56 protein-coding genes and 1 tRNA gene (2 of these 57 running past the window's edge) are annotated in these 57,356 nt (G+C 59.1%); 15 read left to right on the top strand and 42 right to left on the bottom strand.

From position 1 onward, the window contains the following. Positions 1–790 carry the 3' portion of an elongation factor P maturation arginine rhamnosyltransferase EarP gene (gene earP, locus GH663_RS17000; protein ID WP_153132863.1) on the top strand. The gene continues 293 nt to the left of window position 1, outside the view, so the window shows 790 of its 1,083 coding nt (coding positions 294–1,083); the start codon falls outside the window, past its left edge; it ends in the stop codon at positions 788–790. 39 nt (positions 791–829) lie between these two features. Continuing rightward, a complete protein-coding gene (gene efp / locus GH663_RS16995; RefSeq protein ID WP_153132862.1) occupies positions 830–1,387 on the top strand; it encodes an elongation factor P in 558 nt (185 codons plus the stop codon). A gap of 54 nt (positions 1,388–1,441) precedes the next feature. Here efp and nagZ read toward each other — a convergent pair whose 3' ends face one another. From nagZ to rpoE, 13 genes are read right to left on the bottom strand one after another with little or no spacing between them, the layout of a single operon-like run. Continuing rightward, positions 1,442–2,461: a beta-N-acetylhexosaminidase gene (gene nagZ, locus GH663_RS16990; RefSeq protein ID WP_153132861.1), complete on the bottom strand. Its 1,020-nt coding sequence runs from the start codon at positions 2,459–2,461 to the stop codon at positions 1,442–1,444. After that, the gene (gene acpS / locus GH663_RS16985; RefSeq protein ID WP_153132860.1) at positions 2,458–2,835 is read right to left on the bottom strand and encodes a holo-ACP synthase; all 378 of its coding nucleotides are present in this window, start codon (positions 2,833–2,835) and stop codon (positions 2,458–2,460) included. Before acpS ends, nagZ begins: the two co-directional genes overlap by 4 nt. Further along, positions 2,835–3,590 carry a pyridoxine 5'-phosphate synthase gene (locus tag GH663_RS16980; RefSeq protein ID WP_153132859.1) on the bottom strand — a complete coding sequence of 252 codons (756 nt, stop codon included), beginning with the start codon at positions 3,588–3,590 and terminating at the stop codon, positions 2,835–2,837. The genes acpS and GH663_RS16980 overlap by 1 nt, the downstream gene beginning before the upstream one ends. Continuing rightward, positions 3,587–4,315 carry a DNA repair protein RecO gene (recO, locus tag GH663_RS16975; protein WP_153132858.1) on the bottom strand — a complete coding sequence of 243 codons (729 nt, stop codon included), beginning with the start codon at positions 4,313–4,315 and terminating at the stop codon, positions 3,587–3,589. Before recO ends, GH663_RS16980 begins: the two co-directional genes overlap by 4 nt. After that, positions 4,312–5,196, bottom strand: a complete 885-nt coding sequence (gene era / locus GH663_RS16970; RefSeq protein WP_153132857.1) for a GTPase Era — start codon at positions 5,194–5,196, stop codon at positions 4,312–4,314. The genes recO and era overlap by 4 nt, the downstream gene beginning before the upstream one ends. After that, positions 5,193–5,849 carry a ribonuclease III gene (gene rnc / locus GH663_RS16965; RefSeq protein WP_439329190.1) on the bottom strand — a complete coding sequence of 219 codons (657 nt, stop codon included), beginning with the start codon at positions 5,847–5,849 and terminating at the stop codon, positions 5,193–5,195. Before rnc ends, era begins: the two co-directional genes overlap by 4 nt. Before the next feature lie 15 nt (positions 5,850–5,864). Then, positions 5,865–6,218 (bottom strand): DUF4845 domain-containing protein, encoded by a 354-nt coding sequence (locus GH663_RS16960; RefSeq protein ID WP_153132855.1) that lies wholly within the window; start codon positions 6,216–6,218, stop codon positions 5,865–5,867. Positions 6,219–6,229: 11 nt separating this feature from the next. Then, complete coding sequence (gene lepB / locus GH663_RS16955; protein WP_153132854.1) at positions 6,230–7,018, bottom strand: signal peptidase I; 789 nt, start codon at positions 7,016–7,018, stop codon at positions 6,230–6,232. Between the two features lie 8 nt (positions 7,019–7,026). Continuing rightward, positions 7,027–8,817, bottom strand: coding sequence for a translation elongation factor 4 (gene lepA, locus GH663_RS16950; RefSeq protein ID WP_153132853.1), 1,791 nt, complete (start codon positions 8,815–8,817; stop codon positions 7,027–7,029). Between the two features lie 60 nt (positions 8,818–8,877). Next, positions 8,878–9,123, bottom strand: a complete 246-nt coding sequence (locus GH663_RS16945; RefSeq protein ID WP_211371189.1) for a glutaredoxin family protein — start codon at positions 9,121–9,123, stop codon at positions 8,878–8,880. Beyond that, a complete protein-coding gene (locus GH663_RS16940; protein ID WP_153132852.1) occupies positions 9,113–10,537 on the bottom strand; it encodes a DegQ family serine endoprotease in 1,425 nt (474 codons plus the stop codon). The genes GH663_RS16945 and GH663_RS16940 overlap by 11 nt, the downstream gene beginning before the upstream one ends. A gap of 23 nt (positions 10,538–10,560) precedes the next feature. Continuing rightward, on the bottom strand, positions 10,561–10,998 hold the full coding sequence (locus GH663_RS16935; protein ID WP_153132851.1) for a SoxR reducing system RseC family protein: 438 nt from the start codon (positions 10,996–10,998) through the stop codon (positions 10,561–10,563). 2 nt (positions 10,999–11,000) lie between these two features. After that, positions 11,001–11,600 (bottom strand): RNA polymerase sigma factor RpoE, encoded by a 600-nt coding sequence (rpoE, locus tag GH663_RS16930; protein ID WP_153132850.1) that lies wholly within the window; start codon positions 11,598–11,600, stop codon positions 11,001–11,003. A 169-nt stretch (positions 11,601–11,769) separates the two neighbouring features. Here rpoE and nadB point away from each other — a divergent pair, with 169 nt between their 5' ends. Continuing rightward, the gene (nadB, locus tag GH663_RS16925; RefSeq protein ID WP_153132849.1) at positions 11,770–13,347 is read left to right on the top strand and encodes an L-aspartate oxidase; all 1,578 of its coding nucleotides are present in this window, start codon (positions 11,770–11,772) and stop codon (positions 13,345–13,347) included. On the opposite strand, the gene GH663_RS16920 is transcribed toward nadB, so the two are convergent. From GH663_RS16920 to GH663_RS16880, 9 genes are all read right to left on the bottom strand, one after another. Next, positions 13,322–13,759: a protein YgfX gene (locus tag GH663_RS16920; RefSeq protein WP_153132848.1), complete on the bottom strand. Its 438-nt coding sequence runs from the start codon at positions 13,757–13,759 to the stop codon at positions 13,322–13,324. The two genes, nadB and GH663_RS16920, sit on opposite strands and share 26 nt — an antisense overlap. A 24-nt stretch (positions 13,760–13,783) precedes the next feature. After that, positions 13,784–15,019, bottom strand: a complete 1,236-nt coding sequence (fabF, locus tag GH663_RS16915; protein WP_153132847.1) for a beta-ketoacyl-ACP synthase II — start codon at positions 15,017–15,019, stop codon at positions 13,784–13,786. Positions 15,020–15,091: 72 nt separating this feature from the next. Next, positions 15,092–15,328 carry an acyl carrier protein gene (gene acpP, locus GH663_RS16910; RefSeq protein ID WP_066883607.1) on the bottom strand — a complete coding sequence of 79 codons (237 nt, stop codon included), beginning with the start codon at positions 15,326–15,328 and terminating at the stop codon, positions 15,092–15,094. Positions 15,329–15,401: 73 nt separating this feature from the next. Next, complete coding sequence (gene fabG, locus GH663_RS16905) at positions 15,402–16,142, bottom strand: 3-oxoacyl-ACP reductase FabG (protein ID WP_153132846.1); 741 nt, start codon at positions 16,140–16,142, stop codon at positions 15,402–15,404. 3 nt (positions 16,143–16,145) lie between these two features. After that, positions 16,146–17,072: an ACP S-malonyltransferase gene (gene fabD, locus GH663_RS16900; protein ID WP_153132845.1), complete on the bottom strand. Its 927-nt coding sequence runs from the start codon at positions 17,070–17,072 to the stop codon at positions 16,146–16,148. 17 nt (positions 17,073–17,089) lie between these two features. After that, positions 17,090–18,049 (bottom strand): beta-ketoacyl-ACP synthase III, encoded by a 960-nt coding sequence (locus tag GH663_RS16895; protein ID WP_066883613.1) that lies wholly within the window; start codon positions 18,047–18,049, stop codon positions 17,090–17,092. Further along, positions 18,050–19,069, bottom strand: a complete 1,020-nt coding sequence (plsX, locus tag GH663_RS16890; RefSeq protein ID WP_066883615.1) for a phosphate acyltransferase PlsX — start codon at positions 19,067–19,069, stop codon at positions 18,050–18,052. It lies immediately after the preceding gene. A 54-nt stretch (positions 19,070–19,123) separates the two neighbouring features. Continuing rightward, positions 19,124–19,303, bottom strand: coding sequence for a 50S ribosomal protein L32 (gene rpmF, locus GH663_RS16885; protein WP_066883617.1), 180 nt, complete (start codon positions 19,301–19,303; stop codon positions 19,124–19,126). Between the two features lie 18 nt (positions 19,304–19,321). Then, the gene (locus GH663_RS16880) at positions 19,322–19,885 is read right to left on the bottom strand and encodes a YceD family protein (protein WP_066883619.1); all 564 of its coding nucleotides are present in this window, start codon (positions 19,883–19,885) and stop codon (positions 19,322–19,324) included. 36 nt (positions 19,886–19,921) lie between these two features. Between GH663_RS16880 and GH663_RS16875 the strand changes: the two genes are divergently transcribed. Next, positions 19,922–20,506 (top strand): Maf family protein, encoded by a 585-nt coding sequence (locus GH663_RS16875; protein WP_066883621.1) that lies wholly within the window; start codon positions 19,922–19,924, stop codon positions 20,504–20,506. Beyond that, positions 20,503–21,210: an SAM-dependent methyltransferase gene (locus GH663_RS16870; RefSeq protein WP_153132844.1), complete on the top strand. Its 708-nt coding sequence runs from the start codon at positions 20,503–20,505 to the stop codon at positions 21,208–21,210. Before GH663_RS16875 ends, GH663_RS16870 begins: the two co-directional genes overlap by 4 nt. A gap of 4 nt (positions 21,211–21,214) precedes the next feature. Here GH663_RS16870 and GH663_RS16865 read toward each other — a convergent pair whose 3' ends face one another. The 4 genes from GH663_RS16865 to GH663_RS16850 are packed head-to-tail and all read right to left on the bottom strand — an operon-like array spanning position 21,215 to position 24,168. After that, on the bottom strand, positions 21,215–22,177 hold the full coding sequence (locus GH663_RS16865) for a S49 family peptidase (RefSeq protein ID WP_153132843.1): 963 nt from the start codon (positions 22,175–22,177) through the stop codon (positions 21,215–21,217). Continuing rightward, a complete protein-coding gene (locus tag GH663_RS16860; protein WP_153132842.1) occupies positions 22,170–22,526 on the bottom strand; it encodes a Rieske (2Fe-2S) protein in 357 nt (118 codons plus the stop codon). Before GH663_RS16860 ends, GH663_RS16865 begins: the two co-directional genes overlap by 8 nt. After that, the gene (locus tag GH663_RS16855) at positions 22,505–23,155 is read right to left on the bottom strand and encodes an HAD family hydrolase (protein WP_066883627.1); all 651 of its coding nucleotides are present in this window, start codon (positions 23,153–23,155) and stop codon (positions 22,505–22,507) included. The genes GH663_RS16860 and GH663_RS16855 overlap by 22 nt, the downstream gene beginning before the upstream one ends. Before the next feature lie 5 nt (positions 23,156–23,160). Continuing rightward, positions 23,161–24,168: an RluA family pseudouridine synthase gene (locus tag GH663_RS16850; protein ID WP_066883629.1), complete on the bottom strand. Its 1,008-nt coding sequence runs from the start codon at positions 24,166–24,168 to the stop codon at positions 23,161–23,163. 399 nt (positions 24,169–24,567) lie between these two features. On the opposite strand from GH663_RS16850, the gene GH663_RS16845 reads away from it, so the two are divergent. Continuing rightward, positions 24,568–27,273, top strand: coding sequence for a ribonuclease E/G (locus tag GH663_RS16845; protein WP_153132841.1), 2,706 nt, complete (start codon positions 24,568–24,570; stop codon positions 27,271–27,273). Positions 27,274–27,352: 79 nt separating this feature from the next. Here the strand turns inward: GH663_RS16845 and GH663_RS16840 are convergent, their stop codons facing one another. Beyond that, entirely contained in the window at positions 27,353–27,835 is a 483-nt protein-coding gene (locus GH663_RS16840) for a low molecular weight protein-tyrosine-phosphatase (protein WP_066883632.1), read from the bottom strand. A 15-nt stretch (positions 27,836–27,850) separates the two neighbouring features. After that, entirely contained in the window at positions 27,851–29,908 is a 2,058-nt protein-coding gene (gene uvrB, locus GH663_RS16835; protein ID WP_153132840.1) for an excinuclease ABC subunit UvrB, read from the bottom strand. Between the two features lie 75 nt (positions 29,909–29,983). Here uvrB and GH663_RS16830 point away from each other — a divergent pair, with 75 nt between their 5' ends. Further along, entirely contained in the window at positions 29,984–31,192 is a 1,209-nt protein-coding gene (locus GH663_RS16830; RefSeq protein ID WP_153132839.1) for an amino acid aminotransferase, read from the top strand. A 47-nt stretch (positions 31,193–31,239) separates the two neighbouring features. On the opposite strand, the gene GH663_RS16825 is transcribed toward GH663_RS16830, so the two are convergent. Further along, entirely contained in the window at positions 31,240–32,817 is a 1,578-nt protein-coding gene (locus GH663_RS16825; RefSeq protein ID WP_211371188.1) for an AsmA family protein, read from the bottom strand. A gap of 165 nt (positions 32,818–32,982) precedes the next feature. Between GH663_RS16825 and GH663_RS16820 the strand changes: the two genes are divergently transcribed. The 3 genes from GH663_RS16820 (at position 32,983) to GH663_RS16810 (ending at position 36,503) form a co-directional block, all read left to right on the top strand. Further along, positions 32,983–33,058, top strand: a tRNA-Asn gene (locus tag GH663_RS16820). Between the two features lie 467 nt (positions 33,059–33,525). After that, on the top strand, positions 33,526–34,602 hold the full coding sequence (moaA, locus tag GH663_RS16815; protein WP_153132837.1) for a GTP 3',8-cyclase MoaA: 1,077 nt from the start codon (positions 33,526–33,528) through the stop codon (positions 34,600–34,602). Positions 34,603–34,619: 17 nt separating this feature from the next. Beyond that, entirely contained in the window at positions 34,620–36,503 is a 1,884-nt protein-coding gene (locus tag GH663_RS16810; protein ID WP_153132836.1) for a putative bifunctional diguanylate cyclase/phosphodiesterase, read from the top strand. Between the two features lie 134 nt (positions 36,504–36,637). On the opposite strand, the gene typA is transcribed toward GH663_RS16810, so the two are convergent. The 3 genes from typA to GH663_RS16795 all read right to left on the bottom strand — a co-directional run bounded on the left by typA (position 36,638) and on the right by GH663_RS16795 (position 41,208). Beyond that, positions 36,638–38,479 carry a translational GTPase TypA gene (gene typA / locus GH663_RS16805; RefSeq protein ID WP_153132835.1) on the bottom strand — a complete coding sequence of 614 codons (1,842 nt, stop codon included), beginning with the start codon at positions 38,477–38,479 and terminating at the stop codon, positions 36,638–36,640. Between the two features lie 77 nt (positions 38,480–38,556). Further along, entirely contained in the window at positions 38,557–38,946 is a 390-nt protein-coding gene (locus tag GH663_RS16800) for a group II truncated hemoglobin (RefSeq protein ID WP_153132834.1), read from the bottom strand. Positions 38,947–38,970: 24 nt separating this feature from the next. Next, positions 38,971–41,208, bottom strand: a complete 2,238-nt coding sequence (locus tag GH663_RS16795) for a YgiQ family radical SAM protein (protein ID WP_170291448.1) — start codon at positions 41,206–41,208, stop codon at positions 38,971–38,973. An 85-nt stretch (positions 41,209–41,293) separates the two neighbouring features. On the opposite strand from GH663_RS16795, the gene GH663_RS16790 reads away from it, so the two are divergent. The 3 genes from GH663_RS16790 to GH663_RS16780 are packed head-to-tail and all read left to right on the top strand — an operon-like array spanning position 41,294 to position 44,735. Then, a complete protein-coding gene (locus GH663_RS16790; RefSeq protein WP_153132832.1) occupies positions 41,294–41,641 on the top strand; it encodes an STAS domain-containing protein in 348 nt (115 codons plus the stop codon). Further along, on the top strand, positions 41,638–42,600 hold the full coding sequence (locus GH663_RS16785) for an MBL fold metallo-hydrolase (protein WP_153132831.1): 963 nt from the start codon (positions 41,638–41,640) through the stop codon (positions 42,598–42,600). The genes GH663_RS16790 and GH663_RS16785 overlap by 4 nt, the downstream gene beginning before the upstream one ends. Then, the gene (locus GH663_RS16780; RefSeq protein WP_153132830.1) at positions 42,597–44,735 is read left to right on the top strand and encodes a CHASE2 domain-containing protein; all 2,139 of its coding nucleotides are present in this window, start codon (positions 42,597–42,599) and stop codon (positions 44,733–44,735) included. Before GH663_RS16785 ends, GH663_RS16780 begins: the two co-directional genes overlap by 4 nt. Here the strand turns inward: GH663_RS16780 and GH663_RS16775 are convergent. Then, positions 44,732–45,322, bottom strand: a complete 591-nt coding sequence (locus tag GH663_RS16775) for an OmpA family protein (RefSeq protein ID WP_170291447.1) — start codon at positions 45,320–45,322, stop codon at positions 44,732–44,734. The two genes, GH663_RS16780 and GH663_RS16775, sit on opposite strands and share 4 nt — an antisense overlap. After that, positions 45,312–45,770: a FecR family protein gene (locus GH663_RS16770; RefSeq protein WP_246181622.1), complete on the bottom strand. Its 459-nt coding sequence runs from the start codon at positions 45,768–45,770 to the stop codon at positions 45,312–45,314. Before GH663_RS16770 ends, GH663_RS16775 begins: the two co-directional genes overlap by 11 nt. Before the next feature lie 18 nt (positions 45,771–45,788). On the opposite strand from GH663_RS16770, the gene GH663_RS16765 reads away from it, so the two are divergent. Further along, positions 45,789–46,187, top strand: coding sequence for an ATP-binding protein (locus GH663_RS16765; protein WP_170291446.1), 399 nt, complete (start codon positions 45,789–45,791; stop codon positions 46,185–46,187). Here the strand turns inward: GH663_RS16765 and GH663_RS16760 are convergent. Genes GH663_RS16760 through GH663_RS16740 form a run of 5 tightly spaced genes read right to left on the bottom strand, consistent with a single transcriptional unit; the run spans position 46,184 to position 54,138 of the window. After that, a complete protein-coding gene (locus tag GH663_RS16760) occupies positions 46,184–48,670 on the bottom strand; it encodes an ABC transporter permease (RefSeq protein WP_153132827.1) in 2,487 nt (828 codons plus the stop codon). The two genes, GH663_RS16765 and GH663_RS16760, sit on opposite strands and share 4 nt — an antisense overlap. After that, a complete protein-coding gene (locus GH663_RS16755; protein ID WP_153132826.1) occupies positions 48,667–50,754 on the bottom strand; it encodes a putative bifunctional diguanylate cyclase/phosphodiesterase in 2,088 nt (695 codons plus the stop codon). Before GH663_RS16755 ends, GH663_RS16760 begins: the two co-directional genes overlap by 4 nt. A gap of 28 nt (positions 50,755–50,782) precedes the next feature. Then, entirely contained in the window at positions 50,783–52,144 is a 1,362-nt protein-coding gene (radA, locus tag GH663_RS16750; RefSeq protein WP_153132825.1) for a DNA repair protein RadA, read from the bottom strand. Further along, positions 52,145–53,239: an alanine racemase gene (gene alr, locus GH663_RS16745; RefSeq protein WP_153132824.1), complete on the bottom strand. Its 1,095-nt coding sequence runs from the start codon at positions 53,237–53,239 to the stop codon at positions 52,145–52,147. Beyond that, a complete protein-coding gene (locus GH663_RS16740) occupies positions 53,236–54,138 on the bottom strand; it encodes a LysR family transcriptional regulator (protein WP_153132823.1) in 903 nt (300 codons plus the stop codon). The genes alr and GH663_RS16740 overlap by 4 nt, the downstream gene beginning before the upstream one ends. 266 nt (positions 54,139–54,404) lie before the next feature. Between GH663_RS16740 and lplT the strand changes: the two genes are divergently transcribed. After that, the gene (lplT, locus tag GH663_RS16735; protein WP_153132822.1) at positions 54,405–55,670 is read left to right on the top strand and encodes a lysophospholipid transporter LplT; all 1,266 of its coding nucleotides are present in this window, start codon (positions 54,405–54,407) and stop codon (positions 55,668–55,670) included. Between the two features lie 36 nt (positions 55,671–55,706). Here the strand turns inward: lplT and GH663_RS16730 are convergent, their stop codons facing one another. The 3 genes in view from GH663_RS16730 to tsaB are tightly spaced (each overlapping or abutting the next) and all read right to left on the bottom strand, a layout consistent with a single transcriptional unit that may run on beyond the window. Continuing rightward, complete coding sequence (locus tag GH663_RS16730) at positions 55,707–56,513, bottom strand: uracil-DNA glycosylase (RefSeq protein WP_153132821.1); 807 nt, start codon at positions 56,511–56,513, stop codon at positions 55,707–55,709. After that, positions 56,510–56,971 (bottom strand): ribosomal protein S18-alanine N-acetyltransferase, encoded by a 462-nt coding sequence (gene rimI / locus GH663_RS16725; protein ID WP_246181621.1) that lies wholly within the window; start codon positions 56,969–56,971, stop codon positions 56,510–56,512. Before rimI ends, GH663_RS16730 begins: the two co-directional genes overlap by 4 nt. Beyond that, a protein-coding gene (gene tsaB / locus GH663_RS16720) for a tRNA (adenosine(37)-N6)-threonylcarbamoyltransferase complex dimerization subunit type 1 TsaB (RefSeq protein ID WP_153132820.1) crosses the window boundary here: on the bottom strand, positions 56,968–57,356 show its 3' portion. Its footprint extends 301 nt past the window's final position; only the last 389 of its 690 coding nucleotides appear in the window; its start codon lies beyond the right edge, outside the window; its stop codon occupies positions 56,968–56,970. The genes rimI and tsaB overlap by 4 nt, the downstream gene beginning before the upstream one ends.

Genomic DNA, 57,356 nt, shown 5'->3' with positions numbered 1-57,356 from the left:
CATGGCGGAATCCAAGACTCGGCCTTGCTGGATCAATCTCGAATATCTGACCGCCGAGGCTTGGGCGGAAAGTTGCCATGGCCTCGCCTCGCCCCACCCGTCCCTGCCACTGGTCAAATATTTTTTCTTCCCGGGGTTTTCTCCGGCTACTGCCGGACTGCTCCGCGAGGCTGGCTTGCTGGCAAAGCGCGACCAGGAAATAGCGCAAAAAGAATTGGGCGACGCGCTTGAAGTCAGCTTGTTTTGCTATGACAGTGCCCCACTCGGCGAATGGCTGGAAAGTCTGGCCAATAGCCCGCAAGCGGTGCGCTGTTATGTACCGCCCGGCAAACCATTGGCGGCAGTTTCCGCTCATTTGGGCGGTGCCGGGCCGTGGCAACACGGCAACCTCCGTTTCGAGCCTATTCCTTTCCTGTCGCAGCAGGAATACGACCGCCTGCTCTGGCGCTGCGACATCAACTTCGTCCGCGGCGAAGATTCCTTTGTTCGGGCGCAATGGGCGGCAAAACCCTTTGTCTGGCAGATCTACCCACAGGCAGAGAACGCCCATATCGTCAAACTGGATGCGTTTCTAGAGCGCTATTGTGCAGGCCTCGCTGCTGAAGCCGGCGCAGCACTGTGCGCCATGTTCCATGCCTGGAATAGCGGCCAGGGCGTCGGACAGGCGTGGGCCGAATTTCTGGCGGCTCGCCCGCAAATAGCCGCCCACAACGCCAACTGGGCAAAATATCTGGCGCAACGTGACGACTTGGCAACAGCACTCGTCAAGTTCTGTGCCTCCAAGGTATAATCGAACGTTTTTCTTTTTTCAGCTTTCGGGAATATCAGTATGAAAACCGCAATGGAACTCCGCTCCGGCAACGTCATCATGGTCGGCGCCGACCCGCTCGTTGTCCAGAAGACTGAGTACAACAAGTCCGGCCGCAACGCTGCTGTCGTGAAAATGAAGCTCAAAAACCTGTTGACCGCAGCAGCCTCCGAAGCGGTTTACAAGGCAGACGACAAGTTCGAAGTCGTCATGCTCGACAAGAAGGAAGTGACCTACTCCTACTTCGCCGACCCGATGTACGTGTTCATGGATGCCGACTACAACCAGTACGAAGTTGAAGCCGAAAACATGGTCGACGCACTGAAGTATCTGGAAGATGGCCTGGCGTGCGAAGTTGTGTTCTACAACGGCAAGGCAATTTCCGTGGAACTGCCGAACAGCGTCGTCCGCGAAGTGGTCTACACCGAGCCGGCCGTCAAGGGCGACACCTCCGGCAAAGTCATGAAGCCGGCCAAGCTGGCAACCGGTTTCGAACTGCCGGTTCCGGCCTTTGTCAGCATCGGCGACAAGATCGAAATCGACACCCGCACCGACGAATACAAGAACCGTGTCAAGTAAGCAGCGGTTTTCGTAGCGCGATGGATCGGGCAGCTTCGGCTGCCCGATTGCATTTCAGGCAGCGAGTTGGGTGATGGTTTGCAAGGCGGCCAGGTAGGCCGGATCGGATTGCAGGCTTGCCCAATCGAGGGCCGCATCAGTCGGAATGAGCGCCTCGATCCGCTTGCCGCTGGCCGGATCGACATTCGGCCGCCAGTTTTCCAGAACGACACCAACTGCGTCCGGTGAGTTGCAGACCAGCAACATGTCGCAGCCGGCCCGGTAAGCAGTATCGACCCGGTTCAACATATCGCCGACAACGCCTGCCCCGGCCATCGACAAATCGTCGGTAAAAACCGCACCGTCAAACTTGATGTCGTTTCTCAAATAACCTATCCATTTATTTGAAAAAACGGCAGTATTGCAGTCAACGCATTCGTAAATAACGTGCGCCGCCATCACCCCATCGAGCGCTAGGCGACGGTAAGGCATGATGTCCTCCTGCATGGCATCGAGCTCTCGATCATCAACCGGCAACTCAACATGCGAATCGGGGATGACGTAGCCGTGCCCGGGGAAATGCTTGCCACAGGACCCCATGCCGGCCTGGCGCAAACCATCGCCCAGCGCTGCCGCCAAAGCAGCAACCACGGCCGGTTGGCGATGGAAGGCACGATCGCCAATCACCCGGGAGGGGCCATAATCGAGATCGAGCACCGGCGTGAATGAGTAATCGACGCCGCGCGCCCGCAACTCTGCGGCCAACACATAGCCGACTTGGTGCGCGGCCTGCTGGGCGGCATCGGGATTTTGGTCCCATAGACGCCCCAGCGTTGCCATAGCCGGCAGGCGGGTAAAGCCTTCGCGAAAACGCTGCACCCTGCCGCCTTCATGATCGACAGCGATAAGCAGCGGCGGCTGACGCAAGGCATGGATTTCAGCGTTCAACGCGGCCAGCTGACTTGGACTTTCGTAATTTCGGCTGAACAGGATGATGCCGCCAACCAGCGGGTGACGCAGGCGCTGGCAATCGAGTTCGGTCAGTGCAGTCCCCGCAATGTCAATCATCAGCGGGCCGAGCGGCAGTTGCATCATGCTTGCTCCAGAATTACATAGGCGATGGCGTAATCTGCCTCATCGCTGATTGAGAGATGGGCCTTCAGCTTTTGCATTTTGAGCATTTCAGCCAGTTCACCGTAGCACTCGAATACCGGCTTGCCCAATTCGTCGTGCCCGACGGCAATCGCCGTCAACACAGCAGGCGGCCGAACGCCGGTACCAAGCGCTTTGCTGAATGCCTCCTTGGCAGCAAAACGCTTGGCAAGAAAGCGGCCCTTGTCGGTAGCGCCGGCAAAATCGGCAAATTCCCGGGGCGCCAGCAATCGGCTTAGGGCCTTCTCACCATGGCGCTCCCACATCCCCTGCAGGCGCTTGATGGCAACGATGTCGGTGCCAATGCCATAGATCATTATTCGCCGCGCCCGGCCGCTTCCCGCATCAGTTGTTTCATTTCGCGCACAGCCTCGCGCAAACCGACAAAAACCGAGCGACTCACAATCGAATGGCCGATATGCAGCTCGCGGATGCCGAGCAATCGGGCAACCGGCTGAACGTTGTAGTAATTGAGCGCGTGACCGGCATTGAAACGCATGCCAAGGTGACGAATGGCCTGCCCGGCCCGGCGGATTTTGTCGAGTTCGGTCAATACGGTCGGCGCCTCGGCATCACGCCCCTGGGCGTGGAAGGCGTGGGCATAGGGACCGGTGTGAATTTCACAGACTTTGGCCCCGATGCGCGCCGCGGCCTCGATCTGCGGCAGCTCGGCATCGATAAACACGCTGGTCACGATACCGGCATCGGCCAATCGCGAAATGACGTCCTTCAGCCGCGCCTCCTGGGCCAGAACATCCAGGCCGCCTTCGGTCGTCACTTCATGGCGGCCTTCCGGAACCAGCATGGCCATCTCCGGCTGCAGGCCGCAGGCAATGCCGACCATTTCATCGGTTGCCGCCATTTCCAGGTTGAGCTTGACCTGCGTCAGTTCGCGCAGGCGACGGACATCAGCATCCTGTATATGCCGACGATCCTCGCGCAAATGAACGGTAATTCCATCGGCACCACCGAGGTGTGCCTCGACTGCGGCCCAGACCGGATCCGGCTCATAGGTCATGCGCGCCTGACGCAAGGTGGCGACGTGATCGATGTTTACGCCTAGTTCAATCATAGTTCCTGCAACTCCTTGAAAATTTTACGGGTTTCAAGTTCAGTGCCGCCCAGGTAATGGGCCATCAGGGCGCGCATCAAAGTCTTGGATTCAACGCGCGAACGCGGGTCGGAAAAATCTTCCGCCTCAAGATCGAGCAAGGTCTTGCCGCAGACGACCTGCGCTGCGGCTTCGGCATGAGCGAGACGTTGCGGCCCCTGCTCCATGCCATAGCTATACCAGGCGTCAGGCTGAATCGCCTGACCTTCGCTGTCATGACTCAAGGTCAGGCCATAACCCAGCTCTTGCAACAGGGCTTTTTCGAAGGCACGGAGATCGGCTTCACGGACTTTGCCGGCCGGGTCGCTGGCCAGACGGGCAAGCATCTGGCCGTAACAGGCAAAAAGATGCTCGTGGGCATCCTCGCGGGGCAGCAAGTGCATCAGCAACTCGTTGAGGTAGTAACCGCAAAAGAGCGCCTCGCCGGCCAGCAATGGCTGCCCACCCTGCCACTCTGCCTTCATCAGGTTCAGTACCTCGCCCTTGCCGGCCCACGCCACTTCAATGGGCTGAAAAGCCATCAGCAAACCGCGAATGGCTGAGCGTGGACGACGTGCGCCTCTGGCCAACAAGGACACTCTCCCGAAATCACGGGAGAATACTTCAACAATAAGACTGGTTTCCCGGAACGGGTAGGTGTGCAAGACGTAGGCCGGCTGGCCGTCGACTTTGCTCCGCTGAATCATTCGTACCCGAGGCTCTTCAGCAGGCGCTCATCATCGGTCCAGCCGGATTTGACCTTGACCCAGACCTCAAGATAAACCTTGCCGTCGAAGAGCCGCTCCATATCCTGGCGCGCCTCGCTGGCGATGCGTTTCAGCAATTCGCCACCCTTGCCGATGACAATCGCCTTATGACCCTCACGGTCAACGACGATAGCCGCGAAAATTCGGCGCAGATCGCCTTCGACTTCGAACTTCTCGATCTCTACGGTCGTCGCATAGGGCAGTTCATCACCCAGCAGTCGGAATAGTTTTTCGCGGATGTATTCAGAAGCAAGAAAACGTTCGCTCTTGTCGGTCAACTCGTCTTCCGGGAACATCAGGCCTTCGTTCGGCAGATGCTTGCGCGCTTCACCCAACAGTTCATCAGTCTGCTTGCCCTTCGCCGCACTGACAGGGACCACTGCTGCAAAGTCGTGCTCAGCGGCCACACTGGCCAGGAAGGGAAGCAAGGCGGAACGATCTTTCAACTGGTCAGTTTTATTTACCACCAGAATGGCCGGCCGGTCCGGAGGCAGAAGCCTCATCACTGCCCGATCCTTGGCATCGAAACGCCCCGCTTCAACGACGAAAAGAACGACATCGACATCATTCAAGGTGGTGGTCACGCCACGGTTCATCGCGCGGTTCAGCGCATTGGAGAACTTGGTCTGGAATCCCGGCGTGTCGACAAAGACGAACTGGGCATCATCCTTGGTCAAAATACCGGTAATCCGGTGCCGCGTGGTCTGCGCCTTGCGCGACACGATACTGATTTTTTCACCGATCAGACGGTTCAGCAGTGTTGATTTTCCGACATTGGGACGACCGACAATGGCGATATAACCGGAGCGAATTTTTTTCATGCGTTGAGAGCTTTCAGGGCATTGTCGGCGGCAACCTGTTCGGCGATGCGCCGACTGGCACCATGACCGGTAGTACGCAAAGGCGGATTGTCAATCTCGCAGGAAACTTCGAAGCGTTGTTCGTGGGCTGCGCCGCTGGTACTTAACATCTGGTAACGCGGCAAGGGCTTCTTGCGCCCTTGCAGCCATTCCTGCAGCCGCGTCTTGGCATCCTTCTGAGCTTGTCCGGGTTTCAACTGATCGAACAACGGCGCATAAAGATCGACAATGACGCGCTGCGCCGCTTCAAAGCCGGCATCGAGATGAACTGCACCGAACAGGGCTTCCAAGGCATCGGCCAGGATCGATGGCCGCTGGCTGCCACCGCTTTTCATCTCGCCTTCGCCAAGGCGAAGAAGATTGCCGATGTCGAGCGACAATGCCAGTTGATGCAAGGCATCCTGCCGAACCAGATTAGCCCTAAGTCGCGAAAGATCACCCTCCGGCAATTCCGGAAAACGCTTGAACAAGGCAGCGGCAATGGCGAAGTTCAGCACACCGTCGCCCAAAAATTCCAGGCGTTCGTTATTGGGCGTCCCGTAACTGCGATGCGTCAGCGCCGTCCGGAGAAGATTCTTATCCGAAAACTCATGGCCAAGTTTTTTGGCCAGCACCGCTGTACTCACTCTTTAACGCTCAAGGGTTGAACCCTGGTATTCAATCACCAAGCTGACATTGGCAAAAAGCGGAATACGCTTCTCGTAGGCGAAGGAAATGACGATCTGCCCGTTCTCCTTCGAAATATCGAGTTGATCTGACTTGAAATCGAGTGAGTCAATGTCAGCAAAACGATCAAATGACTTCTTGACGTCTGCTACTGTTGCATCCTTCCCAATTTGTGCGACAACTGCTTTGCAGTCCTTTTTAATCTTGTAATATTCAATGACTGTCGGTGCAATCTTAATACCGACAATCGAAAAGAAAAATAGCACAACACTCCAAAACAACAGCCCGGACAAGGCAACGCCACGTTGATGCTTCATCATCATCCCCATTACTTGAATGAACCAACCCGGCTCAAATCGCTGAAATTCAGCCAGATGAAAAATGCCTTGCCGACAATATTTTGTTCCGGCACAAACCCCCAGGCCCGACTGTCACGGCTGTTGTCGCGGTTGTCGCCCATCATGAAATAGTGGCCGTCGGGCACTTTGCAGATTACGCCGGCAGCATTGTAGGTGCAGTTTTCACGATACGGAAAACGGGCCACATCCGGAATGAAAGCCGGGGCATCGGTATCGTTGAGCAGACGGTGCTCGACATTACCCATTTTGGCTGAGTATTGCTCGGAGTAATAAAGACGCTCCGGATGCAGATAATCAGCGGTCTTCGACATCTCCACCGGCTTACCGTTGATGGTCAGCCGCTTGTTCTGATAAGCAACCGTGTCGCCCGGCAGGCCGACCACCCGCTTGATGTAATCGAGCGAAGGATCTTCCGGGTAGCGAAAAACCATGACGTCGCCCCGTTGCGGATTGTTGACGCTAATGATTTTTTTGTTGATCACGGGCAAGCGAATGCCGTAGGTGAACTTATTGACCAGAATGAAGTCGCCAACCAACAAGGTTGGAATCATTGACCCTGACGGGATCTTGAAAGGCTCGAAAAGAAAGGAGCGCAGCACAAAAACGATCAGGATAACCGGGAAAAAGCTGGCGCCCCACTCCACCCAAAGCGGCTCAGGCGCATTTTTGCTACGCAATTTCCGGAACTTCAGCACGTCGACCGCATAGAGCGCACCGGTCACGAGCAAAAGGACAAATAGGATCAGGGCAAAATTCATCGCTGCTCTCAGTTATCGACGCGCAGCACGGCCAGGAAGGCCTCCTGCGGAATTTCGACGCTACCAACTTGCTTCATCCGTTTTTTGCCGGCCTTCTGTTTCTCAAGAAGCTTCTTTTTGCGACTGATGTCTCCACCGTAACACTTGGCCAAGACATCCTTGCGCATGGCCTTGACGTTTTCGCGGGCGATGATATGCGAGCCGATGGCTGCCTGAATGGCGACGTCGTACATCTGGCGCGGAATCAGTTCGCGCATCTTGGAAGCAAGCTCGCGTCCGCGGTACTGGGAATTCGAACGATGTACGATCAACGACAGCGCATCGACCTTCTCGCTATTGATCAGGATATCGAGTTTGACCACATCGGCGGCCCGATACTCCTTGAAATCGTAGTCGAGCGAAGCGTAGCCCTTGGAACACGATTTCAGCTTGTCAAAAAAGTCCATCACCACTTCTGCCATCGGCATTTCATAAACCAGCTTTACCTGGCGGCCGTGATAATGCATATCGACCTGATTGCCACGCTTCTGGTTGCAGAGCGTGATGACGTTGCCGAGATAATCCTGTGGGACAAAAATCGTCGCCGTAATGATTGGTTCGCGAACCTCCTCGACCTTGCTGAGCTCAGGTAATTTTGCCGGATTTTCAACCTGGATGATGCTACCGTCGCGCTGAACGACCTCATAAACCACAGTTGGCGCAGTGGTGATCAGATCCTGATCAAACTCCCGCTCAAGGCGCTCCTGCACAATCTCCATGTGCAACAGCCCAAGGAAGCCGCAACGAAAGCCAAAACCGAGCGCCTGGGAAACTTCCGGCTCGTATTGCAACGAAGCGTCATTCAGCTTCAGTTTTTCCAGCGCCTCACGCAGAGAGTCGTACTGGTTGGACTCGACCGGATACAAGCCGGCGAACACCTGCGGCTTGATTTCCTTGAAGCCTGGCAGAGCGCTCGCTGCCTTGCGGTCCACCGTGGTAATGGTGTCGCCAACCTTGGCGGCTTTCAGTTCCTTGATGCCGGAAATCACAAAACCGACCTCGCCGGCCCGCAGCGCTTCACGCTGGACGGACTTGGGCGAGAAGACACCAACCTGTTCGCATAGCTGCTGGGCACCGGTTGCCATGAAAAACAGCTTGTCCTTGGGGCGTATAACACCATCAACGACACGCACTAGCATGACCACGCCAACGTAATTATCGAACCATGAGTCGATGATCAGCGCTTTCAACGGCGCACTAGGATCGCCCTTGGGAGGCGGCACCTTGGCAATTACCGCTTCCAGAATATCGGCGACGCCCAGACCGGTCTTGGCTGAAGCCAGCACCGCATCTGTTGCATCAATGCCGATCACATCTTCAATTTCCTGGCGCGCGCTGTCCGGATCAGCCGAGGGCAAGTCGATCTTGTTGAGCACGGGCACAACCTCGACGTCGAGTTCGATGGCGGTGTAGCAATTCGCCACTGTTTGCGCCTCAACCCCTTGCGAAGCATCCACGACCAGTAGAGCACCTTCGCATGCCGACAAGGAACGAGAAACCTCGTAGGAGAAATCGACATGTCCCGGTGTATCGATCAGGTTCAGGTTGTAAACCTTCCCGTCAAGAGCCTTGTATTGCAGTGCAGCTGTTTGCGCCTTGATGGTGATGCCGCGCTCGCGCTCGATATCCATCGAGTCAAGCACCTGCGCCTCCATTTCACGGTCGGAAAGGCCACCACAGAGATGGATGATACGATCGGCCAGCGTTGATTTGCCGTGGTCGATGTGGGCGATGATCGAGAAATTACGGATGTGATCCATTGATGCTAGTAAAAAAGGGCGCTTATCCGGCGCCCTTCCCTGTTCAGAAGACCCTGAATTTTAGCGGATTTTGGCCAAATATTCACGGGTTTTAGGCTCATCCAGGAAGTAATGGCAGAGTTCTGTTTCGCCGTGGAGCAAAACCGGAACTAGTTCGTCGTACTTGGCCTCTAGCACCGGGTCTGCATCGACATCCAGAATACTCAAGGCCACACCATACTCATCCACCAGGGGAAGCAGAGCTTTCTCCATATCGTGGCAGAGGTGGCAGTAGCCCCGACTGATCAGTGTCAGTTCAATTCCCATTTAAACCCTTGATTGTGACAAAAGTCTGCATTTCACCGCGCCGGACCAGCAAGGTAACGCTACTCCCCTTATCGAACTGAGCCAGCAACTTGTTGAACTGCTCGACGGAACGAAGCTCAGTGGTTGCCCCCTTGCTGATTACCGCAATGACCACGTCACCAGGGCGCAAATCGGCACGCGCACCTGAGCCACGCACATCCTCAATGAGCAATCCGGAATTCATCTTGAGCTCCCGCTTTTGCTCGACGGTGAGTTCACTGAGCACCAAACCAAGACGGTTGGCAACCTGCTCGGGCGGTTTGGCACCACGGGGTGGCCGACTAGCAACCTGCTTTTCTTCCGGGATTTCACCAACCACGACAGCAATTTCCCGGGTACCCCCCTTGCGCCAAACCTGTACCAGCGAACGCGTTCCCGGCCGAGTGGCCCCAACCAGGCGCGGCAAATCGGCCGAATTGACAATCGCCTTGCCATCAAACTTCAAGATGACATCACCGGCTTCCAGGCCAGCCTTTTCTGCCGGCCCACCTTTTTCGACCGCATTGACCACGACCCCCATTGGCTTGCTAAGCCCCAGAGAGTCGGCCAACTCCTTGTTTACTTCCTGGATGACCACACCCAGGCGACCCCGACTGACTTTACCTGTAGACCGCAGTTGCTGCTGAATTTCCATGGCAACATCGATCGGAATGGCGAACGACACCCCCATGTAGCCACCGCTACGGCTGTAAATCTGGGAATTGATGCCAACAACTTCGCCGCGCATATTGAAAAGCGGCCCCCCCGAATTACCGGGATTAATCGCAACATCTGTCTGAATGAAGGGAACGTAATTTTCCTGAGGCAATGAGCGCCCTTTGGCGGAAACAATGCCGGCCGTTACCGAGTTATCGAAACCGAAAGGTGAGCCAATAGCAACAACCCACTCACCGACTTTCAATTGTGACGTATCGGCAAGCTTGACCACCGGCAGACCGCCTGCCTCTATTTTTAGCAGTGCAACATCGGTACGCTTGTCTGCGCCAATTGTTCTTGCCTTGAATTCGCGCTTGTCAGTCAGACGAACCGTTACCTCATCAGCACTATCGACCACATGCGCATTGGTCAGGATATAGCCGTCGGCACTGATGATGAAGCCAGAACCAAGTGACTTGTTCTCAAATTCGCGAGGAATGACACCGCCAGGGTTGCGTGGTATGAAGCGCTTGAAGAACTCGAACGCCGGATCGTTCTCGTCAAACGGAAACGGCATCACCTGGCTGCTACCACGCACCACCTGCGTGGTGCTGATATTGACTACAGCAGGCCCCTGCTTCTCGGCCAACTCGGAAAAGTCCGGCAATCCGCGCACTGTTTGCGCAAAGGAAAATGCGCAGGAAAAGCAGAGAATAAATAGCGCAACAAAGCGTTTCATGAGCGACACGCCTCCTGATTGAACTAGGAACGGGAAATGATATGAGGGTGTCCGGCGTAATTTCCAGCCTCACCCTGCGCACGAAAACGAATGAAGAAAAAAGACAAGACCAGCCCAGCGCCAGCCCCCAATATTGCGCCGGCATCACCACTCAACGGAACTCCCAGGGCTGCGCCAGCAATGGCTGCAATCAGGGGGACGCCATAAGCCAAATTTGCCGTTCGACGAACACTGCCACCGGCAATGGCAATCGTTACTCGCTCACCCAAGAGAGCGCCAAGACGGTTATCGACTCTGTAGGTTTTAGGGCCGCTACAAAACATCTGGGTTAGCTGCTGCCCGCCACACCCTCCCTCTTCGTGGCAACGGCCACAACCGCCGTGTTCAATTTCGACCACTGCCTGCAATCCATCGATAGCGCGAACCACGCCACGGACAGTACTCTTTTTATCCAGATTCATGATTACCAACGCCTATCCGGTGCAATATCCAGCAAGGGGCGTAGTTTTGCAGCCACCGCCTCACGTGCCCGAAAAATTCTGGAACGCACCGTACCAATCGGACAATCCATGATTTTGGCGATCTCTTCGTAAGACATTCCCTCGATTTCGCGCAACACAATCGCGGTGCGCAACTCTTCGGGCAGAGCCTCCATTGCCGAATTGACCGTTTGACCGATCTGCTTGCTGAGAAGCAGGCTTTCCGGTGTGTTGATATCCCGCAACTGGGACGCGTCCTCGAAGGTTTCGGCTTCGTCGTTATCGAACTCCGTGGTGGTTGGCGCACGCCTGCCCTGAGATACCAGATAGTTCTTGGCGGTGTTAATTCCAATTCTGTACAACCACGTGTAGAAGGCGCTATCACCCCGAAAGGAAGGCAAGGCACGATAAGCCTTTATGAAAGCCTCCTGCGAAACGTCTTCTACTTCCGCGGAATCGCGGATAAAGCGGGACAGCAAACGACCCAGCTTGCGCTGGTATTTGCTTACCAACAGGTCGAAGGCGTGCTGATCTCCGCCTTGCGCCCGCTCGACCAGTGCCTGATCGATCTCGCGCTCACTCATGGCTCTCGTGTTCCCTGGGGATTCATTGGTATGTTTATGAAGCACAGTATAGCGCAGCGCTTTTCGTGCTGTGGAGAGGTAATTATCCTTAATTGTGACACTCTGTAACCAGGCGAAGCCTTTCTCACGTGCTATATTTCGAGGAAAACAAACCCACTTGAGAACAGCCGTGCAGAATTTTGATGTACTTATCATAGGCAGCGGTTTGGCCGGACAATCGGCCGCCCTTCGCTTGGCCAAGCATTGTCGTGTCGCCTTGGTCAGCAAACGAAGCCTTGAGGACTCGGCCTCGGGTTGGGCCCAAGGGGGTATTGCAGCGGTTCTCGACAGTCGCGACTCAATCGAAGCGCACATACAAGACACACTGATTGCCGGTGCCTGGCTCAATGACGAACCCGCCACCCGCTTCGTTGTTGAAAATGGCCGTCACTCGATCGAATGGTTGATCGAACAAGGCGTACCCTTCACCAAAGATGATGCCGGCTATCACCTGACCCGCGAAGGTGGTCACAGCGCTCGTCGGGTTATCCACGTCGCCGACGCTACCGGCCTAGCCGTACAGGATACGCTGACCCAAAAAGTTCGTGCCACGCCAAACATTACGGTTCTCGAAAGTCACATCGCGATTGATCTGATCACCGGCGAGAAACTGGGCACCGGCGAAAACCGTTGCTTCGGAGCCTATGTGCTGGATAGTCGCAATGGTGAAGTCATCACGATTGGCGCCCCCAATACGCTGATCGCCACTGGTGGCGCTGGCAAGGTATACCTTTACACGACCAACCCTGACACCTCGACCGGCGACGGGATTGCGATGGCTTACCGGGCCGGGTGCCGGGTATCGAACATGGAGTTCATCCAGTTCCACCCCACCTGCCTCTATCATCCGCAGGCAAAGTCGTTTTTGATTTCCGAAGCCGTGCGCGGGGAAGGTGGACTCCTACGCCTGCCAGACGGTACGCGCTTCATGCTGGAACACGATGAACGTGCCGAACTGGCGCCGCGCGATATCGTGGCCCGCGCCATCGATTTTGAAATGAAAAAGCGTGGCCTGGACTGTGTCTTCCTTGATATCTCGCACAAAGGCGAGGATTTCATCCGCAACCATTTTCCGAACATTCACGCCCGCTGCCTCGAACTTGGCATCGACATCGCCAGCGAGCCCATTCCCGTCGTGCCGGCTGCACACTACACCTGCGGTGGCATCGTCAGCGACCTGAAGGGAAGAACCGATGTCGCCGGCCTCTATGTCGCCGGCGAAGCCTCATGCACCGGCTTGCACGGGGCCAATCGCCTGGCCTCGAATTCGCTGCTTGAATGCCTTGTTTTCTCGGAGGCTGCGGTCAACGACATTTTGGCCAGCAAAACCAAGGCACTCCCTAACCTGCCCCGCTGGGACGAAAGCCGGGTTACCGATGCCGACGAAGAAGTGGTCATTTCTCACAACTGGGACGAACTGCGTCGCTTCATGTGGGACTACGTGGGCATCGTTCGCACCACCAAACGACTGAAACGCGCCAAGCATCGGATTGGCTTGCTGATGCGTGAAATCGACGAGTTCTATGCCAATTTCCGGGTCAGCCACGACTTGATCGAGCTACGCAACCTTGTTGCAACGGCTGACCTGATCGTTCGCTGCGCCATGCAGCGCAAGGAAAGTCGTGGCTTGCACTTTTCGCGCGACTACCCGGCTATGTTGGAAAAAGCGAAAAACACCGTTCTCAGACGTCGTCTGCCGAAGCGTTGAAATCGGCCTGCCAGCGCAGGAACACACGCAGGCGACGGAAATCGTCCTCTTTCAAGCTGTCGACCGCAGCAATCAATGCGGATTGCTGGCCACTCTCCATTTCAAGGCGAATGATCGTCAGCCATGGATGCACGCTTGCCCCGGGCAATAGACGGGCTGGGGCAAACTGAGCACCGGTATCGCTGACAACGGAAATCCGTCCGCAGCGCTCAAGACGTAGCGCCGAGAATTGCGACGTCAGGCGTCGCCAAGCCAGCGCCGCCAGAGACCATGTTGCCAACAGCACAGGCAATTGGATTGCTATCGCCTGCGGCCAAAGGAGTATTGCTCCACTTGCCAACAAGGCACTTAAAACAACCAGCAGATCCAGAAAGCGCGAGCGGCGCAGTCCGATGGTGATCGGAAACTGCACCGCTCAATTCCTTGCCGAAGGATGTCAGATGCGCTTGAAAACCAGCGATCCGTTGGTTCCACCAAAGCCGAAATTATTTTTCAGAGCCACATCAATTTTCATCGGCCGCGCCACATTGGCACAATAGTCCAGATCACACTCAGGATCCTGGTTGAAGATATTGATGGTTGGCGGAGAAATCTGGTGATGAAGGGCGAGCACCGTGAACAGTGACTCGATACCACCCGCACCGCCCAACAGGTGGCCGGTCATCGACTTGGTCGAGTTGACCACCAGCTTGTAGGCAGCATCGCCAAACGCCTGCTTGACCGCATCGGTTTCATTCTTGTCGCCAAGCGGCGTGGAGGTTCCGTGCGCATTCAAATACTGGACATCGGAAGGCGCCACTCCGGCGTTCTTCAAGGCATTCAGCATTGATCGACGCGGACCATCCGTATTCGGCGCGGTGATGTGGTAGGCATCGCCACTCATCCCGTAACCGGACAGTTCGGCGTAAATTTTCGCCCCCCGCGCCTTGGCGTGTTCGTACTCTTCCAGCACCATGACTCCGGCACCTTCACCCAGCACGAAGCCGTCACGGTCTTTGTCCCAAGGGCGACTGGCCGTAGCCGGGTCGTCGTTACGAGTGGACAGTGCGCGCGCGGCACAAAAACCACCCATACCCAGCGGGGAAACGGTGGACTCAGCACCACCGGCAACCATTACATCCGCATCACCATACTCGATGATCCGGGCTGCTTCACCAATCGAGTGAGTACCGGTCGTGCAGGCGGTAACCAACGCGATATTCGGACCTTTGAAGCCGAACTGGATCGACAGGTTGCCTGAAATCATGTTGATGATCGAGCCAGGCACGAAGAATGGGGAGACCTTGCGCACACCACCGGCGATATATTCGTCTTTGGTTTGCTCAATCAGCGGCAAACCGCCAATGCCCGAACCAATGGCGACACCGACTCGTTCGAGGTCAGCAACGTTTTCCTTGTCCAGACCGGCATCGCGCACAGCCTGAATGCCTGCCGCCAGGCCGAAATGGATGAAATGATCCATGCGGCGGGCGTCTTTAGCCGGAATGTACTGAGTAATGTCGAAATTCTTCACTTCCCCGCCAAACTGGACCGGGAAGGTGGATGTATCGAACTTGGTGATGAGGGCAATGCCGGAGCGGCCAGCCAGAATATTCTGCCAGGCTTCTTCGACGGTGTTTCCGACCGGGCTAACGATACCCAGACCGGTAATTACGACTCTGCGACGTGCCAAGGTGCACTCCGAAAGCAAATGTAGCAAGGCCGGCCATGGGGGCCGGCCTTGCCTGGGTCAACCAGAATTGGATTATTTCTTGTTGGCGAGGATGAAATCGACAGCCTGCTGGACCGTGGTGATCTTCTCTGCCTGGTCGTCAGGGATTTCGCACTCGAATTCTTCTTCCAGCGCCATGACCAGTTCAACGGTATCCAGGGAATCCGCGCCCAGATCATCCACGAAGGAAGACTCATTCTTGATGTCTGCTTCGTTCACGCCCAGTTGTTCGGCGACGATCTTTTTGACGCGCTCTACGATGTTATCCATTAGAAAAACTCCTTCCCCTCAGGGGTACGAAAAAAAACGTTACAAGTTTACCAAAAGCCGAGGCTTCGGGAAATCAATCCATGAACATACCGCCATTCACATGCACGGTTGTGCCTGTGACATAAGCGGCTGCCGGGGATACGAGAAAACCAACAGTGCCGGCAATATCTTCCGGCGTCCCAGCCCGGCCGAGGGGAATAGAAGCCAGCATTGCCTGCTTCTGCTCTTCCGTCAGGGCGTGAGTCATGTCTGTTGCAATAAAACCAGGGGCAACGCAGTTAACTGTGATGTTGCGACTGCCCAATTCGCGAGCCAAAGAGCGGCTCATGCCAGCTACACCCGCCTTTGCCGCGCAATAATTAGCCTGCCCTGCATTACCGGAGTAACCGACCACCGATGTGATATTAACAATGCGACCAAAGCGAGCCTTCATCATGCCACGCATCACGCCACGCGACAGTCGGAATACGGCTTTGAGATTAGTGTCGATCACTGCATCCCAGTCGTCGTCCCCCATCCGCATCGCAAGGTTATCGCGGGTGATACCAGCATTATTGACGAGAATGGTGATGACACCGTGTTCCTTGCTTAAGGCAGCAAGCGTCGCATCGGTCTGCTCCGCATCGCAAACATTCAACACAATTCCCTTGCCCTTGATCGATGCTTCAGCGAGATAGGCGGAAATCTTGGCAGCACCATCTTCGCTGGTCGCGGTCCCGATGACGGTAGCCCCCTGCTTGCCCAGCTCCAAAGCTATCGCGCGACCAATGCCACGGGTAGCGCCTGTAACAAGTGCGATATTGCTACTCAGCATAACTCACTCCAGATTCAGATTTGCTTCAATGGCAGCCGCATCAGCCAAAGCAACGCCAGTGACACCGTCGGCACAACGCTTGGTCAGTCCGGCCAAGACCTTGCCAGGACCGCATTCCGCAACCGTTGTTACCCCCAAGACCGCCATTGACTGAATGGTCTCAACCCAGCGCACGGGATTGTAGGCCTGGCGAACCAATGCATCCTTGATGCGGGCCGGATCATTCTCAATCGCCACGTCCACATTATTGATGACCGGAATCTGCGGTACGCTCAGCGTCAATTCGGCAAGCCGGGCGGCCAGCTTGTCAGCCGCCGGTCGAATCAAGGAGGAATGAAACGGTGCAGAGACCGGCAGGGCCTTTGCCATCTTGGCACCACGCGCCTTGCAGGCTTCCATGGCGCGCTCAACGGCCGATTTGTGACCGGCAATCACCGTCTGGCCATTGGCATTGAAATTGACCGGCTCGACCACTTCGCCTTGCGCTGCCTCAGTACATGCCGCAACGATGCCGGCGTTATCCAAGCCAAGGATAGCCGCCATGGCTCCCGCACCGACCGGGACAGCCTCCTGCATGGCAGCCGCCCGCAAGCGAACCAGCGGCACGGCATCCTTTAAATCGATGACGCCAGCAACAACCAGCGCGGAATATTCACCCAGGCTGTGCCCAGCCACCAGCGCAGGCTTCCGCCCGCCTTTCTCTTGCCAGAGCCGCCATGCAGCCACCCCTGCGGTCAACATCACTGGCTGCGTGTTTACCGTTTGGGTCAAGACTTCTGCGGGGCCTTCAGCAACCATGGCCCAGAGATCCTCGCCAAGCGCGGCCGAAGCTTGTTCAAAGGTGGCGCGGACTACGGCAGCGTCACCGTAAGCCGACATCATGCCAACGCTCTGCGAGCCTTGGCCGGGAAATACGAAAGCAAAAGACATTCTCTACGTTTCCTGTATCAGAATTCGATGAGGGCTGCGCCCCAGGTAAAACCGCCGCCAACCCCTTCCAGCAGAACCTTTTGGCCACGCTGAATGCGTCCGTCACGCACCGCCTCGTCCAGTGCCAGCGGCACGGATGCGGCAGAGGTATTGCCATGCCGATCCACCGTCACAATCACATTTTCGCGATTGATACCGAGCCTCTTGCCCGTGGCCTCAATGATGCGGATATTGGCCTGATGCGGAATCAGCCAGTCCACGTCACCGGTTTCAATTCCAGCCACATGGCAAACCTCTTCGGCTATTTCAGCCAGCACGCGAACAGCGAACTTGAAAACAGCCTGCCCATCCATACGCAGGAAAGGATCGCCGGTGACTTGACCGCCGCAAATCTGCCCAGGGACATTCAAAATACCGCTCTGGCTGCCATCGGCGTGCATTGCGGTAGCGATGATTCCGGGCTTTTCCGAAGCTTCGAGCACGACAGCGCCGGCGCCATCGCCAAAGAGAACACAGGTGCCTCGATCGCTCCAGTCGAGGATGCGTGAAAACACCTCGGCGCCAATCACCAACGCCTTTTTGTGGCTGCCTGAGCGAATGAACTTGTCGGCAATCCCCAAGGCATAGGTAAAGCCACTGCAAACTGCTTGCACATCGAATGCAGCAGCCCCCTTATTACCCAGTCGGCCCTGAATCAGGCAAGCCGTGCTGGGAAAGATGAAATCGGGCGTCGAGGTGGCAACGATGATCAAATCGATTTCGCCCGCCGCCACCCCGGCCATCTCCAGAGCACGCTGCGCTGCGATCAGCCCCAACTCGCTGGAGGTCGTACCTGCATCTGCCAAGTAACGACTGCGGATGCCAGTACGAGTAACAATCCACTCATCATTGGTCTCAATGCCGCGTGCGGCAAGGTCGTTGTTGCTGACAGGACTTCCCGGAAGGCAACTGCCGGTACCGATCAAACGTGCGTACATTCAGACATTCTCCACAGCAATGGCTTGAGCCTGGGTCAGGCGCCCGGTGATGCGTTCAAGAACCCGGTTCTCCACCGCCTCGTACGCACGGGAAATAGCATTCCCAAAGGACAGAACATCGGCAGAACCGTGACTCTTCACCGAAATACCTTTAAGGCCGAGAAGAATGGCACCGTTGTAACGCCGGTGGTCAAAACGCTTCTTGAAATTATTAAGAACCGATATGGCGATCAATGCCGCAATCTTGGTTAACCAATTGCGCTTGAATTCGCTACGCAGCGAGGATGCCAGCATTTGCGCCAGGCCTTCCGAAGTCTTCAGGGCGACATTGCCGACAAAACCGTCGCAAACAATGACATCGGCCTCGCCCTTGTAAATCCCGTCGCCTTCGACATTGCCCACGAAGTTCAGATCGGAAGCACGCAGCAACTCGGCCGCCGCTTTGACGACTTCATTGCCTTTGATCTCTTCTTCGCCAATATTGAGGATGCCGACCGTCGGCCTATCCTTGTGCTCCATGGCTGAGACCAGCATGGCCCCCATGATACCGAACTGCAGCAAATGCTCTGGACCGCAATCGACGTTGGCACCGAGGTCCAGCATATGGGTGTGACCGTTAATGGTCGGCAATGGCGCGCAAATTGCCGGGCGCTCAATGCCAGGCAGCATCTTGAGCACAAAACGGGAAATTGCCATCAGCGCGCCAGTGTTTCCGGCAGAAACGCACGCGTCCGCCTCCCCTGCTTTAACGAGGTTGATGGCGACACGCATGGACGAGTCTTTTTTATTGCGCAGGGCGAGCGCCGGCGACTCGTCCATCCCCACAATCTCTGAGGCATGAACGATACGTAGACGAGGATTATCGACCTGAGACCCGAGCAACGGACGCAAAACATCCTCCTGACCAACAAGGATCAGCTTTGCTGCCGGATACTCCACAAGAAAATGGATAGCCGACGGAACCGTCACTGACGGACCGTGGTCACCCCCCATGCAATCAATAGCAATGCGGGCTGTCATGGCAAAAGAAAAGGCAGGCGGCTCACCAGGAACCGCCTGCCTTTCTATGAACGATTACTCGCCCTTGGCCTTCAGGACCTTCTTGCCACGGTAGAAACCGTTGGGGGAAATGTGGTGACGCAGATGCGTCTCACCAGTCGTCGGCTCAACGGCCAGCGGCGGGTTAACCAGGAAGTCGTGAGCGCGATGCATGCCACGCTTGGAAGGGGATTTTTTGTTCTGCTGAACGGCCATGTTGATACTCCAAAAAAATCAGTTCGGCTTGCCTTTAAGCCCCGACAACGCGGCAAACGGATTAATCCGCTCACCAGCACCGGCGGCACCAGGCAAACCACATTTTTCGTGCCGCGGCGCGACTGGCAGGGCCAGGAGAATTTCATCCTCCACCAATTCGGCCACATTCAGTTCGCCCGCCACCGGCAGGAAATCACGAGTGTCGTCTTCCAGCTCATCTTGCGACATATCGGCACCTTCCGGAACAATCTCCAGCAGGCTATCGACATCAAGATCAAAAGGGATGGCTTCCAGGCAGCGCTGGCAGGCCAGCGGCAGCAAACCGGTAACCACCAGATGCAGCAGATGCTCACCACGCTCGCCCTTGAAACCATGAAGCCGGAAACTCACCTCTCCCGAAACTTCTGCCAGCAAATCCTGCAGGCGTTCCAAACTGGAGATCGCCAGCGTTCCCTCGAGAACACGGCCATCTCTGGCAAACATGAAAGCGTCCGAAATCCTTTTCACTTTTGAGCTGTTGCGACTTAAACGCGAGATGATATTATTTTTGGCTTTCCAAGTCAAAACAAAGTGCCGCTTCAAGAAGTCAGCGCAACACCTTGTTGTATTGAAACTTTCATGCCCCAAACCCTGATCCTCGCCTCAACCTCTCCGTATCGCCGCGAACTCCTTGCCCGGCTTGGCCTCCCTTTCCAGGTAGCCAACCCCCAAACGGACGAGACACCATTACCCGCTGAACCACCCGAGGCCATGGCCCTTCGCCTATCCGAAGCCAAGGCTCGCGCCGTTGCCGACAGCTTTCCCGACGCACTCATTATCGGTAGCGACCAGGTTGCCACGGTAGACGGAAAAATATATGGAAAACCAGGCACCCATGAGCGGGCCGTCGATCAATTGCGCAACCTTTCCGGCAAGACCGTCAATTTTTTTACCGGGTTATGCCTGTACAACGCCCGCACCGGGCAAGCCGAAGTGCGTGGCATACCAACACTGGTCAGCTTTCGCCATCTAAGCGACAGCGAGATTGAAAACTACCTGCGCCGTGAGCCTGCCTACAATTGTGCCGGCTCAGCCAAATCGGAAGGACTGGGCATTGCCCTGCTGAGCAAAATGCAGGGCGAGGATCCGAATGCACTGGTCGGTTTGCCGCTGATCGCACTGTGCGACCTCTTGCGCAATCAGGGCCTGGAAATTTTGCAATGACCGGCACGCTATTCCTGATTCCGGTTCCACTGGGACCAACCCCCCCCATCCAATCATTGCCCGCCAACGTACTGACCACCATTCGCCCACTGACCCACTTTGTCGTCGAACAGGCAAAGACAGCGCGCGCCTTTCTGAAAGCAGCAGGAACCGACACCCCCCTGCAGGAGCTGCAACTCGAGGAGCTGAACGAGCACACTAAAGCCGATGCACTGGACCGCCTGTTGGCACCGCTGCGCGCCGGCAACGACGTCGGCCTGCTTTCCGAGGCTGGCTGCCCCGCCGTCGCCGACCCGGGCGCCGATCTTGTCGCACTAGCCCAAAATGAAGGCATTCGGGTCGCACCACTAATTGGCCCGTCGTCACTATTGCTGGCCCTGATGGCTTCCGGACTAAACGGCCAACGCTTCGCATTTCAAGGCTATTTACCCGCAAAGGATGGCGAGCGCAGCAAGGCGCTACAGGATCTTGAGAGCGAATCGCGCAAGCGCAAGCAGACCCAACTCTTCATTGAAACCCCTTATCGCAATCGCGCCATGTACGACTCCATTCTGCAGGCTTGCCAGCCGACAACCCGGCTGAGTGTGGCGACCGACCTGACATTGCCCGGCGAGTCGGTGGTGACGCGCACAATCCAGCAATGGAAAAAGCAAACGCCGCCCGAAATCGAGCGGCGTCCGACGGTATTTCTACTGCTGGCCTGAACTCTTAGCGCAGGCGAGCACTCAGCGCGCTTGCTGAAACCCCCTGCCAGAAGCCGTGCACCGCACCAGCCCCAAGCCGCTTGGCAAAGCGCTCGGCGATGTTGTCCTTGACTGAGTAATCAAGCACTTTCTCGGCCTGAATGACATCACGGGCAACCGAGTCGACGCTACCGAAGTCATCGGCCAGGCCCAACTGAACGCTCTGCACCCCGGTCCACATGAACCCAGAGAACATTTCCGGCGACTCTTTCAGGCGTTTGCCGCGCCCAGTTTTAACAACATCGATGAACTGCTGGTGAATGTCGTTGAGTAGCAACTGGGCGTGCGCTTTATGCGGCTCAGCCTGTGGCGAAAATGGATCAAGGAAACCCTTGTTCTCACCCGCTGTTAACAAGCGACGCTCGACGCCCAATTTGTCCATGGTTCCAGTAAAACCAAAACCATCCATCAAAACACCAATCGAGCCAACAATACTGGCCTTGTTCACGTAAATCTTGTCGGCCGCGGCCGCCACGTAATAACCACCCGAGGCGCACATGTCCTCGACCACTGCATACAGCGGCTTGTCCGGGTACTTGCCACGCAAGCGACGAATTTCATCGTTCACCATCCCAGCCTGCACCGGACTACCCCCAGGGCTATTGATCCGCAAGACAACGCCGGCCACATTTTTTTCCTCGAAGGCACCATTCAAGGCGGCAATCAGGTTTTCGGCGCTGGCCTCACCTTTGGCCTCGATGACGCCGTTCAGCGTCACCATGGCCGTGTGGCGCTCCTGATGCTCGGCCCCCCCCCCCCAGTCAACCACGGCAATCAGCACCACCAGCAAATAGACAAAGCCGAGTGCCTTGAAAAAAATCCCCCAGCGTCGCCGAGCCCTTTGCTCATCAAGCGCAGCAAAGGCCAGTTTTTCGAGAGCTTTTCGCTCCCAGGTCGAGTTGTTGTCGGGCTGTTGGGGGTTATCCATTATCTTGTTGCTCTAGAAATATTTGCTCTTCGATCTCGCAGACCTTCAGTGGTTTCAAACCCTTCCCCTGACAGCGCCCACCAAGACATCTACCCGTGTCAGGAGCATAAAGTGCGCCATGAATCGAGCAGATCAAGTATAGCTTGGAATCATCGAAGAACTCGCCAGGCTGCCAGTCAAGTTCGGCTGGAACATGGGCACATTCGTTGAAATAGCCATAAACATGGCCGTGATAGCGAATGACGAAGGCCGGCGCATCCCAGCCATGGCGCTTTATCGTGAAGCGGAATCCCTTGCCCGACTCGACCAGTTCACCACTTGTACAAATCAGGCGTAATTCTTTAGCCACAGATCGAGTTCCCGGACAGTGTGCAGACAAGCCAGCGGCTTGTGCTCAAGCAGGTGCTCATGCGGATGCGCGCCATAAGTGACCGCCAGACTATCAACCCCGGCATTGCTGGCCATTAACAGGTCGTGCGACGTGTCGCCAATCATTACCGTCGACTCGAATGGAACGGCAAATTCGGCCACCAATTGATCAAGCATCTGCGGATGCGGCTTGGAGTGACATTCGTCGGCGCAGCGGGAGGCCTGGAAAAAGGAGCGTAAACCTGAATGGTCGAGAGCACGATCCAGGCCGGCACGGCTTTTCCCGGTTGCGATGGTCAGAATATGACCGGCCGACTGCAGGGACGTCAGCATGTCGCGCACGCCCTCAAACAAAACCAACCGGTGATCACCGGAAAGATAATGAAAGCGATAGCGCTCGACCATGGCCTGGTAGTTTTCCGGCTCCAATTCAGGCACCGCGTGGCGCATGGCATCCACCAGGCCAAGGCCGATCACGTGCCGGGCCTGGGCATCACTGGGCTCAGGCAATTGCAGATCGCGACAGGCCGCCTGAATCGCTTGCACAATAGCGCCTGCGGAATCGAGCAAGGTGCCATCCCAATCAAAAACAACAAGCTCATACTTCATTTGCTTCAGCGCCCTTTCTCAAGAATGGCTTGCAGATCATCAACGGTGAATTCCCGTGTTTTTCTAACGTCGACCGCAGCAATATAAGCACCAATACTCTCCGGCAGCGGTGCCAGGCACTCCATTGGCGCCGCTGTCAGTGGATGCCGAAAAGCCATCCGCCAAGCATGCAACGCCATCCGTTTCAAACCGTCTCGCTTGAGGGTTTTGTTCAGCGCAAAATCGCCGTATTTTTCGTCACCAAGGATCGGAAAACCCAAATGCGAAAGATGGACACGAATTTGATGTGTTCGCCCGGTCTTTAGTTGCGCCTCAAGCAGGCTCATGTCCGGCCAGCGGGCCAGCAGACGAAACACCGTGTGCGAAGCCTTGCCCTCGGGAGCCACGGAAACTCGGCGCTCGCCACCTTCCGTCAAATACTTATGAAGCGGCAACTTGACGTGCTGGGTATTGTTCATCCAGCGCCCTTTGACCAATACCAGATAGCGCTTATCGGCCCCAGCCCCGTGCTCGCGGAACATGTCGTGCAGCGCCGTCAGCGCCAGACGCTTCTTGCCGACGAGCAAAACACCAGAAGTTTCACGATCAAGGCGATGCGCCAACTCAAGGAACTTGGCTAGGGGGCGCTGCCGACGCAGCGCCTCGATCACGCCAAAGCTGACTCCGCTACCGCCATGGACTGCAATGCCTTCCGGTTTATCGATAACCAGCATCGCCTCATCTTCATAGATGATCGGCAGGTCGACACGCTGCTTGGCAGCCTCATCAACCTCGTTTTGGGGTCGCTCCGCGATGCGCATCGGCGGGATACGCAAATTATCGCCCTCGCATAGCCGATGGGTTGCATCGACCCGCTTGCTGTTCACCCGTACCTCGCCACTGCGCAGAATTCGATAGATGTGGCTCTTCGGAACGCCCTTGCAGCGGCGAATCAGGAAGTTATCCAGACGCTGGCCCTGCTCTTCTTCTGTGATCACGACATGGGTGACCGAATTGTTACCAGCACTGTTCATTTTCTAATATACTGCCCACGTTTTACGTCTCGGTTTGCAAGAGATTCAGAACCGTCAGACCGCTTGCCTCGCGCCACTAGCGCGACTGCCACGCGGCAGGCTCCGAAGTCTCACTTGCGCCACTTGCTCAAGCCAGACCAACGTAAAACGACTGGTTAAGTTCACTCACCAAAAGTAGTGATGTTAATGGATTAGCCCGCTGTAAGCACGCACGGATTGCCCGTTGCAGGAATTTTCAGGTTGCGCATTTCAATAAAAAACACGCAACCGTTTGTTGATCAGCACATTCATCGTCGCCTTTGCCCTCATCCTTAAATGACGCAACCCGATAAAGAACCTGTCGCTGCCTGAACGGGCGTTTCGTTGCTGCGTGCCCAAGCGCGCTGGAGCCCCAAAATAATGAAACGCATGCTTTTCAATGCGACACAGGCCGAAGAACTCCGTGTCGCCATTGTTGATGGTCAGAAACTAATTGATCTAGACATTGAATCGGCCGCCAAGGAACAACGCAAGAGCAACATCTACAAAGGGGTCATCACCCGCATCGAACCGAGTCTCGAAGCCTGCTTCGTTGATTACGGTGCCGATCGGCATGGTTTCCTTCCTTTCAAGGAAATCTCCCGCGCCTATTTCCTGCCAGGCGTCGAAGTCAGTCGCGCCAAGATCAACGAAGCCTTGAAAGAAGGCCAGGAGTTGATCGTTCAGGTCGACAAGGACGAACGTGGCAACAAGGGCGCAGCCCTCACCACCTACGTCTCGCTGGCCGGCCGTTATCTGGTCCTGATGCCGAACAATCCGCGCGGCGGCGGCGTCTCCCGTCGTGTTGACGGCGACGAACGCGCCGAACTGCGCGAAACCATGGATCAGCTCGAAGTACCCAACGGCATGAGCCTGATCGCCCGCACCGCCGCCATCGGCCGCCAGGCTGAAGAGCTGCAGTGGGACTTGAACTACCTGTTGCAACTGTGGAGCGCCATCGAAGGTGCAGCCAAACAACAGAACGGCGCTTTCCTGATTTATCTGGAAGGCAGCCTGGTCATCCGCGCCATTCGCGACTACTTCCACTCGGAAATCGGTGAAATCCTGATCGATACCGACGAGGTTTACGAACAGGCCCGCGCCTTCATGGGCACGGTGATGCCGGCCAACATCAATCGCGTTAAGCGCTACCGCGACGATGTGCCGCTGTTCTCCCGCTTCCAGATCGAACACCAGATCGAAACCGCCTTCGTCCGTCAGGTCAACCTGCCGTCCGGTGGCGCCATCGTCATCGACCACACCGAAGCGCTGGTCGCCGTTGACGTCAACTCCGGTCGCGCCACCAAGGGTGCCGACATCGAGGAAACCGCCTTCAAGACGAACCTGGAAGCCGCCGAAGAACTGGCGCGCCAGTTGCGCCTGCGCGACCTCGGCGGTCTGATCGTGATCGACTTCATCGACATGGAGAACACCAAGAACCAGCGCGAAGTCGAAAACCGCCTGCGTGACGCGCTGCGCTTCGACCGTGCCCGCGTCCAGATGGGCAAGATCAGCCGCTTTGGCCTGATGGAACTATCCCGTCAGCGCCTGCGCCCCGCCCTGGCCGAAACCAGCTACATTTCCTGCCCGCGCTGCACCGGCACCGGCCACATCCGCTCCTGCGAATCGGCCGCGCTGCACATCCTGCGCATCCTCGAAGAGGAAGCGATGAAGGAAAACACCGGCGCCGTTCATGTTCAGGTTCCGGTCGATGTCGCCACCTTCCTGCTCAACGAAAAACGCCCGGACATCCAGGCCATCGAGTTGCGCCACAAGGTCACGATCCTGCTGATCCCCAACGTCCACCTGGAAACACCGGCTCACACGATCACCCGCCTGCGTCACGATGACCTGAACAACGACGATGCACGCGAACCATCTTACAAGATGGTCGACGCGCCGGTCGAAGAAGCCTCCAAGCCGGGCAATGGCAAGGACGAAGCAACCAAACCGCGCCAGGAAGCCGTGATCAAAGGCATTTCTCCGGAACAGCCGGCCCCGATCATGCCGGAAAAGGCCGAGCCAACCCCGCTGCCCGCTAGCACCCAAGCCGACCAGCCGGGCTTGTTTGCCCGCCTGTTCTCCTGGCTGCGCAGCGAGCCGAAGCCCGTTGCGCCGGAACCCGTTGCCCAGCCCGCCCCGAAAAAAGGACGCGAAGGCCGTGATGGCCGTCGTGAACGTGGAGAAGGTCGCGATGGCCGCCGCAATGGTCGCAATGCCAATCGACGCGACGAGGGCGAGCGTCAGGAACGTGGCAATCGCAACGAGCGTGGCGAACGCAATACCGAGAAAGCACCGCGCGAGGAAGCGGCTGTCGCACCGAGCGAGCAACGCCCGGAACGCCAGGAGCGCCGTCCGCGCGGCGAGCGCAAGGAGCGTCGCGAACGCCAGCAACCGGAAATCGCCGAGAACAAGCTGACTCCGGAAGTCGTTGCCGCCGCTTCGCTCAACGCCCCGGCAAACAATGCCGAAGCACCGGACGCCGGCAACGCTGACGAACAAGGCAGCCGTCGCCGTGGTCGTCGCGGCGGTCGTGGCCGCAACGAACGTCGCAATGAAGGTGAGAACGCTACCGCAGCAGCCGATAGTTCGGTTGAAGCCAATGTTGCCACCCCGGTCATCGCTGAAGTCGCTTCTGCCGAGACGGTCAATCAGGAACCATTGGTTGTTGTCATTCCGGCCGCGGAATCCAGCATCCAAGCTGAAGCAACGGTAGCAGCCCCGGTCGAAATTCCGGCTGCGCCAGTCGTCGAGACCCAACCCGTCGCCCAGGAAGTCGCCGCCGCTATCGCCGAAGTTGAGGCACCGACCGTTGAAATCGCCCCGGAAGCAATGCCTGCGGTCGACGTGACGGAAAGTGCAAAAATGGTCGAGGTCACAACTCCTGCCATTGCCACGCCAGTTGTTGAGCCGGTCAATCTGGAGAAGAGTTTGACCGAAAGCGGCTTGGTCATGGTCCAAACCACCGCCGCCGCTGTCGTGGCCCAACCGGAACCGCCGGTCAAACTCGGCCGCCCGCGCAAGCAGAAGGTGCTCGCCGAGCAGGCTGAAAGCGCACCGCTGGTCATGGTGGAAACACAGAAGTAATCCAGGCTGGCACGACCGGCAAAAAGAAGGGGCGCCCACGGGCGCCCCTTCTTTCATTGTGGGGAGAAACTTGGCACCCTCAGGCGCGACCCAGCTTTTGCTTTATCTCATCGACCAGGCCAAGCGATGCGTCCTCAACCATATCCAGCACCAGATCAAAGCCATGGCCCAGGCCGTAATAGGGATCCGGCACTTCGTCATCATCGAAGTTTCTGGCGTACTCCATAAACAGCTTGATCCGCTCCTGTTGCTCGGGGGCCGCCATGCGTTGCAGGTTATCGAAGTTGCTCTTGTCCATCGCCAGGATCAGGTCGAAATAGTCCAGATCCTGCCGGGCCACCTTGCGGGCCCGAAGTTGAGAAAGGTTGTAGCCGCGCACCGCCGCCGCCCGTTGAGTCCGCGAATCGGGCGCCTCACCGACGTGATAGCCGTGCGTCCCAGCAGAATCCACTTCAACTTTATCGCCCAAATTATTGATTTTTATAAAATGACGCAGCACCCCCTCGGCAGTCGGGGATCGACAGATATTGCCCATGCAAACCAGTAGCACGCGAAAAGTCATTTTTCTTTGCCTCCGTCAGTCAGGGTCGTGGGGCGCCGCGCCGAACACTCGCTCCCTGAGCCGGAAGAGATCGTCGCGGGCCGCCGCCGCTTTTTCGAATTCCAGATTTTTTGCACATTCAAGCATCAGTTTTTCGAGACGCTTGATTTCCTTGGCTACGGTCTTCTCATCCATGGCCTCATAGGCTGCCTGCTGCTGCGCCGCCTTCAACTCAGTCTGGACAGATCCGGCATCGTAGACGCCATCGATAATGTCCTTGATCTTCTTGGAGACGCCGCGTGGCGTAATGCCATGTTCCGAATTGAAACTGATCTGCTTTTCACGCCGGCGCCCAGTTTCAGCAATGGCACGCTGCATGGATTGTGTAATCGTATCAGCATAGAGGATGGCTGTGCCATGGATATGGCGCGCCGCCCGGCCCATTGTCTGGATTAATGAACGTTCCGAGCGCAAAAAGCCCTCCTTGTCGGCATCGAGCACGGCGACTAAAGAAACTTCTGGGATATCCAGCCCCTCGCGCAGCAAGTTGATGCCTACCAGCACATCGAATTCGCCCAGACGCAGGTCGCGAATGATTTCAACCCGTTCCACGGTATCGATATCCGAGTGCAGATAGCGCACCCTGATTTCGTTGTCGGCCAGGAAATCGGTCAGATCCTCAGCCATGCGCTTGGTCAATGTAGTAACCAGCACGCGCTCTTCGACCGTGACCCGTTTCTTTATTTCCGAAAGCAGATCATCGACTTGTGTCGAGGCTGGCCGAACGATGACTTCCGGATCAATCAGCCCGGTCGGCCTGACCACCTGCTCAACGACCTGCCCGGCATGCTGATTTTCATAATCGGCCGGTGTTGCGGAAACGAACACGGTTTGCCGCATGTGCGCCTCGAACTCGTTGAATTGCAAGGGACGGTTATCCAGCGCCGACGGCAGACGGAAACCGTAATCGACCAGATTTTCCTTGCGTGAACGGTCCCCTTTGTACATCCCGCCCACCTGACCGATGGTGACGTGGGACTCGTCGATGAACATCAGCGCATCGGATGGCAGATAGTCGATCAGCGTCGGCGGGGCCTCTCCGGCTTTTCTGCCGGAAAAGTGCCGGGAGTAATTCTCGATGCCCTTGCAAAAGCCAATCTGGTCCAGCAATTCGAGATCGAAGCGGGTACGCTGTTCGATCCGTTGCGCCTCGACCAGCTTGTTATTTTTGCTGAAAAAATCGACCCGATCGCGCAGTTCGCCTTTGATTGCTTCGACCGCCCGCAAAACGGTATCGCGCGGCGTCACGTAGTGCGAGGCCGGGAACACCGTGAAGCGAAGGGCCTTATGCAGCAAATGACCGGTCAGCGGGTCAAAAAATTGCAGCGCTTCGATGTCGTCATCAAACAGGGAAACCCGAATAGCGTGTTCGGCGTGTTCGGCCGGGAAAATATCGATGATATCGCCGCGTACGCGGAAGGTGCCGCGATGGAAATCGAGATCATTACGCTCGTATTGCATCTCGATCAGGCGCTTGACGATGGCGCGCTGATCCAGCCGATCGCCAACCCGCATGGTCAGGATCATGTTGTGATATTCGTCACGATCGCCGATACCGTAGATGCAGGAAACGGTGGCGACGATGACGACATCGCGCCGCTCGATCAGGCTCTTGGTCGCCGACAGGCGCATCTGCTCGATGTGTTCGTTGATCGCACTGTCCTTCTCGATGAACAGGTCACGCGACGGCACGTAGGCTTCCGGCTGATAGTAGTCGTAGTATGAAACGAAATACTCGACTGCATTTTCCGGAAAGAACTCCTTGAATTCCGAATACAACTGCGCCGCCAGGGTTTTGTTTGGCGCAAGAATCAAGGCCGGGCGGCCGGTGCGGGCGATAACATTGGCCATCGTATAAGTCTTGCCCGATCCCGTGACCCCCAGCAACGTCTGGAAGGACAAACCGTCCCCCAGCCCTTCGACCAATTGGCGAATGGCTTCCGGCTGATCACCGGCTGGAGGAAAGGGTTGATGGAGACGGAATGGGCTCCCTTCGAAGCAGACCACGGGAGTGCTGGCAGCGGTTTCTATCATGCTAAAATTCTTCGGTTTCTCTCGCGCGGCAAGGTTGCAGCGTGAATATTGTGCCTATTATTCCATGGAGTCCTTATGTCCTCTTCGATCTTTGCTGCGGTGGAAATGGCCCCGCGTGATCCGATCCTCGGTCTGAACGAATCATTCAATGCCGACACCCGTAGCACCAAGGTCAACCTCGGCGTTGGCGTTTACTTCGACGACAATGGCAAGATTCCCTTGCTGGCCGCCGTCAAGGCCGCCGAAGAGGCTCGTTTGAAAGCTGCCCCGCCGCGCGGCTACCAGCCGATTGAAGGCTCGCCGGCCTACAACCAGGCCGTACAAAACCTGCTGCTCGGCAAGGATTCCGCCCTGATCGCCAACGGCCAAGTCATCACCGCCCAGGCCCTTGGCGGCACCGGCGCCCTGAAGATCGGTGCCGATTACCTGAAGCGCCTGTCGCCGAACGCCAAGGTTTACATCAGCGACCCATCCTGGGAAAACCACCGCGCCCTGTTCGAATCGGCCGGTTTTGTCGTTGAAAACTATCCGTACTACGATGCAGCCACCCGCGGCGTCAATTTCACCGGCATGAAGGCCTGCCTGAACAGCCTTGACGCGGGCTCGATCATCATCCTGCACGCCTGCTGCCACAACCCGACTGGCGCCGATCTCACCGACGCCCAATGGCAGGAAGTTGTTGACGTCTGTCGCGCCCGCGGCTTGGTGCCCTTCCTCGACATGGCCTACCAGGGCTTTGCCGATGGTATCGACGCCGATGCCGTTGCCGTCCGCGCCTTCTCCGCTTCGGGTCTGCAATTCTTCGTCTCCAGCTCCTTCTCCAAGAGCTTCTCGCTCTATGGCGAACGCGTCGGCGCCCTCTCCGTCATCACCGCCAGCAAGGAAGAAGCTGGTCGCGTGCTATCCCAGGTCAAGCGTGTCATCCGCACCAACTACTCCAACCCGCCGATCCACGGCGGCGCTCTGGTTGCGGCCGTTCTTTCCTCGCCGGAACTGCGCCAGATGTGGGAAACCGAACTGGCAGGCATGCGCGACCGTATCCGCGCCATGCGTACCGGTCTGGTTGAGGCAATCAAGGCTCAAGGCGTCGCTCAGGACTTCTCCTTTGTTGTTCAGCAACGCGGCATGTTCTCCTACACCGGCCTGACCGCCGCTCAAGTCGAGCGAATGAAGGACGAATTCGGCATCTACGCCGTGTCGACCGGCCGCATCTGCCTCGCCGCCCTGAATACGAAGAACCTGGAATACGTAGCCAAGGCCATTGCAGCCGTCACCAAGGCCTGATTTCAACGACGACAAGCGACAAAGGCAGGACTGCGGTCCTGCCTTTTTTATTTGCTGACTGCGCTTAGATCGGGCAGCTCTCCACTCACCCTGACCGGTGTCCTTATCGTCGACACCGATGTCTGCATAGTGACCGTCAGGTTGCCATCAACCACGCCATCCCGCCCAGCCAGGAACTGGCCGTTTGCCGTGACCATTCCCGCTGTCATCTGAATATCCCGGGCACTGACCAGTCGTGGATTGATCGTTACGTTGGCCCGCAAACGGTCGAACTTGGTCGAGCCCCCCCGCACCACCGCGCCTGGGCCGCGCCGTGCGACTTCGCCAAGATCCAGGCCATGCAGGTTGCCACGGGTAATCTCGGCATCAAGCAAGGCTTCGACATTCCGCCAGAGAGCCGCCCAATCCTGGCCGCTTGAACGCAAACGCAAACTTCCGGCCAACTCACCATCGAGATTCAGGGATGGGATGAAAGCCGCACTCAGCTTCCGGCAATCCACGCGGTTCAAACTCACGTCCCCGGCCATGGCCAATGCCTTGCTCCAGTCGAGCAGCCAACTCCCCTTGATTACCCCCCCCAGAAAGCTACTATCGAACTCATGGATAAGCAGCTTGCCCTTCTGCAGAAGCCCCTTGGCCTGAAGCGCATTGAAACTCACCGTGCTACCGGCCGGCTTCCAGGCAAGGCCATCAATATTGAGCAGAACTCCCTGGGGCCCGGGTATGGCAGCTAGGCGAAGGCTGCGGTCGACGGTCTCAAAAGTCGCTTTTTCAACGCTACCGTCAGGCTTGAAGAGAATTTCACCGGAAAGATCGCGCAGCGACAAATCAAGTGCGCTGACGGTCATTCGCTCAACACGTAACTGACGAACCAGCAATCCGCTGCTACCGAGTGTCGGTGGCGCAGTCCAGAGGGGCAGCGTTGCCAAGCGGTCAGCGATGAACGACGCACCGACGATTTCCATATTGGGCAACACGTGCGGCTGTCTGCCAAGCAACGCGAGTGGCGAAGCGATCCGTATCTGCTCAACCGTCGAGTCCCCAGCGTCGCCGATACGGAGCCGGTCGATTACGAGCATCGGGCGCGGCCAGACTGCAACCCCAACCCCGCCGACATGCACAGGCGTTTGCAAAAGCCGCGACGCTGCAGCCTCGATGCCAGGTCTCAAACTTTGATAGGGGTAGAACAAAACCAGCAGCACAAGAGCTAGGCAAAGGCCACCGGCGCCAAGCAGTAACCATTGCCACAAGCTTTTCCCCTTGCCACGGGAGCCCGGCTCTGCTGCCTCGGCGCCGACCTTTCCAGAACCGGCAGGCAGCCCGGCGCTTGGCAAGATCGGCTTGCCGAAAGTTGAAAAGCTACTGGCCGCACTCTCCTCGGCGACGAACTCGGGAATGGTTTTGGAGCGCGGACCGAAAGTGGAGAATTGGGAGAGCGCCGACACTTGCCCGGTTTTTTGCACCTGACGCTTGCTCTCCTCCCAAACCGAAGCCGCTTCGAGGGTTGGCGCGATGAACCCCCCCTCTTCCAGTTCCCGCAGGGCGTTTTCAACGAGGCGAGGATTGCCGATTTTGACCGCCAACTCTCCAGCACTCAGCTTGCCGTCGACCTGGACCAGCACCATGCGCAAGTTGCGCTGAACGACACGCGTACTCTGCCTAACCGCCTCATCCCCGGTCGGAGTCTTTGCATAAACCAGCCTTGAATCCATTTAAGGGGCTTCTTTTTCTTAAAATGTTATAAAAAACTTGACAGACAAGGGACTCAAAACTATACTGCGCGCCTCTGTTCCTCGATAGCTCAGTCGGTAGAGCGCCGGACTGTTAATCCGTAGGTCCCTGGTTCGAGCCCAGGTCGGGGAGCCAAAATTTGAACGGCCCGCAGCAATGCGGGCCGTTTTCATTTTCAGCGCAGCCATCTCGATTTTCATCTCCCCGCTGCACACAATAATTCCCCACAAAGATTGCCGCACAGAAACAAGCCATCTTGTTTCGAAAAAGGCCTTTAATCCTGCAGTTAGACTAGGCCCATTCTAACCTGCGCGCAAGATTTGCCAAATAGACAAGGCCCGGCCGATCGGCTCAGCGCAACAAATACTGGAGCCGGTCGTAGCGAACAGGAAATCTCCGGCATCATTACACGGCCAGCCACGATGAGCACGGAACAGGTACTCATTGCTGAAAGCACCGTCACGACAGGCAAAGCACGTATAGAATGAACTTTTGCATTTTTGATGTCTCCACTTGTCTGGAGAGTGGTGGATATTGATAATCCATGATCGCCGCACTAAGCCGCTCTCACCTTTGGTCGCACCTTATTTATCGCCCCATTCATGCACAACGAAACCCTGAGGCCCGAATCCACGCCTGCCGACGCCACCGGCTTCAAACCGGTAATCAGCGCCGCCGCCGTCAGCAATCACCCGGCGGGAGCACTGGTAGACAAGTACGGGCGCCGTATCAGTTACGTTCGGCTCTCGATTACCGATCGCTGCGACTTTCGTTGTACTTACTGCATGGCCGAGGAAATGACTTTCCTGCCACGCGACGAGGTGATGAGCCTTGAAGAGTGCCTGCGCGTCGCCACGGTTTTTGTCGGACTTGGGGTAAACAAGCTACGCATCACTGGCGGCGAACCGCTGGTTCGCAAGGACGCGATGTGGCTGATCGAACGACTCGGCGCCCTGCCCGGTCTCGACAATCTGGTCCTGACCACCAATGGCTCCCAACTCGACCGTTTCGCTACCCCGTTACGCGCGGCCGGCGTCAAGCGCCTCAACATCAGCCTCGACACCCTGCGCGCCGACCGCTTCAAGGCCATTACCCGGATAGGCGACATCAAAAAGGTGTTCAGCGGCATCGAGGCGGTCCGGGCGGCCGGCTTCAAGCGTACGAAATTGAACACTGTGATGATGCGCGGCACCAATGATGACGAGTTTGTCGACTTGGTACGTTACGCCGTCGATAACGAACTCGACATCTCCTTCATTGAGGAAATGCCACTCGGCGAAATCCATGGCCGCAGCAATACCTACATATCCTCCGAGGAAACCCGCGACAAACTGGCCGAACATTTCGAACTGATCCCCTCCACCGAATCCTCCGGCGGCCCGGCTCGCTACTGGCGGATACCAGGGTCGGAGTCGCGAATCGGCTTCATCTCGCCCCACAGCCATAACTTCTGCGACACCTGCAACCGGGTGCGCGTAACGGCCAAAGGCGAGCTCTACCCATGTCTTGGCCAAAATGACGCAGCCAACCTGATGCAGGTTCTACGTGCCGACAATAGCGAAGAAGCCTTGCGCCAGGCAATTGTCGACAGCATGGGGATCAAGCCGCTCGGCCATGATTTCACGCAGCAAATGGACTCACCACAGGTTGTTCGCTTCATGTCGATGACTGGCGGCTGAAGAGCGGGCGCTCGGCAGTGCTATTTTCCCGGCTCTCCCGCTCGGCCTCGCTGAAGAATCGCAAGCAGTTGGCAGGCTTTCTTTTCGCCATGATCGTCGCCAGTCTGCTGGGCTCGTTAATGGCACCAGGCGGGCTGTTTTCCGCCTTGTTGGTGGCGAGTCTTTTGGGCTCAGCCCTGTTTGCCTACGGCGGATGGCTGGATTTCCAGTCGATTCGCCGAGCCTACGACATGGCCATGCTTGCCGCACATGACGGCTTCTGGGAATGGGATCCGCTGACCAAAAAACTGCATGTCGGCACCCGCCTGCTCGAGATTCTCGGATATCGCGAAGACTTTCTTCCGGACACAAATGCCTGGCTCAAGCTGGTCCACCCTGAGGATATCGCGATCTACAACAAGGCCGTCGCGCAACACCTGAAGGGGGAAAACGATTTTTTTTACTGCGAGTATCGCGTGCTTGGCAGCGATGCCAACTATCGCTGGATCGCCTCCCGCGGACTGGCGGTTCGCGACAGGAACGGCAAGGCTTACCAAATGGTCGGCTCGGTCACCGACATCACCGATCGTCGCCAGCACCAGGAGGAAATGGAGTTTCTCGCCCAGCACGACGCACTGACCGGCCTGCCCAACCGCCTGCTGTTCGCCGAGCATTTGCAGGAAGCGCTCGGGCTGGCCAAAAGCTCAGGCAAGAAGTTGGCCGTCCTCTTCATTGATCTCGACCGATTCAAGAACATCAATGACACCCTTGGTCACCGGGCCGGCGACCAGTTGCTGCAACTGGTCGCGCAATGCCTGCGCAGCGAGATGCCCTCCGGTTGTAGCCTGTACCGACAAGGCGGCGATGAGTTCATCGTGCTGATTACCTCGATCAACGACGCCAAGGAGGCGGTCGATACCGCCCTCTTGCTCAAGGAAAAGATCACCGCACCGCTCGCCGGTGGCGAGAACGATTTTTTTACCAGCGCCAGCATCGGTATCAGTATTTTTCCCGAAGACGCCAGCGATGGTGAAACCCTGCTCCGTCACGCCGACACGGCCATGTACGAAGCCAAAGCAGCCGGAGGCAATGCTATCCGCTCGCATACGCCAGTCATGGACCAACGGGTCACTTTCCGGATGTCACTGGAAACTCGGCTGCGCCGCGCCTTGCAGGAAGCGCAGTTCGAATTGCATTATCAGCCACAGGTTGACGCGACCAGCGGCAAGCTGATTGGTGCCGAGGCTCTGATTCGCTGGCACGACGGTGAAAATTCGATTCGCCCGGACCAGTTCATTCCCGTTGCCGAAGAAAGCGGCCTGATCATCCCGATCGGCGAATGGGTTATCGAATGCGCCATTGCCCAGATTGCCGCATGGCGCGAGCGCTTTGGTGAGATTCCGCCCATCGCCATCAATCTGTCGCCCCGCCAGTTTTGGCGCCCATCGGTTTCGCGCCACATCATCGAGCGCATGCAGGCTGCGAACCTGCCCAGTTCAGCCCTTGAGGTCGAAATCACCGAGTCGGTACTGCTCGATGCCGATGGCGGCAGTATCGACGAACTCATGCAGCTACGCGCGGCAGGCATCGCCATCGCCCTGGATGATTTCGGCACCGGCTACTCCTCACTTTCTTACCTGCAGCGCCTGCCGATCAGCACCCTGAAAATCGACCGCTCCTTCATCAACAACCTCGTGCTGGATGATGGATCGTCAGGGAGCGAGCCACTGGTTCGCGCCATCATTGCCATGGCCAAGAGCTTGTCACTCAGCATCGTGGCCGAAGGTGTCGAAACCCAACCCCAACACCGGCAACTGAGAACCCTGGGCTGCGACATCATTCAGGGCTACCTGATCAGTCGACCGCTCGCCGCCACGGAATTTGCCGACAAATTTCTCGTCGACCGCAGCACTCAGGGCTAGGCACAACCTTTCCCCCCAGGTCCATACCCTGCTACTGCAATCGAGATCAATGGCACAAACAAAAAAGGCGACCCATTGGGTCGCCTTTTTGCACTGCGCCACCAACTTGGCTGGCAGCACGGAATCCGCGCTATTTACAGACCGCGCACGGCGCGCTTGCGCTCGATTTCGGTCAGGTAGCGCTTGCGCAGACGAATCGACTTCGGCGTCAGCTCGACCAGCTCGTCTTCTTCAATGAACTCGACAGCAGCTTCCAGGCTCAACTGAACGGCCGGCACCAGGCGCACGGCTTCGTCAGTACCGGAAGCACGGACGTTGGTCAGCTGCTTGCCCTTGATCGGGTTCACGACGAGGTCGTTTTCACGGCTATGGATACCGATGATCATGCCTTCGTACAGCTTGTCGCCCGGCACGACGAACATGCGGCCGCGATCCTGCAGCTTCCACAGCGCATACGCGACGGCTTCACCGTTATCCTGGGAAATCAGTACGCCATTGCGACGCTCGGCGACATTGCCATCCTTGACCGGAGCGTATTCGTCGAAGACGTGGCTCATCAGGCCATTGCCGCGCGTCAGGTTCATGAACTCGCCCTGGAAGCCGATCAGGCCACGGGCCGGGATGCGGTATTCGATACGGACGCGACCGCGACCGTCCGGCACCATGTCGGTCAGGTCGCCCTTGCGCATACCCAGGCTTTCCATGACGCCACCTTGGGTGTCTTCTTCGACGTCAACCGTCAGCAGTTCATACGGCTCGCACTCGACGCCATTGATGACCTTCTTGACGACGCGCGGACGACCGACAGCCAGCTCGTAGCCTTCGCGACGCATGTTTTCGAGCAGGATGCCAAGGTGCAGTTCGCCACGACCGGACACGTCGAAGACGTCGCCGTTACCCGTGTCATGGACGCGCAGGGCCATATTGGTCAGCAGTTCTTTGTGCAGACGATCACGGATCTGGCGGCTGGTAACGAACTTGCCTTCGGTACCGGCCAGCGGGCTGGTGTTGACCATGAATTGCATGGACAGCGTCGGCTCGTCGATCTTCAGCAGCGGCAGCGATTCCGGCTGTTCCGGATCGGTCACGGTACAGCCGAGCACCAGGTCTTCGATACCGGTGATCTGGACGATGTCGCCGGCGTGGCCTTCTTCCAGCTCAACCTTGTTCAGACCCTTGTAGCCGAAGACCTGGCCAATCTTGGCCTTGATCGGGGTGCGCTCGTGTTCGGCCGCTTCTTCTTCGGTACCGAACATGACCAGGACGTTCTGGCCGGTCTTTACCTTGCCGCGATTGATCTTGCCGACACCGATCCGACCAACATAGGAGGAGTAATCGAGGGCGGTAATCTGCAGTTGCAGCGGGGCTTCGATATCGGTATCCGGAGCCGGCACATGGCGCAGGATGGTGTCAAACAGCGGCTTCATGTTTTCGCGCGGCTGATCGAGCTCCATCGCCGCCCAGCCATTGAGGCCGGAAGCGTAAACGATGGGGAAGTCGAGCTGCTCGTCGGTGGCGCCCAGCTTGTCGAACAAGTCGAAGGTCAGATTGACCGCTTGATCGGGGTCGGCACCGTCGCGGTCGACCTTGTTGACCAGAACGATCGGGCGCAGGCCAAGCGCCAGAGCCTTCTTGGTGACGAAACGGGTTTGCGGCATCGGGCCTTCAGCGGCGTCGACCAGCAGAACCACGCCATCAACCATGCCCAGCACGCGCTCGACTTCACCGCCGAAGTCGGCGTGGCCCGGGGTGTCAACGATGTTGATGTGAACGCCTTCGTACTCGACCGCGGTGTTCTTGGAGAGAATCGTGATACCACGTTCTTTTTCCAGATCGTTGGAGTCCATGACGCACTCGACCAACTGTTGGTGAGCGGCAAAAGTACCGGACTGGCGGAGCAGCTGGTCGACCAGGGTGGTTTTACCGTGGTCAACGTGGGCGATGATGGCGATGTTGCGAATCGGACGAGCGGACATGGGATTGGGAATGGCCTGAAAAATCAAAGGCGTGATTCTACCACCCCATGCTGCGACGCAACATCCCCGATCCGCTTTTATCCTTCTTTATTGCGCATGAAGTCGGCAGTGTTGAAGAAATTATTCAGCAGCACCTTGCGAATATCTTCCTCGATGCCAACGTCGCCCATCGCCAGCACCATGCAGGCGACCCACTGATCGCGCTCCTGGGTGCCGATGGTAAACGGCATGTGGCGCGCCCGCAGACGCGGATGACCGAACTTTTCAACGAACAGGTCCGGCCCGCCGAACCAGCCGGAGAGGAACATATAGAGCTTGTCGCGCGAGCCCTGCAGGCTCTCCGGGTGCATGGCGCGCAATTCGGCGAATTGCGGCGTGGTGTCCATCAGTTCGTAAAAGCGGTCGCAAAGCTTGCCGACGACGGCATCGCCGCCGATTTTTTCGTAGATGGTGCTAGTGTTTTCCATGACTATTTGAGCAAAAAATAAAGTTTAGGCCTTACGGGCCGGCCCGCGCGCCCGTTGTGGCGTTGTTGGCTTACCAAAAGCAGGACGCCCGGTACCGGGCTGGCGTAGCGGTTTTTGCTCGCCACGCGGCTTGCCCGCTGCTTTTGGGTTTTGCCCCGTCCTGGCTGGTTGACCGCAGGACTTGCCGGGAACGCCGGCCGGCTGCCAGGCCGGGATCAACTGCTTCTTGCCATTGCCGATCAAGTCGGCTCGGCCCATTTCCCTCAGGGCCTCGCGCAGCAGCGGCCAGTTGACCGGGTCGTGGTAGCGCAGGAAAGCCTTTTGCAGCTTGCGCTGACGGCCGTTACGCACCGCCCCGACCACTTCGCCACCGTTGCGCTGCAGCTTCTTCAGCGGATTGCGCTCGGTATGGTACATCGTCGTCGCCAGCGCCATCGGGGTCGGCACGAAAGCCTGCACCTGATCAAGACGGAAGTTGTTCTTCTTCAGCCATAGTGCCAAGTTCAGCATATCCTCATCGGTACTGCCCGGGTGGGCGGCGATGAAATACGGGATCAGGTACTGTTCCTTGCCGGCCTCGCGCGAGAACCGGTCGAACAACTGCTTGAAGCGGTCGTAAGAACCGATGCCCGGCTTCATCATCTTCGACAGCGTGCCCTCTTCGGTGTGCTCGGGCGCGATTTTCAGGTAGCCGCCGACGTGGTGGGTAACCAGTTCCTTAATGTACTCGGGCGAACGGACGGCGAGGTCGTAGCGCAGGCCGGAACCGATCTGGACTTTCTTGACGCCCTTGATCGAACGCGCGCGGCGGTACAGCGAAATCAGCTGCGAGTGATCGGTGTTCATGTTCTCGCAGATGTCCGGATAGACGCAGGACAGCCGGCGGCAGGCCGATTCGATCTTCTCGTCCTTGCACTTGAGGTGGAACATGTTGGCGGTCGGCCCGCCCAAATCGGAGACAACGCCGGTGAACCCCGGTGTCTTGTCGCGCATTTCCTCGATTTCGCGGATCACCGAATCCTCGGAACGGCTCTGGATGATGCGTCCTTCGTGCTCGGTGATCGAACAGAATGTACAGCCGCCGAAACAGCCGCGCATGATATTGACCGAGAAACGGATCATCTCCCAGGCCGGGATCTTGGCCTCGCCGTAGCTCGGATGCGGCCGGCGGGCATAAGGCAATTCGTAGACCTGGTCGAGCTCTTCGGTGCTGAGCGGGAACGGCGGCGGATTCAGCCAGACATCGCGCTCGCCGTGCGCCTGGACCAGCGCCCGCGCATTGCCGGGGTTGGACTCAAGGTGCAAGGTACGCGAGGCATGGGCGTAGAGCACCGGGTCGTCCTTGACCTGCTCGTAGGACGGTATACGGACGACGGTGTGGGCGCGGCGTTCCTTGCGAGCGGCCAGGCGCTCGGCGCGCGACACGATACGCACCGGATGCTCACCAGGCGGCGGGGCTGTGGTCGACGCAGAATCCTGGCCATTTTTCAGATCGCTTTCCATCGCATATGGATCTGCGTGCTTGGCCAGCGGTCCCGGCGTATCGACCTCGGTCGAATCCATCACGTCCCAGTCGTCGGAAGGCAGCCAGCCGGGCGAGACCATGAAGGCGGTACCGCGCAGGTCGCGGATTTCCGAAATTTTTTCGCCCTTAGCCAGGCGATGCGCCACTTCGACGACAGCACGCTCGGCATTGCCGAAGATCAGCAGGTCGGCCTTCGAGTCGGGCAGCACCGAACGGCGTACCTTGTCCGACCAGTAGTCGTAATGGGCGATGCGGCGCAGGCTGGCCTCAATCGAGCCGACGATGATCGGCGTTCCCGGAAAAGCTTCGCGGCAACGCTGGGCATAAACCGTGACGGCACGATCCGGCCGCTTGTTGGGCTCGGCATTCGGCGTGTAGGCATCGTCGGAGCGGATCTTGCGATCGGCCGTGTAGCGGTTGATCATCGAATCCATGTTGCCGGCGGTGACGCCGAAAAACAGGTTGGGCTTGCCGAGTTTCTTGAAATCGGCGGCCGAATTCCAGTCCGGCTGAACCAGGATGCCGACGCGGAAGCCCTGCGCCTCGAGCAGGCGGCCAATCAGCGCCATGCCAAAGCTGGGGTGGTCGATATAGGCGTCACCGGTCACCAGAATGATGTCGCAGGAATCCCAGCCCAAGGCATCCATTTCGGCGCGGGACATGGGCAGGAAAGGGGCGGGACCGAAGCGGTGGGCCCAGAACTTACGGTGACCGAAGAGCGGCCGAACGACTTGCATATTTGAATCCATACAATATTTTACCTGAGCCCTTTGGGTGGCATGGCATACTCTTTATTTTCTGTGGCTGTGTTTTCAGGCGATGATGCATCTTCCTACCCGCGAACAGTCCGGCGTTCTGATCGTTTCCGTCAGCGGCCGCATAGACCACATTGCGAGCGAAGAGTTCACTAAAGCACTCGATCCCTTGCTCGCCAATTGCGTTCCTGGGCAGCCGCCACTCCTGCTCGACTTCTCCGGCGTCGAATACATCAGCAGTGCCGGCCTGCGCGTACTGATGATCGCTTCGCGGCGCGCCAAGGGCCAGCGCGGCGTTTTTGCCATCGCTGCCTTGCAACCATTGGTGCAGGAGGTTTTTGCGATCAGCCGCTTCAATCTGATCATGCCCTGCTACGTCAGCCTGGATGCCGCCTGCAAGGTGCTCGGCGCATGAAGAAGGTGTGCTTCTGGGGCACCCGCGGCTCCCTGCCGGTTTCCCTGACCGCCCGCGATGTCCGCGAAAAGATCATTTCGGCCCTGACCGCCGCCAACGGCAAGTCCTTCAAGACGCCCGCCGCCCTCAACGAATTCGTCGCCACGCTGCCGTTCAGCACGACCGGTACCTTTGGCGGCAACTCGTCATGCGTCGAAATCATCAATGGCGGCGCCGAGCATTTCATCTGCGATATGGGCAGCGGCGCCCGTCCGCTCGGCCAGGCCAAGATCGCCACCTACGGCGTGCCCAACCCGCAGACTTACCACATCTTCATTTCCCACCTGCACTGGGATCACCTGATGGGCTTTCCGTACTTCGCGCCCATGTACATTCCCGGCAACCGCATCGTCATTCACGGCTGCCACGCCCGGCTCGAAGAGGCGATCCGCCTGCAGATGCGCTCGCCCTGCTTTCCGGTCGATTATTCCCAGGCCGGCGCCCGTATCGAGTTCGACCTGATGACGCCGGACAAGGCGCATTACATTGCCGGCATCAACGTCACCCCCAAGCTGCAACTGCACGCCGGCGACTCTTACGGCTACCGTTTCGAAAGCATCGAGCGGACCGTGGTTTATTCGACCGACTGCGAGCATCAACTGGACGATCTCGTCGAGCGCGAAGCCTGCGTCAAGTTCTTCGCCGGCGCCGACCTGGTCATTTTCGACGCCATGTATTCGCTGGCCGAAGCCGTCTCGGTCAAGGCCGACTGGGGTCATTCCAGCAACGTCGTCGGCGTCGAACTGTGCCAGGCCGCCGGCGCCCGCCGGCTGGCGCTGTTTCACCACGAACCGGCGCATGACGACATTCAGTTGAACCGCTTGCTGGCCGAAACCCGCCGCCTCGAACAGATCACTCGGGGCGACCAGCCAGCACTGGAAGTCATTTCCGCCTACGACGGACTGACCGTCACGCTGTGAAACGCCTGCCCGGCACCGCCCTGCTTCGGGCCGGCCGTGGCCTGGCCTTGCCGATCCTGCTGCTACTCAGCGCTGCGCTCGCGCTGGAGAATATTGAGGCGACGCCGCTGGCCAGCCTGCGCAACGCCCAGTTCGACCGCTATCAGAGGCAAATGCCCCGGCAGCGCGACAACGAACCGGTCATCGTCGTCGGTATCGACAGCCAGAGCCTGTCTGCGCATGGTCAATGGCCGTGGTCGCGCGAACTGCTCGCCGAACTGACCAAGAAAATCCTCGCCGGGCAACCGCTGGCACTGGGCATCGACATCGTCTTTGCCGAACCTGATCGCTACAGCCCAGGCATCCTCGGCGAAAAGCTGGCCGGACTGCCGCGCAACATTCTGGCCAAGCTCCCCGAACCTGACAATGTGTTCGCCGAAGCGCTGGGTGACGGTCCGACCGTGTTGGCCGTGGTCGGCTTGGCCAATCCCCTGCCCGGCTCGCGCCCACCGCACAAACCCTTGGCGCTGCTGGCTGGTGGCGACCTGGCCCGGCAACCGATCGCCCGCTTTCCCTCCGCGGTGGTCAGCCGGCCGATGCTGGAAAAGGCAGCCAGTGGCGAAGGTTTCATCAATGCCAGTCCGGATGCCTTGCGCTCAAGCAGCGAGCGCGGGGTGCTGCGCCGCGTTCCGACCCTGGCCTTCATCGACCAGCAGCCGTTCCTGCCGCTTTCGCTGGAAATGCTCCGCCTGGCGCTGGGCAGTGAAGGGCAAACCGTACCCGAATTCGGCCGACACGGCATGAGCGGCCTCCGTATCGGCGACTACCGCTTGCCGACGCAGGGCAACGGCGACTTGCTGATTCATTACGGCAAGGCCAGTTCGCATTACTACCTGTCGGCGGCCGATGTGCTGGCCGGGGTACATGCGCCCGAAATCTTCCGGTCGCGCTTCGTCATTCTCGGCTTCAACAGCACCGGCCTGCAGGACAGTATCGTCACACCGCTTGGCGAGATCGTCCCCGGCGTCGATATCCACGTTCAGGTCATCGAAAGCATGCTGAGCGGTGCCGCGCTGCAACGACCGTACTGGCTGCCCAGGCTCGAACTCGCCGCCCTGCTGCTCGGCGGCCTGCTACTGATCGTCGCCGTACCGGCCTTGCGGCCGCGCCTGGCGGTGCTCAGTTACAGCGGCCTGGCCACCCTGCTGATCGGCGGCGGCTACCTTGCCTTCTATTCCGGCCAGTGGCTGTTCGATGGACCATCCCTCAGCCTGCTGCTCAGCCCGGTCTTTGTTTCACTGCTCGGCAGCACCCTGATCGAGGCCGACGCCAAACGCCGGCAGGCCGAACGCGAACTCCAGGATAGTCGCGAAGCCGCCGCCCGTACCGCCGGCGAACTGGATGCGGCACGCCGTATTCAGATGGGCCTGCTGCCCGACCCGCAGGCCCTCTTTGCCGAAGAAAACCGCTTTGCCGTCGCCGCCCTGCTCGAACCGGCCCTCGCCGTCGGCGGCGACTACTACGATTGCTTCATGCTCGACGAAGACCGGCTGTGCGTGGTGATCGGCGACGTCTCCGGCAAAGGCATTCCAGCCAGCCTGTTCATGGCCATTTCCAAAACGCTGACCGGCACCCTGACCCGCCTCGAAAGCGATCTCGGCCAAGCCATCCGCGATGTCGAACGGGAACTCAACCGGGAGAATCCGGAATACCTGTTCGTCACCGCCTTTGTCGCCGTGCTCGATGCCGCTAGCGGACAACTGAATTTCGTCTGCGCCGGGCACGATGCACCGCTGCTGGTGCGGCGGGGGACGATTTCAAAAGTCGCCACGCAGACTCATGGCGGTCCGCCACTCTGTGCGACCGACAGCTACCCCTATCGGGCCGATCAGATGCAACTGGAACCGGGCGACCTGCTATGCCTGTTTACCGATGGCGTCACCGAAGCCAGCGACGGCCAGTCGCTGTTTGGTGGCGAACGCCTGGCCGCAGCGCTGCTCCGCCACCGGGAAAAGGCCCCGCCCGATCTGCTTGCCGCCTTGCGCGATGACGTGCGCGATTTCGAGGCAGGCCATCCGGCGGCGGACGACCTGACCCTGCTAATGCTCAATTACTGCGGTCAACCGGCTAAAACAGCGAAAAATGGAGCGCTTTAGCGCAGGTTGATTTCAACCCGCCGGTTCGCCGGCTCATCGACCTCGTCCGCTGTCGGCACCAGCAGTTCGCGCTCGCCGCGTCCGACCACCTCCATCTTCTCGCCCGCGACACCGGCCTCGGCCAGCAAGTCGCGCACCGACTCGGCGCGCTTCAGCGACAAGGCATCGTTGCCCTGACTATTGCCGACCGTGTCGGTATGGCCGATCACCATGACCTCGGCTGCCGCCCGCTCGCCGACTTCGGCGCGCAGCTTGGCAAACTCGGCCTGCGATTCGGCAGTCAACTGATTGCTGCCGACCTCGAAATACAGGACATAGCTTTTCGGCCGCAGCGGCTGGGCGGCCAGCGCAGCACCGAAGCGCTCCTGGACATGTTCCGTGCTGGCCTGGTAGGTCTCGTTGGCACCGCCCCGGCGCGCCGTCGCCGCATAGGGCCGGTCGAGGCGGATTTCGCCGCCGGCACCGCGGACGACGACGGCACCCGGGCGACCGTCGGCCGAGGGCAGCAGCACGATGCGCTCGCTGGCACAACCGGCCACCAGCAAAACAGCCAGCACCAACACGGGCAAACGCAGATCAGTCCTCACGGCCGTCTCCCACTTCGATGACGAACTCCGTGCCGCGCACGCCGAGCACCGAAGTCGGCGTATGGAAATCGACGGATTCCGGCGTCTTCTTGGCGATCTTGCCGCTGGCCACCGACAGCGTGCCCTTACGAATGCCGACCGACATCCGGCCGTCCGTCGTCGTGCTGTCGAAGGCAAACTTGTCGATGGTGATCAGCGAATTCGGCCCGGCCGACAACAGCGTGCTGTCCCGCAAGGTAACGCCGACCGCGCCGTCGCTGCCGGTGCGCAGCTTGTCGGCGACGAGCACCGGCGTACCGACCACCGCGATCAGCTTCTGCCCGTCGCGCTCCAGCGTCACCGTCCCCTTGCTGGTCTTGATCATGCCTGCCGATTCGGCTGCCTGCGCCGTGCCGAAGATGCCCAGTACAAGCAGCATACAGGCGGCAAGCCGATGTGTTTTAATCATGCTGGATCCCAAAAAGATATGTCTGCCCATTTTACGGAATTTTCTGTCAGCGCGCGTTACGCCGAACTGCCTGGCCTGATGCGCGAAATCGCCCGCCAGACGGCCGAATTCGGCTGTCCGGCCGGTGCCTGCGAACGCCTGCAACTGGTCGTTGAAGAACTGTTCACCAATACCATTGCACATGGTTATGGTGGCGAATGCACTGCGCTTATCCAGATTGGCCTGAGTCGCAGCAGCGACCGCCTAACCCTGCGCTACATCGACCAGGCCATCCCGTTCGACCCCGGCAAAATTGCCCCTGCAACGGTGTCGACCGCAGCAGTCGGCGGTCTCGGCCTCGGCCTGATCCAGGGCATGAGCAAACGCATCCGTTACCAGCGCCTCGGCCCGCACAATGTGACCGAGCTCGACTTTTAGGCCCCGGCCCGCAGCGCCAGCAAGGGCGGCGTCTGCAGCAGGCGGCGCATGGCCAGCCAGCCGACCGCCACGCTCAGCACCGCGCCCCCCGCGGCCGAGTACAGCAGCAAGAGCGGATCGAAGGGCAGGCTCAACTCGAAGACCCGGCGGGCAATGACCTGCCCGAGTGCACTGGCGCCGAGGGCGGCGATCAGGCCGGCTGTCGTGCCGGTCACCGCCAGTTCGGTCAACATCGCCTGCCGCAACTGCCGGCGATGCGCCCCGAGGGCGCGCATGATCGCCAGTTCATAACGCCGCTCGTCGAACGCGCTGGCCAGTGCCGAATAGAGCACGATGGCACCGGCGAGCAGCGTGAACAAGAAGATGAACTGCACGGCCCCGGCCACCTGGCCGACGATGCCCTGAAACTGCCGCAGCACGGCACCGACGTCGATGATGGTCAGATTGGGAAACTGCATGACCAGCTGGCGCCCAAAGGCCTGTTGCGCCTCGGGCAGATGAAAGCTGGTGATGTAGCTGGTCGGGGCATCATCAATGACGCCAGGCGGGGTCAGCACGAAGAAATTGACCCGCATCGAATCCCAGTCGAGCCGCCGCAAGCTGCTCACGACGACCCGCTTTTCCTGATCGGCGACCATGAAGACCAGTTCGTTGCCGAGCCCGATGCCAAGGGTTTGGGCCAGCCCTTCCTCGACCGAGGCCAGCCCCTGTCCTGCGTCGTTCGGCCCGAACCAGCGGCCGGCGACCAGCCGGTTGCCGGGCGGCGGATCGCTGCGCCAGGACAGGTTGAACTCCCGCTCGATCAGGCGCTGCGCCCGCTCGTCATCCGGGTAGCTGGCCGCACTGACCGGCCGCCCGCCAATCTCGATCAGCCGGGCGCGCACCATCGGCGACAGCTCGGCCTTGATGCCGGCCTGCGCCAGGCGCTCGCCCAGGCTGGGCAATTGATCGGGCTGGATGTTGATGACAAAACGATTCGGGGCATCGGATGGCACCGCTTTTTGCCAGGTTTCGAGCAGTTGACCGCGGGTCACGGTCAGCAACAGCATCGCCATCAGACCGATGGCCAGGGCGACGATCTGCAGGGCGCTGGCCGAGCGATGCCGTGCCAGGCTGGCCAGCCCCTGGCGCCAGCCGAAGCCGCCGCCACTGCGCAGGCCGGCAATCGCCCCAACCGCCAGCCGGGCGAGCGACCAGAAGACCAGCAGCGCCCCGGCAAAGCCGAGCACGGCCAGGCCACCGAGCCGGCGGTCGCCGGCGACCAGCACCATCAGGCCGGCCAGCAAAAGCAGGCCCAGCGCGTAACCGCCGAGCAGGAAAGGCGTCGGCGGCCCAAGCTCGCGGCGCAAGACGCGCAGGGTCGGCACCTTGCTCAGTTGCAACAACGGCGGAAAAGCAAAACCGAACAGCAGCACTGCCGCCACCGCGGCCCCCTGCCCCAGCGGCAGCCAGCCCGGCAAGGGCAGATTGATCGCCAGCAAGCTGCCGAGCCAGCGCAGCAGCACGAAATGGGTGGCAAAGCCCAGTATCGCACCCAGCCCGATGGCGAGCAGCGCCAGCCAGATGAACAAGGCGGCATGCAAGCGGATCAGGCCGAACTGGGTGATGCCGAAGCAGCGCATCACGGCACAGGCATCGAGGTGACGCTGCATGTAGCGGCGGGCGGCCAGCGCGACAGAAACCGCGGACAGCACCACGGTCAGCAAGCTGGCCAAGCCAAGGAAACGCTGCGCCCGGTCGAGCGCGCTGCGAATCTCGGGCCGGGCATTTTGGGCATCTTCGAGGCGTTGACCGCGGGACAGGCGTGCCTCCAGCCATTTCCGGAAACCGGCCACCGCTTTCGGCTCGCCGGTCAGCAGACGGCGGTAGGTGACACGCGAACCGAACTGCACCAGCCCGCTCGATGCAATGTCATCGACGTGCATCAACAGTCGCGGCGCCAGTGCAAACAGATTGAAGCTGCGATCCGGCTCCTGGGTCAGGATGGCGGCGACCTGCAACTGGCGCTGCCCCAAAGTCACCCGATCGCCTGGTGCCGCCTGCAGGGCGGTGGCCAGCCGTTCATCGAGCCAGACGCTGCCGGCTTGCGGCCCTTGCCCGACCGGCTGGCCCGGCTCACCAATTTGCTGTGCTGCCGACAGGCGACCGCGCAGCGGGTAGCTGCTGCTCACCGCCTTGATATCGGCCAACTGCGCCTGGCCGTTGGCCAGCACCATGCTCGGAAAAGTCAGCGTTTCGGCCTGTTCCAGCCCGCGCCGGCGGGCCTCGTCAATCACGGCGGACGGCCATGGCTGGTCGGCAATCAGCACCAGATCGCCGCCCATCAGTTGCTGGGCTTCGCTATCCAGCGCCAGGCGTACGCGGTCGGCAAAGAAGCCAACTGCCGTCACCGCCGCTACCGCCACCACGAGAGCAGCAAAGAGCAGGCGCAACTCGCCAGAGCGTAGTTCGCGGCCGAGCATGCGCCGGGCCAGCCCGATCATACGGGAACCGACCAGCGCGCCCGGAACTCGGCCGGCGCCACGGCCCGTCCATGCAGAAAGCCCTGCAGTTGGTCGCAACCCAGTGCGGCGAGGAAATCCGCCTGCTCGGCGGTTTCGACACCCTCGGCCACCACCTCGAAGTCGAGGCTCCGGGCCAGCGCCATCACCGAACGGATGATCGCCTCGTCGCCCGGATTGCTGCCGATGCCGACAACGAAGGATTGATCGATTTTCAGTTGCTGCACCGGCAGCATTTTCAGGTAGCTGAGCGACGAGTAGCCGGTGCCGAAATCGTCGAGCGCCAGCGTGATACCAAGGCGGCGCAAACGCTCCAGCAACTCGAAGGCATCGTTCACCGCCATCACTACCGACTCGGTGATCTCCAGTTTGAGGCGGGCCGGGTCCATGCCGGTATCGACCAGGATCTGATCGAGGGTATCGATGAACTCCGGCCTTTCCAGTTGCTTGACCGAGAGATTGACCGAGACCTGCGGCAGATCGAAGCCGCTGCCCTGCCATTGCATGACCTGCCGGCAGGTTTCGCGCAACACCCAGTTGCCGAGGCTGACGATAACGCCGGAATCCTCGGCCAGCGGGATGAAGCGCGATGGCGGAACACTGCCTAGTTCCGGGCTGTTCCAGCGGACCAGCGCCTCGGCGCCAACCAGTTCGCCCGTCTGCGTATCGACCTGCGGTTGCAGATGGACGGACATTTCGCCGTTTTCCAGCGCCCGGCGCAGCAGGTTTTCCATTCGGATGCGCTCTTGGGCATCGCGCGTCATTTCCGGGGTGTAGAAGTGGAACTGGCCGCGCCCGATGGCCTTGGCGCGATACATCGCGGTATCGGCATTGCGCATCAGGTCGACCACGCTTTGCCCGTCGCCCGGGAAAAGGCTGATCCCGACCGATGTCGACAGGAACAGCTCATGGCTACCCAACTGGAAAGGCTGCTCGAAGACATCGATGATTTCCTCGACCAGTGTCGCCACATCGCGCTCGTTGTGCACACCCTCCATCAGGCAGATGAACTCGTCGCCGCCCAGGCGGGCCAGCATGTCGATCAACTTGACGTTGTCGCCGATGCGGGCGGCAACGGCAACGAGCAGTTCGTCGCCGACGCTGTGCCCCAGCGAGTCGTTGACCTGCTTGAACTGGTCGAGGTCGACGAAGAGCACGGCCAGACGCTGGCCGTTCCGTTCCGCATCAAGCAGGCTTTGGTCGAGGCGCTCGATGAAACAGCGACGATTGGCCAGTCCGGTCAGTGGATCGTGGTAGGCCAGATAATTCAGCTTGCTTTCGGCCTGGCGGCGCTCGGCAATTTCAGCTTCGAGCTGCTTATTGGTGCGCTTCAGTTCCAGCGTCCGCGCTTCGACCTGGATTTCCAGGGTATCGCGCGCCGCCTTGATGCGCCCTTCCTGATCGGTCAGGATTTTCTGAGCCCGGCGCACGACCAGGAACTGCATCAGATAAAGCCCGCCAAAAATACAAGCAACGCCGCCCGTCACCCACCACAGGGTACGACTCAGCAACTGCATGAAGGGCGTGACATCCTGATAGAGCTCGAGCACGCCTTCGATCGCCGCATTTGTACCGCGCACCGGGATGTAGCTGGCCAGCGTATCGGCCTCGGCCAGCCCCCGATCCGTACCGTAGGGCGAGTCGCGCAAGATCAGTTCGCTGCTCACGTTGCCATGCATGGCCGTGCGAAAACCGTTGTTATCGAAACGGTTCTCGCCTATCTGCTCCGGATCGGTCGAGAATATGACCGTACCGAGGCGGTTATACAGCTTGACCTTGACCACTGCTGTATTCCGCATCAGGGCGGTAACGCTGGCCTGCATCTGCCGCTCCTCCCCGGATTGCCGCAGAAAGGCAGCATCCTTGCCGATCGAGGCCAGCATCAGCGCCTCCAGCGGGGTCGTCAGCGAATTCCGGAAGACCTGGGCCATCGCCACGTTGCGGTCCTCGGCCAGTTCGGTCATCTGCTGGATCGCCAACTGGCGGTAAAGCGGCCCGAGAATGCCTGCGGCCAGCACGATAAGGATGAAACTGACCGTCGAGAAGTAACGCGAGAGATTGAACATATATGCCGAAAGGGATTCTTCCGACAGCTTATTCCAACTCGCGTATTCGGGCTACCGCCTCCTCGACCCGTTTGACGCCGATCACCTCCATGCCGTCGATGCCCTGTTTCGGCCGATTGGCCTCGGGAATCAGCGCCCGGGTAAAACCGAGCTTGGCCGCCTCCTTCAAACGCTCCTGACCACGCGGCGCCGGACGAATCTCGCCGGCCAGACCCACTTCGCCAAAAACAACCAATTTCGATGGCAAGGGCTTGTTCTTCAGCGACGAACTGATCGACAGCAGCACCGCCAGGTCGGCCGCCGGCTCGGTAATCTTGACACCACCCACGGCATTGACGAAGACATCCTGGTCGAAGCAGACGATGCCGGCATGCCGGTGCAGCACGGCCAGCAGCATGGCCAGCCGCTGCGCTTCCAGACCGACGGTCAGCCGCCGCGGATTGCCATGGGCGCTGTCGACCAGCGCCTGGATCTCGACCAGCAAGGGCCGCGTCCCCTCCTGCGTCACCATCACGCAGGAACCGGCGACGTCCTGCCCGTGCTGCGACAGGAATAGAGCCGAAGGATTGTTGACGCCTTTCAACCCCTTGTCGGTCATCGCGAAGACGCCGAGTTCATTGACCGCGCCAAAGCGATTCTTGAAGGCGCGCACCAGCCGGAAACTGGAATGGGTGTCGCCCTCGAAGTACAACACCGTATCGACGATGTGTTCGAGCACGCGCGGCCCGGCCAGCGCCCCTTCCTTGGTCACATGGCCGACCAGGATGATGGTGATGCCAAGCTGTTTGGCCAGCCGCGTCAGTTGCGCCGAACATTCTCGAACCTGTGCCACCGAACCCGGGGCGCTCGAAAGCTCGTCGGACCACATGGTCTGGATCGAGTCGACCACCGCCACTTCGGGCCGCTCCGCCTGCAGGGTGGACAAAATGCGCTCCAGGTTGATTTCGGCCATCAGTTGCAGGCGTCGGGTATCGAGGCTGAGGCGACGGGCGCGCAGCGCTACCTGTTCGCCCGACTCCTCGCCGCTGATATAGAGCACCTTGTGGCCGACCGACAGGTGTGACAGCGCCTGCAGCAGCAAGGTGCTCTTGCCGATGCCAGGATCGCCGCCAATCAGCACCACCCCGCCCGGCACCAGGCCGCCACCGAGCGCCCGATCGAATTCGCCGATGCCGGTCGCGATGCGCTCCGTCTCGCGCGCCTCGATTTCCGACAAATTCTGCAATTTGGCACTCGGCGCCAGCGACTCGAAACGATGATTGCTCGAGGCCTTCTCGGCCACCGTTTCGACCAGCGTATTCCACTGGTTGCAGCCGGGGCACTGCCCCTGCCACTTCGGGCTGGTCGCACCGCATTCCGTGCAACTGTAGATCGATTTGATTTTTGCCATTTAAACCTCGTCGACCGCAAGCGGCACGCGCGGGGCCAGGGCGCAGAACAGTTCGTAGGCGATGGTCCCGGCGGCGCTCGCCACCTCATCGGCCGGCACGGTGCCGGCGATGCCCTCGCCCCACAAGGTGACCGGCGCGCCGATGCCGGCTTCGGGGATATCGGTCAGATCGCAGGCCAGCATGTCCATCGACACTCGGCCGATAGTCCGCGTCCGCTTGCCCTGCACCGCAATCGGCGTGCCACTCGACGCATGGCGCGGGTAGCCGTCGGCGTAACCACAAGCCACGACACCGATCCGCATCGGCCGCTCGGCGGTAAAGGTGCCGCCATAGCCTACGCGCTCGCCGGCCGCCAACTCCTGGACACCAATGATGGCACTTTCCAGCGTCATCGCCGGCTGCAGGCCGAGATCGGCGGCGCTCTGATCGGCAAATGGGCTGGCCCCGTAGAGCACGATGCCCGGACGCACCCATTCAGTATGCGTCGCCGGGTGGCGAATGATTGCCGCCGAGTTGGCCAGGCAGCGCGCTCCGGACCAGTCGCCGGCGAGTGCGGAAAACCGCGCCATTTGCCAGTCGATACCGCGCTCGCCATCAGCTTCGGCAAAATGCGTCATCAAGGTTACGTCGAGCGCTGGCTCTTGCTGCAGCATTTCCCAGGCTCGCGGCAAACTGGCTGCGGTGAAGCCGAGGCGGTTCATACCGGTATTCAGCTTCAGGTAGACCGCCAATGGCGCCTCGAATTTGCCGGCCTGGAGCAGCAATTCCAACTGCTCAAGACAGTGAATGACCGTCGTCAGCCGATGCTCGACCACGGCGCGCACATCGCGCGCACTGAAGATGCCCTCAAGCAGCAGAATGGGTTGGGTAACGCCGGACTCGCGCAAGGCGACCGCGTTTTCGCACTCCAGCATGGCGAAGCCGTCGGCCTCATCACGCAAGGCAGCCAGCGCCCGCCATTGACCATGACCGTAGGCATTGGCCTTGATCACCGCCCACGCCTTTGAATGCGGTGCCAGCTTCTTGACCAGTTGATAGTTGTGCCGAATGGCGGCGCCTGAAATACGGGCGCGAATCGGTCGTGAGGTTTTCATAAAGCCAGTTCTCGGAGCTTCTTCTTGGCGAAATCGATAAAGGTTGTCGTCAGCCGAGACTGGAAGCGATCCTGCGGATGCACCAGATAGAGGCTGCGGGTCAGCGGCGGGTTCAGTGGCACCGAAGCCAGCGCACCGAGTTGGGTTTCCTTGGCGACCACGGCCCGCGACACGATGGCGAAACCGAGGCCGGTCGATACCACCCCTTTCAATGCCTCCGGGCTACCGAGCTCCATTTGCGTTTTCAGATTTTCGAGCGGCACCTGATTGGCGCTGAAATAGGCATCGCTGATTTCCCGGGTCCCCGAGCCCGGTTCCCGGGAAATGTATTCGTAATCGGCCAGCACCTTGGGAGTCACCGATTTCAGCGTGGCCAACGGATAGTCGGGAGCGCAGATAACCAGCAGTTCGTCCTCGCAACAGATCTGGCTGTTCAGGCCGGAGAGCTTGGCCGGCGCCTCGATCAAGCCGACATCCAGCGTATGCTCGGCGACCCGGCTTTCGATGCTTTCGGAATTGGCGACGATCAGTCGGGCCCGGACCTGTGGATAGAGCGCGTTGAACTCGCCCAGCACGCGCGGCAGCATGAATTCGGCAATCGTCGTGCTGGCACCGACCAGCAAGGGGCCGCGCATTTCACCGGTCATTTCGGAGAGGCGGGTTTCCATCTCGTCCGACAAGGCAAGGATCCGCTCGGCGTAACCGAGGACCAGTTCCCCGGCCGGAGTCAGCGAGATGCTGCCGTGGCGCCGTTCAAACAGGCGGGTGCTGTATTGCTCTTCCAATTGTTTGATCTGGAAGGTCACGGCCGGCTGCGTCATGAACAGGGCGTCAGCCGCCCGGGTAAAACTGAGGTGCTTGGCAACGGCATGAAAGACTTGCAAGCGCCGGTCAGCCATGATTTTTCTCCCTTGAGGTATGCGGGCGATATTCAATCACATTCCAGGCGAGCGCCGGCACCCAAACTGTAAAATGCCTCGTTTGTTACCGTCCACCGCAGGCATGTCACAGCCACTTAACATCCGTGTCCTAGTGTGAATCTTTTGACCTCGCCCCCGCCCCAAACCACACAAACATGCACAACTCGGAAGGCGCCGCAAGCCTTGCGTCCCGCGCAAAGCATGGTATAAACCTCGACCAAAGTTATATAAGAGACAAGACACTCGTGCCGTTTGGCTTCTACATCATCATGGCCGCGCAGTTTTTTTCCGCGCTGGCTGACAACGCCCTGCTGATTGCCGCCATCGCCGCGCTGCGTGAAATGCATGCGCCGTCCGAGTATGAGCCGCTCCTGAAGACTTTTTTCACTGTCTCTTACGTGCTGCTGGCAGCCTTTGTCGGCGCCTTTGCCGACTCGATGCCGAAATGGCGGGTGATGTTCATCAGCAACACCATCAAGATCGCCGGTTGCTCCTTGATGTTCTTCGGCGCCCATCCGCTGGTTGCCTATGCCGTGGTCGGCCTCGGTGCCGCCGCCTACTCGCCGGCCAAATACGGCATCCTCACCGAATACCTGCCGCATCGCCTGCTGGTCGTCGCCAACGGCTGGATCGAAGGCCTGACGGTCGGAGCCATCATCCTCGGCGTGGTCATCGGCGGCACGCTAATCCGCCCGGACATATCCCAAACCCTGCTCGCCTTCGATTTTCCGCTGATCACTACCGGCATCGACACGGTTGGCGAAATGGCGCTGACCGTGGTTGCCGTGCTTTATATCCTGGCTGCGATTTTCAATCTGTACGTACCGGATACCGGTGTCGATCACAAGCCGCTGAAGAAAAACCCGATTTACCTGATCCACGAATTCAACCACTGCCTGGCGCTGCTCTGGCGCGACAAACTGGGCCAGATTTCGCTGGCTGTGACGACCCTGTTCTGGGGCGCCGGAGCGACGCTGCAATTCATCGTCATCAAGTGGTCGGAAGTGGCGCTCAACCTCGACCTCTCCAAATCGTCGATGCTGCAGGGTGTCGTTGCCGTCGGCGTCGCCGTCGGCGCAATCCTCGCCGCCAAGTTCATCACGCTACGCAAGTCGGTGCGGGTCATTCCGCTCGGTATTGCAATGGGTCTGATCGTGCTGGTGATGAATTTTGTACACCAGATGTGGATGGCCATTCCATTGCTGATCGTCATCGGCGGCCTCTCCGGATTCTTCGTCGTGCCGATGAACGCCCTGCTGCAACATCGCGGCCACATCCTGATGGGGGCCGGTCACTCGATCGCCGTCCAGAACTTCAACGAAAACCTGTCGATCCTGATCATGACCGGGCTCTACTACATGATGATCAAGATGGACCTGTCGATCTACTGGGTCGTCACGCTGTTCGGGCTATTCGTCAGCGGCCTGATGTATATGATCCGCCAACGCCACATCGCCAACCAGGCAGCACAGGACGACGTCCAGCACCTCGATGACAGTGCCCATCACTGATCCCCGGCTCGCCACCTGGCGAACCGGGTGCCGCGTTCAGAAAGGCAGTTCGGGCACCGCCTGATCACGCAGCAGACGCCGGGCAAACAGCAGATCCTCCCAGGCCTTCGCCTTTTCGGGCAGGTTGCGCAGCAGATAGGCTGGGTGATAAGTCACCACCACCGGTATCCCCGCATATTCGAAACGTTTGCCGCGCATCGTGCCGAGCGCCTTGTCGTCGTGCAGCAGCGAATGCACCGCAGCCTTGCCGAGCAGCACGATGATCTTCGGCTTGAGCAACGCAATCTGGCGCTCCAGATAAGGTCGGCAGGCGGCCATCTCGGCCGCTTCCGGCGTGCGGTTGCCGGGTGGCCGGCATTTCACCGCGTTGCCGATGTAGACCTTGTTGCCACGCGCAATATTGAGCGCAGCCAGCATGTTGTCGAGCAGCTTGCCGGCCTGGCCGACAAACGGCTCGCCCTGCACATCCTCGTCGGCGCCCGGGCCTTCGCCAATGAACAGCCAGTCGGGATTGAGATCGCCGACGCCGAGCACAGCCTGTTTTCGTTGCTGACAAAGCGGGCAGGCCCGACATTCGGCAACCGCCCGGGTCAATTCCGGCCAATTCATGGCGTCGACCGCAGCATTCGCCGCTTGGAGCGCAACGGCAGGCGACGATGCCGGCGTTTGCAAGGCAGGTTTTTCAACAGGTGGCGGCGAAGGTCTTGTTTCGACAGCTGGTGCCGTCTCGATGGGCACCTCTGCCGGCAATTCCGCTGGCTCTTCGGCTTGCACCGTCTCACGCAGCTTCCAGATCGGCGAAATGCCCATCTCGACGAGCATTTGTTCGCGGCTCAGACTCATGCCAGCTCCTTGTCAAATACCAGGCCATCCTCGCGCCCGATGGCGGCCGGATAGTAGCCCTTGCGCAGACCGATCTGGCGAAAGCCAAAATGGTGGTACAGGTCGACCGCTCGTTCATTGGACGGCCGGACTTCGAGGAAAAGTTTATTCGCCCCGCCGAGTCGGGCGCACTCCATGGCGTGCCGCAACAGCCGGGCGCCATAGCCCTGCCCCTGGTAACGCTGACAGACCCCGATATTGAGCAGGTGCGCTTCGTCAATGACCGACATGACGACGGAAAAACCGATCAGGTCGCCGCCTAGCCGGCAAACCCAGACGCTGTGCCCCGCCGTCAGCGAGTCGGCGAAATTGCCGCGCGACCAAGGGAAAGCCTGGAGCGAGGCTTCGAGCGCGGCGACGCTGTCGAGGTCGTGCTCGTTCATCGGAAAAAATTCGGCGGCGATATTCGGTGCGCTCACGCCCGGCCACCTTCGCTTAGGCGCTCGGCCACGGTCTTCGCCACCTTGTCACGGACATAGAGCGGCGCAGCGAGGGCGGCATCAATCCATTCGCGGCGCACAGCTTGCGGTGCTGCGAGGCGGACCAGCGCCGCCGCGGTAGGTAAAAGGCCGGCCTGCACGGTGATACCGGCCGCAAGCAGCCGTTCCCGCAAGGCCGGATAGGCCCCTGCAGCATTGCCGCAGGCCAGCCAGCCGGCATCGGCAGGAAACTCGACATCGCCCGGCGCAGCAACCCGGATTTCACCTTGCAATTGATAGGTATCGCCGTGGCGCGTGTAGGTACCGGCGTACACCTCGCCCATCCGCGCATCAAGCAAGGCCAGCACCCGGTCGGCGGCACTCA

This window comes from Dechloromonas hortensis (assembly GCF_009469765.1).
GTDB lineage: Bacteria > Pseudomonadota > Gammaproteobacteria > Burkholderiales > Rhodocyclaceae > Azonexus > Azonexus hortensis.
This window is presented reverse-complemented; position numbering and strand designations above follow the sequence as displayed.

Excerpts from the sequence above, each read along its gene's own strand:
- nagZ (WP_153132861.1), bottom strand. The coding sequence starts at position 2,461 with ATGATGCAACTGCCGCTCGGCCCGCTGATGATTGACATTGCGGGGACT.
- GH663_RS16840 (WP_066883632.1), bottom strand. The coding sequence starts at position 27,835 with ATGACTTTTCGCGTGCTACTGGTTTGCATGGGCAATATCTGTCGATCC.
- GH663_RS16865 (WP_153132843.1), bottom strand. The coding sequence starts at position 22,177 with ATGGATAACCCCCAACAGCCCGACAACAACTCGACCTGGGAGCGAAAA.
- GH663_RS16790 (WP_153132832.1), top strand. The coding sequence starts at position 41,294 with ATGCATCTTCCTACCCGCGAACAGTCCGGCGTTCTGATCGTTTCCGTC.
- plsX (WP_066883615.1), bottom strand. The coding sequence starts at position 19,069 with ATGACAGCCCGCATTGCTATTGATTGCATGGGGGGTGACCACGGTCCG.
- GH663_RS16760 (WP_153132827.1), bottom strand. The coding sequence starts at position 48,670 with ATGATCGGGCTGGCCCGGCGCATGCTCGGCCGCGAACTACGCTCTGGC.
- GH663_RS16770 (WP_246181622.1), bottom strand. The coding sequence starts at position 45,770 with ATGATTAAAACACATCGGCTTGCCGCCTGTATGCTGCTTGTACTGGGC.
- rpmF (WP_066883617.1), bottom strand. The coding sequence starts at position 19,303 with ATGGCCGTTCAGCAGAACAAAAAATCCCCTTCCAAGCGTGGCATGCAT.
- GH663_RS16870 (WP_153132844.1), top strand. The coding sequence starts at position 20,503 with ATGACCGGCACGCTATTCCTGATTCCGGTTCCACTGGGACCAACCCCC.
- GH663_RS16755 (WP_153132826.1), bottom strand. The coding sequence starts at position 50,754 with ATGTTCAATCTCTCGCGTTACTTCTCGACGGTCAGTTTCATCCTTATC.
- fabG (WP_153132846.1), bottom strand. The coding sequence starts at position 16,142 with ATGCTGAGTAGCAATATCGCACTTGTTACAGGCGCTACCCGTGGCATT.
- GH663_RS16825 (WP_211371188.1), bottom strand. The coding sequence starts at position 32,817 with ATGGTGCTGGTCCAGGTCGACGGCAAGCTGAGTGCTGGAGAGTTGGCG.
- GH663_RS16940 (WP_153132852.1), bottom strand. The coding sequence starts at position 10,537 with ATGAAACGCTTTGTTGCGCTATTTATTCTCTGCTTTTCCTGCGCATTT.
- GH663_RS16845 (WP_153132841.1), top strand. The coding sequence starts at position 24,568 with ATGAAACGCATGCTTTTCAATGCGACACAGGCCGAAGAACTCCGTGTC.
- GH663_RS16875 (WP_066883621.1), top strand. The coding sequence starts at position 19,922 with ATGCCCCAAACCCTGATCCTCGCCTCAACCTCTCCGTATCGCCGCGAA.
- GH663_RS16960 (WP_153132855.1), bottom strand. The coding sequence starts at position 6,218 with ATGAAGCATCAACGTGGCGTTGCCTTGTCCGGGCTGTTGTTTTGGAGT.
- radA (WP_153132825.1), bottom strand. The coding sequence starts at position 52,144 with ATGGCAAAAATCAAATCGATCTACAGTTGCACGGAATGCGGTGCGACC.
- recO (WP_153132858.1), bottom strand. The coding sequence starts at position 4,315 with ATGATTCAGCGGAGCAAAGTCGACGGCCAGCCGGCCTACGTCTTGCAC.
- GH663_RS16850 (WP_066883629.1), bottom strand. The coding sequence starts at position 24,168 with ATGAACAGTGCTGGTAACAATTCGGTCACCCATGTCGTGATCACAGAA.
- GH663_RS16980 (WP_153132859.1), bottom strand. The coding sequence starts at position 3,590 with ATGATTGAACTAGGCGTAAACATCGATCACGTCGCCACCTTGCGTCAG.
- GH663_RS16935 (WP_153132851.1), bottom strand. The coding sequence starts at position 10,998 with ATGAATCTGGATAAAAAGAGTACTGTCCGTGGCGTGGTTCGCGCTATC.
- rpoE (WP_153132850.1), bottom strand. The coding sequence starts at position 11,600 with ATGAGTGAGCGCGAGATCGATCAGGCACTGGTCGAGCGGGCGCAAGGC.
- typA (WP_153132835.1), bottom strand. The coding sequence starts at position 38,479 with ATGTCCGCTCGTCCGATTCGCAACATCGCCATCATCGCCCACGTTGAC.
- GH663_RS16855 (WP_066883627.1), bottom strand. The coding sequence starts at position 23,155 with ATGAAGTATGAGCTTGTTGTTTTTGATTGGGATGGCACCTTGCTCGAT.
- GH663_RS16945 (WP_211371189.1), bottom strand. The coding sequence starts at position 9,123 with ATGGGAATTGAACTGACACTGATCAGTCGGGGCTACTGCCACCTCTGC.
- moaA (WP_153132837.1), top strand. The coding sequence starts at position 33,526 with ATGCACAACGAAACCCTGAGGCCCGAATCCACGCCTGCCGACGCCACC.
- acpS (WP_153132860.1), bottom strand. The coding sequence starts at position 2,835 with ATGATCTATGGCATTGGCACCGACATCGTTGCCATCAAGCGCCTGCAG.
- efp (WP_153132862.1), top strand. The coding sequence starts at position 830 with ATGAAAACCGCAATGGAACTCCGCTCCGGCAACGTCATCATGGTCGGC.
- GH663_RS16730 (WP_153132821.1), bottom strand. The coding sequence starts at position 56,513 with ATGAGTCTGAGCCGCGAACAAATGCTCGTCGAGATGGGCATTTCGCCG.
- era (WP_153132857.1), bottom strand. The coding sequence starts at position 5,196 with ATGAAAAAAATTCGCTCCGGTTATATCGCCATTGTCGGTCGTCCCAAT.
- GH663_RS16765 (WP_170291446.1), top strand. The coding sequence starts at position 45,789 with ATGTCTGCCCATTTTACGGAATTTTCTGTCAGCGCGCGTTACGCCGAA.
- GH663_RS16800 (WP_153132834.1), bottom strand. The coding sequence starts at position 38,946 with ATGGAAAACACTAGCACCATCTACGAAAAAATCGGCGGCGATGCCGTC.
- GH663_RS16740 (WP_153132823.1), bottom strand. The coding sequence starts at position 54,138 with ATGGCTGACCGGCGCTTGCAAGTCTTTCATGCCGTTGCCAAGCACCTC.
- GH663_RS16795 (WP_170291448.1), bottom strand. The coding sequence starts at position 41,208 with ATGCAAGTCGTTCGGCCGCTCTTCGGTCACCGTAAGTTCTGGGCCCAC.
- uvrB (WP_153132840.1), bottom strand. The coding sequence starts at position 29,908 with ATGATAGAAACCGCTGCCAGCACTCCCGTGGTCTGCTTCGAAGGGAGC.
- GH663_RS16830 (WP_153132839.1), top strand. The coding sequence starts at position 29,984 with ATGTCCTCTTCGATCTTTGCTGCGGTGGAAATGGCCCCGCGTGATCCG.
- lepA (WP_153132853.1), bottom strand. The coding sequence starts at position 8,817 with ATGGATCACATCCGTAATTTCTCGATCATCGCCCACATCGACCACGGC.
- GH663_RS16895 (WP_066883613.1), bottom strand. The coding sequence starts at position 18,049 with ATGTACGCACGTTTGATCGGTACCGGCAGTTGCCTTCCGGGAAGTCCT.
- fabD (WP_153132845.1), bottom strand. The coding sequence starts at position 17,072 with ATGTCTTTTGCTTTCGTATTTCCCGGCCAAGGCTCGCAGAGCGTTGGC.
- acpP (WP_066883607.1), bottom strand. The coding sequence starts at position 15,328 with ATGGATAACATCGTAGAGCGCGTCAAAAAGATCGTCGCCGAACAACTG.
- alr (WP_153132824.1), bottom strand. The coding sequence starts at position 53,239 with ATGAAAACCTCACGACCGATTCGCGCCCGTATTTCAGGCGCCGCCATT.
- lepB (WP_153132854.1), bottom strand. The coding sequence starts at position 7,018 with ATGAATTTTGCCCTGATCCTATTTGTCCTTTTGCTCGTGACCGGTGCG.
- GH663_RS16785 (WP_153132831.1), top strand. The coding sequence starts at position 41,638 with ATGAAGAAGGTGTGCTTCTGGGGCACCCGCGGCTCCCTGCCGGTTTCC.